Annotated in this window: 45 protein-coding genes, 2 tRNA genes and 3 rRNA genes (1 of these 50 running past the window's edge); 11 read left to right on the forward strand and 39 right to left on the reverse strand. The window is 36.7% G+C overall.

The features are described 5' to 3' along the window. Window positions 1-86: 86 nt before the first annotated feature. From rrf to QZ136_RS04825, 5 genes are all read right to left on the reverse strand, one after another. Window positions 87-198: ribosomal RNA gene (gene rrf / locus QZ136_RS04805) — 5S ribosomal RNA — on the reverse strand. Between the two features lie 220 nt (window positions 199-418). Then, window positions 419-3,301 (reverse strand): 23S ribosomal RNA (locus QZ136_RS04810). Between the two features lie 396 nt (window positions 3,302-3,697). Beyond that, a tRNA-Ala gene (locus QZ136_RS04815) sits at window positions 3,698-3,771 on the reverse strand. A 107-nt stretch (window positions 3,772-3,878) separates the two neighbouring features. Further along, window positions 3,879-3,953, reverse strand: a tRNA-Ile gene (locus QZ136_RS04820). Between the two features lie 177 nt (window positions 3,954-4,130). Then, window positions 4,131-5,652, reverse strand: a 16S ribosomal RNA gene (locus QZ136_RS04825). The 16S, 23S and 5S rRNA genes sit together here with 2 tRNA genes alongside, the layout of an rRNA operon. A 545-nt stretch (window positions 5,653-6,197) precedes the next feature. Here QZ136_RS04825 and QZ136_RS04830 point away from each other — a divergent pair. Then, on the forward strand, window positions 6,198-7,565 hold the full coding sequence (locus QZ136_RS04830) for an RNA methyltransferase (RefSeq protein ID WP_291400930.1): 1,368 nt from the start codon (window positions 6,198-6,200) through the stop codon (window positions 7,563-7,565). Here the strand turns inward: QZ136_RS04830 and QZ136_RS04835 are convergent. Both QZ136_RS04835 and QZ136_RS04840 read right to left on the reverse strand, forming a co-directional pair. Next, on the reverse strand, window positions 7,562-7,921 hold the full coding sequence (locus QZ136_RS04835) for a CoA-binding protein (protein WP_291400932.1): 360 nt from the start codon (window positions 7,919-7,921) through the stop codon (window positions 7,562-7,564). The genes QZ136_RS04830 and QZ136_RS04835 overlap by 4 nt on opposite strands. 5 nt (window positions 7,922-7,926) lie before the next feature. Beyond that, window positions 7,927-9,474, reverse strand: a complete 1,548-nt coding sequence (locus QZ136_RS04840) for an FAD-dependent protein (RefSeq protein ID WP_291400934.1) — start codon at window positions 9,472-9,474, stop codon at window positions 7,927-7,929. A 92-nt stretch (window positions 9,475-9,566) separates the two neighbouring features. On the opposite strand from QZ136_RS04840, the gene QZ136_RS04845 reads away from it, so the two are divergent. The 3 genes from QZ136_RS04845 (at window position 9,567) to QZ136_RS04855 (ending at window position 11,463) form a co-directional block, all read left to right on the forward strand. After that, window positions 9,567-10,145 carry a LemA family protein gene (locus QZ136_RS04845; RefSeq protein ID WP_291400936.1) on the forward strand — a complete coding sequence of 193 codons (579 nt, stop codon included), beginning with the start codon at window positions 9,567-9,569 and terminating at the stop codon, window positions 10,143-10,145. 65 nt (window positions 10,146-10,210) lie between these two features. Beyond that, complete coding sequence (locus QZ136_RS04850) at window positions 10,211-10,645, forward strand: TPM domain-containing protein (protein ID WP_291400938.1); 435 nt, start codon at window positions 10,211-10,213, stop codon at window positions 10,643-10,645. Window positions 10,646-10,674: 29 nt separating this feature from the next. Further along, window positions 10,675-11,463, forward strand: coding sequence for a TPM domain-containing protein (locus QZ136_RS04855; RefSeq protein WP_291400946.1), 789 nt, complete (start codon window positions 10,675-10,677; stop codon window positions 11,461-11,463). Between the two features lie 224 nt (window positions 11,464-11,687). On the opposite strand, the gene QZ136_RS04860 is transcribed toward QZ136_RS04855, so the two are convergent. The 4 genes from QZ136_RS04860 to QZ136_RS04875 form a co-directional block, all read right to left on the reverse strand. Beyond that, window positions 11,688-12,158 carry a nuclear transport factor 2 family protein gene (locus QZ136_RS04860; RefSeq protein ID WP_291400948.1) on the reverse strand — a complete coding sequence of 157 codons (471 nt, stop codon included), beginning with the start codon at window positions 12,156-12,158 and terminating at the stop codon, window positions 11,688-11,690. Window positions 12,159-12,569: 411 nt separating this feature from the next. Continuing rightward, window positions 12,570-13,997 carry a chromosomal replication initiator protein DnaA gene (gene dnaA / locus QZ136_RS04865; RefSeq protein WP_291400950.1) on the reverse strand — a complete coding sequence of 476 codons (1,428 nt, stop codon included), beginning with the start codon at window positions 13,995-13,997 and terminating at the stop codon, window positions 12,570-12,572. A gap of 462 nt (window positions 13,998-14,459) precedes the next feature. Next, window positions 14,460-16,004, reverse strand: a complete 1,545-nt coding sequence (locus QZ136_RS04870) for a methylmalonyl-CoA mutase family protein (protein WP_291400952.1) — start codon at window positions 16,002-16,004, stop codon at window positions 14,460-14,462. 4 nt (window positions 16,005-16,008) lie between these two features. After that, the gene (locus tag QZ136_RS04875) at window positions 16,009-16,542 is read right to left on the reverse strand and encodes a hypothetical protein (RefSeq protein WP_291400954.1); all 534 of its coding nucleotides are present in this window, start codon (window positions 16,540-16,542) and stop codon (window positions 16,009-16,011) included. Between the two features lie 94 nt (window positions 16,543-16,636). Between QZ136_RS04875 and QZ136_RS04880 the strand changes: the two genes are divergently transcribed. Both QZ136_RS04880 and QZ136_RS04885 read left to right on the forward strand, forming a co-directional pair. After that, window positions 16,637-16,990 (forward strand): iron-sulfur cluster assembly accessory protein, encoded by a 354-nt coding sequence (locus QZ136_RS04880; RefSeq protein ID WP_291400956.1) that lies wholly within the window; start codon window positions 16,637-16,639, stop codon window positions 16,988-16,990. A 78-nt stretch (window positions 16,991-17,068) separates the two neighbouring features. Further along, window positions 17,069-18,301 (forward strand): ABC transporter permease, encoded by a 1,233-nt coding sequence (locus QZ136_RS04885; RefSeq protein WP_291400958.1) that lies wholly within the window; start codon window positions 17,069-17,071, stop codon window positions 18,299-18,301. 27 nt (window positions 18,302-18,328) lie between these two features. Here the strand turns inward: QZ136_RS04885 and rfbB are convergent, their stop codons facing one another. From rfbB to QZ136_RS04905, 4 genes are read right to left on the reverse strand one after another with little or no spacing between them, the layout of a single operon-like run. After that, window positions 18,329-19,381 (reverse strand): dTDP-glucose 4,6-dehydratase, encoded by a 1,053-nt coding sequence (rfbB, locus tag QZ136_RS04890; RefSeq protein WP_291400960.1) that lies wholly within the window; start codon window positions 19,379-19,381, stop codon window positions 18,329-18,331. Between the two features lie 51 nt (window positions 19,382-19,432). Further along, window positions 19,433-20,458 carry a UDP-glucose 4-epimerase GalE gene (galE, locus tag QZ136_RS04895; protein ID WP_291400962.1) on the reverse strand — a complete coding sequence of 342 codons (1,026 nt, stop codon included), beginning with the start codon at window positions 20,456-20,458 and terminating at the stop codon, window positions 19,433-19,435. Further along, window positions 20,458-21,441, reverse strand: coding sequence for a UDP-glucuronic acid decarboxylase family protein (locus QZ136_RS04900; RefSeq protein WP_291401060.1), 984 nt, complete (start codon window positions 21,439-21,441; stop codon window positions 20,458-20,460). Before QZ136_RS04900 ends, galE begins: the two co-directional genes overlap by 1 nt. Beyond that, window positions 21,441-22,754, reverse strand: a complete 1,314-nt coding sequence (locus QZ136_RS04905; protein WP_291400965.1) for a UDP-glucose/GDP-mannose dehydrogenase family protein — start codon at window positions 22,752-22,754, stop codon at window positions 21,441-21,443. The genes QZ136_RS04900 and QZ136_RS04905 overlap by 1 nt, the downstream gene beginning before the upstream one ends. A 183-nt stretch (window positions 22,755-22,937) precedes the next feature. Here QZ136_RS04905 and QZ136_RS04910 point away from each other — a divergent pair, with 183 nt between their 5' ends. Continuing rightward, entirely contained in the window at window positions 22,938-24,185 is a 1,248-nt protein-coding gene (locus tag QZ136_RS04910; RefSeq protein ID WP_291400967.1) for a glycosyltransferase N-terminal domain-containing protein, read from the forward strand. Here QZ136_RS04910 and hemH read toward each other — a convergent pair. The 12 genes from hemH to QZ136_RS04970 form a co-directional block, all read right to left on the reverse strand. Beyond that, the gene (gene hemH, locus QZ136_RS04915) at window positions 24,182-25,204 is read right to left on the reverse strand and encodes a ferrochelatase (protein WP_291400969.1); all 1,023 of its coding nucleotides are present in this window, start codon (window positions 25,202-25,204) and stop codon (window positions 24,182-24,184) included. The genes QZ136_RS04910 and hemH overlap by 4 nt on opposite strands. Before the next feature lie 79 nt (window positions 25,205-25,283). Then, window positions 25,284-25,970 carry a fatty acid desaturase gene (locus QZ136_RS04920; RefSeq protein WP_291400972.1) on the reverse strand — a complete coding sequence of 229 codons (687 nt, stop codon included), beginning with the start codon at window positions 25,968-25,970 and terminating at the stop codon, window positions 25,284-25,286. Between the two features lie 10 nt (window positions 25,971-25,980). After that, the gene (locus QZ136_RS04925; RefSeq protein WP_291400974.1) at window positions 25,981-26,829 is read right to left on the reverse strand and encodes a 4-hydroxy-3-methylbut-2-enyl diphosphate reductase; all 849 of its coding nucleotides are present in this window, start codon (window positions 26,827-26,829) and stop codon (window positions 25,981-25,983) included. A 61-nt stretch (window positions 26,830-26,890) separates the two neighbouring features. Then, window positions 26,891-27,529, reverse strand: a complete 639-nt coding sequence (locus tag QZ136_RS04930) for a carotenoid biosynthesis protein (protein ID WP_291400975.1) — start codon at window positions 27,527-27,529, stop codon at window positions 26,891-26,893. After that, a complete protein-coding gene (locus tag QZ136_RS04935; RefSeq protein ID WP_291400977.1) occupies window positions 27,526-28,617 on the reverse strand; it encodes a glycosyltransferase family 2 protein in 1,092 nt (363 codons plus the stop codon). The genes QZ136_RS04930 and QZ136_RS04935 overlap by 4 nt, the downstream gene beginning before the upstream one ends. 2 nt (window positions 28,618-28,619) lie before the next feature. Next, window positions 28,620-29,243 (reverse strand): lysophospholipid acyltransferase family protein, encoded by a 624-nt coding sequence (locus tag QZ136_RS04940; protein WP_291400979.1) that lies wholly within the window; start codon window positions 29,241-29,243, stop codon window positions 28,620-28,622. A 43-nt stretch (window positions 29,244-29,286) separates the two neighbouring features. After that, on the reverse strand, window positions 29,287-30,747 hold the full coding sequence (crtD, locus tag QZ136_RS04945; RefSeq protein WP_291400981.1) for a 1-hydroxycarotenoid 3,4-desaturase CrtD: 1,461 nt from the start codon (window positions 30,745-30,747) through the stop codon (window positions 29,287-29,289). Window positions 30,748-30,829: 82 nt separating this feature from the next. Then, window positions 30,830-32,242, reverse strand: coding sequence for a D-alanyl-D-alanine carboxypeptidase/D-alanyl-D-alanine-endopeptidase (gene dacB, locus QZ136_RS04950; protein WP_291400983.1), 1,413 nt, complete (start codon window positions 32,240-32,242; stop codon window positions 30,830-30,832). Window positions 32,243-32,397: 155 nt separating this feature from the next. After that, entirely contained in the window at window positions 32,398-32,955 is a 558-nt protein-coding gene (locus QZ136_RS04955) for an Atu1372/SO_1960 family protein (RefSeq protein WP_291400985.1), read from the reverse strand. Window positions 32,956-32,973: 18 nt separating this feature from the next. Further along, complete coding sequence (locus tag QZ136_RS04960) at window positions 32,974-33,933, reverse strand: D-2-hydroxyacid dehydrogenase (protein ID WP_291400987.1); 960 nt, start codon at window positions 33,931-33,933, stop codon at window positions 32,974-32,976. 5 nt (window positions 33,934-33,938) lie between these two features. Further along, entirely contained in the window at window positions 33,939-35,249 is a 1,311-nt protein-coding gene (locus tag QZ136_RS04965) for an amidohydrolase/deacetylase family metallohydrolase (protein ID WP_291400989.1), read from the reverse strand. 204 nt (window positions 35,250-35,453) lie between these two features. Continuing rightward, window positions 35,454-36,443 (reverse strand): aspartate-semialdehyde dehydrogenase, encoded by a 990-nt coding sequence (locus QZ136_RS04970; protein WP_291400991.1) that lies wholly within the window; start codon window positions 36,441-36,443, stop codon window positions 35,454-35,456. A 215-nt stretch (window positions 36,444-36,658) separates the two neighbouring features. Between QZ136_RS04970 and QZ136_RS04975 the strand changes: the two genes are divergently transcribed. The 4 genes from QZ136_RS04975 (at window position 36,659) to QZ136_RS04990 (ending at window position 43,379) form a co-directional block, all read left to right on the forward strand. Beyond that, on the forward strand, window positions 36,659-40,888 hold the full coding sequence (locus QZ136_RS04975) for a lamin tail domain-containing protein (RefSeq protein WP_291400993.1): 4,230 nt from the start codon (window positions 36,659-36,661) through the stop codon (window positions 40,886-40,888). A 58-nt stretch (window positions 40,889-40,946) separates the two neighbouring features. Further along, the gene (locus QZ136_RS04980; protein ID WP_291400995.1) at window positions 40,947-41,891 is read left to right on the forward strand and encodes an NAD-dependent epimerase/dehydratase family protein; all 945 of its coding nucleotides are present in this window, start codon (window positions 40,947-40,949) and stop codon (window positions 41,889-41,891) included. 109 nt (window positions 41,892-42,000) lie between these two features. Continuing rightward, window positions 42,001-42,726: a YebC/PmpR family DNA-binding transcriptional regulator gene (locus QZ136_RS04985; protein WP_291400997.1), complete on the forward strand. Its 726-nt coding sequence runs from the start codon at window positions 42,001-42,003 to the stop codon at window positions 42,724-42,726. An 8-nt stretch (window positions 42,727-42,734) separates the two neighbouring features. Next, window positions 42,735-43,379: a hypothetical protein gene (locus QZ136_RS04990; RefSeq protein ID WP_291400999.1), complete on the forward strand. Its 645-nt coding sequence runs from the start codon at window positions 42,735-42,737 to the stop codon at window positions 43,377-43,379. A gap of 726 nt (window positions 43,380-44,105) precedes the next feature. Here the strand turns inward: QZ136_RS04990 and QZ136_RS04995 are convergent. The 12 genes from QZ136_RS04995 to QZ136_RS05050 all read right to left on the reverse strand — a co-directional run. Beyond that, entirely contained in the window at window positions 44,106-45,215 is a 1,110-nt protein-coding gene (locus QZ136_RS04995) for a restriction endonuclease subunit S (protein WP_363244855.1), read from the reverse strand. Then, a complete protein-coding gene (locus tag QZ136_RS05000) occupies window positions 45,203-47,233 on the reverse strand; it encodes an N-6 DNA methylase (protein ID WP_291401003.1) in 2,031 nt (676 codons plus the stop codon). The genes QZ136_RS04995 and QZ136_RS05000 overlap by 13 nt, the downstream gene beginning before the upstream one ends. Before the next feature lie 626 nt (window positions 47,234-47,859). After that, a complete protein-coding gene (locus QZ136_RS05005) occupies window positions 47,860-48,234 on the reverse strand; it encodes a hypothetical protein (RefSeq protein ID WP_291401005.1) in 375 nt (124 codons plus the stop codon). Then, window positions 48,203-49,063 (reverse strand): hypothetical protein, encoded by an 861-nt coding sequence (locus QZ136_RS05010; RefSeq protein ID WP_291401007.1) that lies wholly within the window; start codon window positions 49,061-49,063, stop codon window positions 48,203-48,205. Before QZ136_RS05010 ends, QZ136_RS05005 begins: the two co-directional genes overlap by 32 nt. A gap of 514 nt (window positions 49,064-49,577) precedes the next feature. Further along, window positions 49,578-50,555, reverse strand: a complete 978-nt coding sequence (locus QZ136_RS05015) for a PDDEXK nuclease domain-containing protein (protein ID WP_291401009.1) — start codon at window positions 50,553-50,555, stop codon at window positions 49,578-49,580. Window positions 50,556-50,917: 362 nt separating this feature from the next. Then, window positions 50,918-51,052 (reverse strand): hypothetical protein, encoded by a 135-nt coding sequence (locus QZ136_RS05020; protein ID WP_291401011.1) that lies wholly within the window; start codon window positions 51,050-51,052, stop codon window positions 50,918-50,920. Window positions 51,053-51,096: 44 nt separating this feature from the next. After that, window positions 51,097-52,035, reverse strand: coding sequence for a hypothetical protein (locus QZ136_RS05025; protein WP_291401013.1), 939 nt, complete (start codon window positions 52,033-52,035; stop codon window positions 51,097-51,099). A 564-nt stretch (window positions 52,036-52,599) separates the two neighbouring features. Next, entirely contained in the window at window positions 52,600-53,727 is a 1,128-nt protein-coding gene (locus QZ136_RS05030) for an ImmA/IrrE family metallo-endopeptidase (protein WP_291401015.1), read from the reverse strand. A 22-nt stretch (window positions 53,728-53,749) separates the two neighbouring features. After that, window positions 53,750-54,082, reverse strand: coding sequence for a killer suppression protein HigA (locus QZ136_RS05035; RefSeq protein WP_291401017.1), 333 nt, complete (start codon window positions 54,080-54,082; stop codon window positions 53,750-53,752). Window positions 54,083-54,461: 379 nt separating this feature from the next. After that, on the reverse strand, window positions 54,462-54,923 hold the full coding sequence (locus QZ136_RS05040; RefSeq protein ID WP_291401019.1) for a hypothetical protein: 462 nt from the start codon (window positions 54,921-54,923) through the stop codon (window positions 54,462-54,464). A 514-nt stretch (window positions 54,924-55,437) separates the two neighbouring features. Next, window positions 55,438-56,598 (reverse strand): Fic family protein, encoded by a 1,161-nt coding sequence (locus QZ136_RS05045; RefSeq protein WP_291401021.1) that lies wholly within the window; start codon window positions 56,596-56,598, stop codon window positions 55,438-55,440. Between the two features lie 412 nt (window positions 56,599-57,010). Next, window positions 57,011-57,671, reverse strand: partial view of a prolyl oligopeptidase family serine peptidase gene (locus QZ136_RS05050; protein WP_291401023.1) — the 3' portion only. It continues 119 nt past the right edge of the window; only the last 661 of its 780 coding nucleotides appear in the window; its start codon lies off the right edge, out of view; the stop codon is at window positions 57,011-57,013.

The raw sequence follows: 57,671 nt of genomic DNA on the forward strand, positions 1-57,671 counted from the left end.
TTTTACATAGAAGATGTTACAAACAAAAAACCCTCATCAGTTTTAGCTGTGAGGGTTTTGTTTAACAAAGCGTGGCTTTGTATAAAATTTGGCACCGACCTACTCTCCCACCTTTTACGGCAGTACCATTGGCTCTGGCGGGCTTAACTTCTCTGTTCGGAATGGGAAGAGGTGGACACCGCCGATATAGGCACCTAAATATCTTATTAGTAGTTAGTAGGGAGTACATAGTAGTTAGATAGACTAACTCATAAATAAACCTCCTAGTATTTAGCTCGATTTTATATCTCTATACTAAATACTCAGTACTAAGTACTAAATAAATATCTTAACATAAGGGAAAAAAGTACTTGAATAAGAAAACAACAATATTGTAGCTACTTGCGTAGTCTATCTGCCTTGCACAAGGAAACCCTGTGCGAAGAAAGCTTCGGGTAATTAGTATTACTCGGCTATGATGTCACCACCTTTACACCTGTAACCTATCAACGTAGTAGTCTTCTACGGCCCTCAATGGAAGTCTCATCTTGTGGCTAGTTTCGCACTTAGATGCTTTCAGCGCTTATCTATTCCAAACGTAGCTACTCTGCAGTACAGCTGGCGCCATAACAGATTCACTAGCGGTTTGTCCATCCCGGTCCTCTCGTACTAAGGACAGCCCCACTCAAACTTCCAACGCCCACAACAGATAGGGACCGAACTGTCTCGCGACGTTCTGAACCCAGCTCGCGTGCCACTTTAATCGGCGAACAGCCGAACCCTTGGGACCTTCTCCAGCCCCAGGATGTGACGAGCCGACATCGAGGTGCCAAACCTCCCCGTCGATATGAGCTCTTGGGGGAGATCAGCCTGTTATCCCCAGCGTACCTTTTATCCTTTGAGCGACGGCCCTTCCATGCAGAACCGCCGGATCACTATATCCGTCTTTCGACCCAGATCGACTTGTCTGTCTCACTGTCAAGCAAGCTTATGCTATTGCACTCCGCGTACGGTTACCAAGCGTACTGAGCTTACCTTTGAAAGCCTCCGTTACTCTTTTGGAGGCGACCACCCCAGTCAAACTACCCACCAAACAATGTCTCCCGCTTTGCGGGATTAGACACCGTATACAGAAAGGGTGGTATTTCAAGGTTGTTTCCACGACTCCTGGCGAAGCCGCTTCAATAACTCCCACCTATCCTACACATCCTGTATCCAATATCAATGTTAAGTTGTAGTGAAGGTGCATGGGGTCTTTCCGTCCCGTTGCGGGTAACCGGCGTCTTCACCGATACCACAATTTCACCGAGCTCATGGCTGAGACAGCGCCCAGATCGTTACACCATTCGTGCAGGTCGGAACTTACCCGACAAGGAATTTCGCTACCTTAGGACCGTTATAGTTACGGCCGCCGTTTACTGGGGCTTCAATTCAATGCTTCGGATTGCTCCTAACATCCCCTCTTAACCTTCCAGCACCGGGCAGGTGTCAGGCCTTATACTTCATCTTTCGATTTTGCAAAGCCATGTGTTTTTGTTAAACAGTCGCCTGGGCCTTTTCACTGCGGCTGATATTGCTACCAGCGCCCCTTCTCCCGAAGTTACAGGGCCATTTTGCCGAGTTCCTTAGCCATGATTCACTCGAGCACCTTAGGATTCTCTCCTCGACTACCTGTGTCGGTTTACGGTACGGGTTTTTATAACCTGAAGCTTAGCGGGTTTTCTTGGAAGTCTGTTTACCTGCTCTATCTACGCCCCCGAAGGTTTGCAGTACTATTGGGTTTCAGCTAGACCGGCGGATTTGCCTACCAGTCCAATACCTACGCCTTTTAACGATCTATTCCGTCAGATCGCGGCAGTGTCACTACTCCGTCACCACATCGCAGTTATAAAAAGTATGGGAATATTAACCCATTGTCCATCGGCTTCCCCCTTCGGGTACACCTTAGGCCCCGACTAACCCTGATCCGATTAGCGTTGATCAGGAAACCTTAGTCTTTCGGTGGGCGGGTTTCTCTCCCGCCTTATCGTTACTTATGCCTACATTTGCTTTTCTAATCGCTCCACCACCGCTAACGCGTATAGCTTCACTGCAATTAGAATGCTCCCCTACCACGTGTATAAATACACATCCATAGCTTCGGTGATATACTTAATGCCCGTTTATTATCCATGCCCGATCGCTCGACTAGTGAGCTGTTACGCACTCTTTAAATGAATGGCTGCTTCCAAGCCAACATCCTAGCTGTCTGTGCAATCGGACCTCGTTAGTTCAACTTAGTATACACTTGGGGACCTTAGCTGATGGTCTGGGTTCTTTCCCTCTCGGCGCGTGACCTTAGCACCCCGCGCCTCACTGCCGGCCATATTTCATTAGCATTCGGAGTTTATCTGGATTTGGTAGGATTTGACTCCCCCGCACCCAATTAGTAGCTCTACCTCTATGAAACTTAATGCCGACGCTGTTCCTAAAAACATTTCGGGGAGTACGAGCTATTTCCCAGTTTGATTAGCCTTTCACCCCTACCCACAAGTCATCCGGAAACTTTTCAACGTTTATCGGTTCGGTCCTCCAGTACGTGTTACCGCACCTTCAACCTGCTCATGGGTAGATCACAAGGTTTCGCGTCTACCCCCTCTGACTATACGCCCTATTCAGACTCGCTTTCGCTTCGGCTTCGTGACTTAATCACTTAACCTTGCCAGAGAGGAGTAACTCGTAGGCTCATTATGCAAAAGGCACGCCGTCACAGAACAAGTCTGCTCCGACCGCTTGTAAGCACACGGTTTCAGGTTCTATTTCACTCCGCTATTCGCGGTTCTTTTCACCTTTCCCTCACGGTACTAGTTCACTATCGGTCTCTCAGGAGTATTTAGCCTTACCGGATGGTGCCGGTAGATTCCCACAAGGCGTCTCCGACCTCGCGGTACTCAGGATCCTACTAGGTTATTATCGCTTACGTGTACGGGATTCTCACCCTCTATGATTGACTTTCCCAAGCCATTCCACTTCACTTTAATATACCACGTCGTAGTCCTACAACCCCAGTTATGCCGTAACATAGCTGGTTTGGGCTGTTTCCCTTTCGCTCGCCACTACTTAGGAAATCACTATTGTTTTCTCTTCCTCCGCTTACTTAGATGTTTCAGTTCAGCGGGTTTGCGCATTCTTGCAACTAGTCTTCAACTAGTTAGGTTTCCCCATTCGGAAATCTTCGGATCAAATCATATTTGCTAATACCCGAAGCTTATCGCAGCTTATCACGTCCTTCATCGCCTCTGAGAGCCTAGGCATCCCCCGTGTGCCCTTTCTTACTTTCTTCTTCTAACTGCCTTTTGCTCAGTTAGAATGCTTTTTTGGTCGAAATGAGTATTGAGATTTGAGATTTGAGATGCTAGACTTGCGCCATGTATCTTCAATCTCTTATCTAATTGCTCAGATCTAACCTACTGTTGTCTTCTCTTTCAATTACTTTTTTCCAATATGTCAAAGAACGTTTGTCTAGATGTAAGATCTGTGATCTGAGATGTGTGATTTGAACATGAGATTCACTTGCGCTTCTCTCATATCTCATATCTAATATCTCATATCTAACATCTCTAGTCTAAACTAGTGGATAATCTCGGACTCGAACCGATTAAAAGACCCCTGCGGTCAATTTCCAATGTCTTGTTTCTGTATGTCAATTCAAATTGCATCGCGCAATTCATTTTTTTTGTGGAGAATAACGGATTCGAACCGTTGACCCCCTGCGTGCAAGGCAGGTGCTCTAGCCAGCTGAGCTAATCCCCCGAAAGTGAGTATTTAGTAATTAGTAGGTAGTATTTAGTAGGTAGTATTCAAATCGACTTCTTTGTGGAAGTCTAAATACTATGTACTAAGTACTATGTACTAACAAGTAGTCCCGAGCAGATTTGAACTGCTGACCCCTACATTATCAGTGTAGTGCTCTAACCAGGCTGAGCTACGGGACTCTATAAAAGAGTATTGAGTAGTGAGTATTGAGTAGTGAGATATCACACATCGCTAAACCCACCGTATCAATCCCGTCTCAAATTGGAGCACTATAAGGCTCATCTTTTGGGTTATCTTTTGTTTTTTTATTAAAGAAAATCAATGAAGTATAACGAGCGCAGTTAAAAACGCTCTAGAAAGGAGGTATTCCAGCCGCACCTTCCGGTACGGCTACCTTGTTACGACTTAGCCCTAATTATCTGTTTTACCCTAGGACGCTCCTTGCGGTTACGTACTTCAGGTACCCCAAACTTTCATGGCTTGACGGGCGGTGTGTACAAGGCCCGGGAACGTATTCACCGCATCATTGCTGATATGCGATTACTAGCGAATCCAACTTCAAGAGGTCGAGTTGCAGACCTCTATCCGAACTGTGAACAGCTTTTTGAGATTGGCATCCTGTTACCAGGTAGCTGCCCTCTGTACTGCCCATTGTAGCACGTGTGTAGCCCCGGACGTAAGGGCCATGATGACTTGACGTCGTCCCCTCCTTCCTCTCTGTTTGCACAGGCAGTCTGTTTAGAGTCCCCACCATTACATGCTGGCAACTAAACATAGGGGTTGCGCTCGTTGCGGGACTTAACCCAACACCTCACGGCACGAGCTGACGACAGCCATGCAGCACCTAGTTTCCTGTCCTTGCGGACGCATCCATCTCTGGATACTTCAGTAACTTTCAAGCCCGGGTAAGGTTCCTCGCGTATCATCGAATTAAACCACATGCTCCTCCGCTTGTGCGGGCCCCCGTCAATTCCTTTGAGTTTCACCCTTGCGGGCGTACTCCCCAGGTGGAATACTTAACGCTTTCGCTTTGACGCTAACTGTATATCGCTAACATCGAGTATTCATCGTTTAGGGCGTGGACTACCAGGGTATCTAATCCTGTTTGATCCCCACGCTTTCGTGCCTCAGCGTCATTAACACCTTAGTAAGCTGCCTTCGCAATTGGTGTTCTGTGACATATCTATGCATTTCACCGCTACTTGTCACATTCCGCCTACCTCAAGTGTAATCAAGCCCATCAGTATCAAGGGCACTGCGATGGTTGAGCCACCGTCTTTCACCCCTGACTTAATAGGCCGCCTACGCACCCTTTAAACCCAATAAATCCGGATAACGCTTGGATCCTCCGTATTACCGCGGCTGCTGGCACGGAGTTAGCCGATCCTTATTCTTACAGTACATTCAGCTCACTACACGTAGCGAGGTTTATTCCCGTATAAAAGCAGTTTACAACCCGTAGGGCCGTCTTCCTGCACGCGGCATGGCTGGTTCAGAGTTGCCTCCATTGACCAATATTCCTTACTGCTGCCTCCCGTAGGAGTCTGGTCCGTGTCTCAGTACCAGTGTGGGGGGTCATCCTCTCAGATCCCCTAGACATCGTAGTCTTGGTGAGCCGTTACCTCACCAACAAACTAATGTCACGCATGCCCATCTTAATCCTATAAATATTTGATTATTCTACGATGCCGTAAAATAATGTTATGCGGTGTTAATCTCTCTTTCGAGAGGCTATCCCCCTGATTAAGGTAGGTTGCATACGCGTTACGCACCCGTGCGCCACTTTCCCAGAAAGCAAGCTCTCTGGTATCGTTCGACTTGCATGTATTAGGCCTGCCGCTAGCGTTCATCCTGAGCCAGGATCAAACTCTCCATTGTAAAATGTTGGTTTGTCCTAGCCCTATTATATCTCAAATAGAACTAGTATTAATTATATCTATTATCGTTTCTAACTTCAAAATAACAAGTATCTCTTACTCATTATACTTCAATTGATATCTCTTTAAAGAACGTTGCGCTTTCCCTCACGGTACAGCTTATATTTGCTACCAGTCTCCTGGTCGTAAATCTTTCATCTTTTATTCGCTCAAAGCATCGCGCTTCTCGCTTGTTTTTAATATCCCGTTTTGTTTGGGACTGCAAAGGTAGAAACATTTTCCACTCCTGCAAAATTTATTTGATTTTTTTTATTCGAAGACTCTTAAACCCTCTTCAACCTTTTCAAAAACCAAATACCTCAAATAACAATCCCCACATCTCTTCCTTGCGGGGTTGCAAAGATACCAAATTATTTCACCCAACACAATAAATAATCACTTTTATTCACAACATTAACCTAACTGCCTGATAAAGAATCAATAAATTTTATTTGGCAAGGAATTATAAAGGGATATGTTAATATTCCTGTATTTTTGATCTTAATTATGGCAAGCAAACTTCCTCCAGCACTTATTCGTTCTTTAATTGAAGAATATCATATTGAAGACCAAGCATTTATTGAAACTCATACTAATGGAGATCAGCTAACTTCTATCCGATTAAACCCATTAAAGCCTATAAATGCGTTTAGTGAAGCAGAAAAAATGCCTTGGTGTAATAACGGTAGATATCTTACAGAAAGACCTTCTTTTACTGCAGATCCTTTATTTCATGCAGGATGTTATTATGTACAAGAAGCTTCCTCGATGTTTTTAGAACAGGTGCTAAAAAACACCTTAGACTTAAATGAAAACATAAAGGTTCTTGATTTATGTGCTGCGCCAGGCGGAAAGAGTACTTTAATAAGCTCCTTGTTAACTAAAGATAGCTTACTACTTGCCAATGAAATAATCAAAACGCGTGTCCCAGTTTTATGCGACAATTTAAATAAATGGGGGCCCGAGAATACATTTGTGAGTAATAATGACCCGAAAGACTTTAAAAGACTAGAGGGTTATTTTGATGCTATTGTGGTTGACGCCCCTTGTTCTGGATCTGGAATGTTTCGGAAAGATCCTGCAGCCATTGATGAATGGTCGGAAGCAGCTGTTTTATTGTGTAGCCAGAGGCAACAACGAATACTAGCCGACATTATGGATTCATTGAAGCAAAATGGCATCCTAATATATTCCACTTGCTCCTATTCCAAGCAGGAGAATGAAGATATTTCGGACTGGCTTTGTGAAACATTTGAATTGGAAAACGTAAGAATACCAATCGAAGACTCGTGGGGTATCGTGGAAACACAATCTGATCAACATAAAAGCTATGGCTACAGATTCTATCCCCACAAGGTAAAAGGAGAAGGTTTTTTTATTGCCGCATTTAAAAAGAAATCAGTTAGTGCTATCCCACAAATAAGAAGAGCAAAAGAAAACGGAGTAAATACAAAAAGCAATGAAATTCTCAATAAATGGCTTAATGAATCGCCAGATTTGCGAAAAGTTAATATAAATGAGGAGTTTTTTGCAATACCTGCAAAATTGGAGGCCGACTTACAATACTTACAATCTAGGTTATACCTTAAAAAATCAGGTATTCGAATTGGGAAAGTAATGGGCAAGGACCTAGTTCCAAATCATGAATTGGCGGTAAGTCTTGTAAACAATGTAAATACATACCGAATTAACTTAAATCGTGATCAATCTATATCTTATCTCAAAAGGGAGGAGTTAAAAATAGAATCGGAGCATAGAGGATGGGCATTAATGTGTTTTGAGAGCTATCCACTAGGCTGGGCAAAAATTTTAGATAATCGAATAAACAATTATTTCCCAAAAGAGATTCGAATTACCAACCCGAATGTTATTTAATACTGACCAGTAGATAAAAGCACTAAGGTACAAGCCTCTGTAGTTTCAATTCCATGCTCTTCGGCTAAATTTTCAAGTTCTACATTTTCGGTGCCTGGGTTGAAAATAATTCTATTAGGCTTTGAATTAAGAATATATTCGTAAAAAGGAATCTGGTTAGCTGGACCTAAATAAAGAGTTATGGTATCAATATCATCATGTATAATTTCAGGCAATTCGATTGCTACTCCGGCAACTTCGCCTGATTTTAATCCCACATTCACTATAGGATGACCATGAGAAACTAATTTATAGGCTGCAATATTCGAATATCGTTCTGGATTTTTGCTTGCGCCAAGGATTAATGTTTTTTTCATAGGTTTTAATTTATTTTTTTAAATACCGCTTCCGCGCAATTCATGCCATCAATAGCTGCAGAAACGATTCCTCCTGCATAGCCAGCCCCTTCCCCGCAAGGGAAAAGCCCTGAAATTTGCGGATGTTCTAAGCTTTCTTTATCTCTAGGAATTCTTAATGGCGAGGATGTTCTTGACTCTACACCTACTAATATTGCCTCATTGGTAAAATATCCATTCATCTTTTTACCAAATGCAGGCAAGGCTTTTTGGAGTCTTTTATAGATAAAATCAGGTAATACAGATGTTAGATCAGTAGATTTTGCACCTGGAATATACGAATTTTTGGGCAGATCTGAAGAAAATCGGTTATTAACAAAATCTACCATACGTTGTGCAGGAGCCACCAAATTGCCACCACCGACTTCAAAAGCAAGTTTTTCGACCTGAGATTGAAAATTTAGCATTTTAAAAGGGTCGTTCTCACTACCTGGAACATCTTCAAGATTAACTTGTACAACAGTTCCAGAATTGGCGAATGGATTATTTCGCTTGGAGGGCGACCATCCATTAACTACAATCTCATTTTGATCTGTAGAACATGGTGCTATAATTCCGCCGGGGCACATACAAAATGAAAACACTCCCCTATTATCTACCTGCTCAACCAAACTATAATAAGAAGGAGGAAGATAGGGTCCGCGATCAGTACAATGGTACTGTGCTTGGTCAATAATTTCTTGAGGATGTTCAATCCTGACCCCAAGCGCAAAAGGTTTTGCCTCTATTAGAACATTATGTCTTTCTAGCAGATAATAAATATCTCTAGCTGAATGCCCTGTAGCAAGAATTAGGCCTTGGGCTTCAAACTGTTTATCGCCAGCGATTACACCTTTTAATTTATTATTTGAAATAATTAAATCGCTAACACGGCAATCAAAATGGATCTCAGCACCATCATTAAGTATTTTTTCTCGGATAGAGGTAATTATTCCGGGAAGCTTGTTGGTACCAATATGTGGACGTGCATCTATTAATATGTCTGTTGTGGCGCCATGAGCGACGAATGTTTTTAAAACATATTGAATATCGCCACGCTTATTTGAACGAGTATATAGTTTACCATCCGAGTAAGTCCCAGCTCCGCCTTCGCCAAAACAATAATTAGAATCATTGTTGATAATTCCTTCCTTATTTATTAAAGCTAGATCTCTCCTTCTTTGCTTCACGTCTTTACCTCTCTCAATTACGATTGGTTTAAGTCCGAGTTCAATACATTTCAAAGCAGCAAACATACCCGCGGGTCCGGCTCCAATTATCAAAACCGGCTTTTTGTCGCTGACATTTTGATCTAAAACTGCAATTATTTCAGGTTCAGCTACTTCGTCAATAAAAACATTTATCTTTAAGCGGTATACAACTTTACGACCGCGAGCATCGATGGAACGTTTGAGGATTTGAACGGATTTAACACGCTCGGGACTTATATTTAAGGCATTACATGCATTTTGATGAATGATTTTTTCATCGGCAGCATGTTCAGGGATTAGAACAATTTCAATTTCTTTTATCATATTTCTGCCAGGTATTATCCTGGATTTGTAACAAAGGTATGAAAATTGAATCCTATACCGTAAATTTATATAATAGAGAAAATTAATCAATCATGAAAAGAATAGTATTGTATTTCATTGGATTTTTCGCTGTGCTTTCATTTAGCTCATGCGGATATAACTCCATGGTAAAATTAGATGAGCAAGTTACTTCACAATGGGCTCAGGTAGAGAACGTTTATCAAAGAAGAGCGGATCTAATTCCGAATCTTGTAAATTCTGTTAAAGGAGCAGCAAATTTCGAAAAAGAAACATTAACGCAGGTTATTGAGGCGCGTGCTAAAGCTACTTCGGTAAATGTTGATCCCACAAAACTAACACCTGAGTCGATTGCTCAATTTCAAGCAGCGCAAGGTGCTTTAAGTCAGTCGCTAGGTCGTTTATTAGCAACCGTTGAAGCTTATCCTGAACTAAAGGCAAATCAAAATTTCTTGGAGCTTCAAGCACAACTTGAGGGATCTGAAAATAGAATTACCGTTGAACGTCAAAAGTTTAACACTGTAACACAAGAATACAACTCAACAATTAGAACATTCCCTAATAATTTAACAGCAGGAATGTTTGGATTTAAGACTAAAGGTTATTTCCAAGCTGAAGCTGGAGCTAACAAAGCCCCAAAAGTTGAGTTTTAAGAGCATTTAATACATATTTCATTAAAAAATCGCCGGGATTTATTCCGGCGATTTAAATTTTAGCCATGTCAATATTTAGCGAAAAAGAGCAAGAGCTTATCAGCAATGCTGTTGAATCAGCAGAAAGGTACACCTCGGGTGAGATCCGTATTTGTGTTGAAAAAACCTGTAGCGAGCCAGTTTTGGATCGTGCAGCAAACTATTTCAAGAAATTGGGCATGGATAAAACTGCACAAAGAAATGGTGTTTTGATTTATATAGCCACCGAGGACCATCAATTTGCCATCATTGGGGATGCAGGAATAAATAAGTTAGTCCCGCATGATTTTTGGGACAGTACCAAAGATACTATGCTTGCATACTTTAAGGAAGGCGATTTAACAGCAGGCATAATCGCGGGAATAAAAATGGCTGGTGATCAGTTAAAAACCTATTTTCCATATCTTGATGGTGATGTTAATGAATTGCCAAATGAGATCTCTTTCATGGATGGTAAATAATGAGATTTACAAAGACAATAAAGCTTCAAATGAGATTTAAACATATTTTTCCTACGATTGTATTTCTGTTATTCAGTGCTGTATTGTTTGCACAGACTTTCCCTGAAAAGCCAAATCGATTGGTTAACGACTATACACAAACACTTTCAGTACAGCAGATAGAGCAATTAGAGCAAAAGCTTGTTGCTTTTGATGATTCTACTAGCACACAAATTGCCGTAGTCTTAATTAAGTCGCTAGAGGGTTATGATGTAGCTGATTATGGTGTTAGACTTGCAGAGTTGTGGGGTATTGGAGGAGCTAAAAATAATAATGGGGTCTTGGTTCTGGTGTCGCTTGGCGATAGAAAAGTTACCATTCAGACAGGATATGGCGTTGAGGGGGCTTTACCTGATGCAATTACAAAAAGAATTATTGAAAGAGAAATTAAGCCAAACTTCAAAGCTGGCGATTACTTTGCCGGACTTGATGAAGGCACGAATGCAATAATCTCATATACTAAAGGAGAATACAAAAATGACGAACCTAAAAAAGGTCGCAAGGAAGGTGGAATTGGCATTGGCTTTATCATTATTATGATTATTATTATTCTCATTGCTATCAAAAAAGGTGGCGGTGGTGGAAGTGAAGTTATTGGTGGCAGAGGCAGCGCAAGTCCGTTTTGGTGGTTATTAATGGGTTCACAGATTGGGCGTGGGAATAGTGGTGGATTTGGCGGGTTTACCGGTGGCGGTGGTGGATTTGGCGGCGGTGGCGGCGGCTTTGGTGGATTTGGTGGTGGAAGTTTTGGCGGCGGTGGTTCTAGCGGTAGCTGGTAATATTTTTATGCTTGTGAACTTTCACTGAACAAAGATCTATAATCTTTGTAAATCAGTAACATTCTTTAATGTTTAATAGATATTTAATAGCCTTGGATTTAAATCCAAGGCTATTTTAGTAATTGGAAATTTGAAATAATTCCAATAATTTTTTACTGTTTCTGCTAAGCAAAAAATCTATAAAATAAATCTAAGCTGATTGTTAAAATGAAATTACAATTGGATTATTGGCAACCTTCCTTCTTTGAAGTATCAATTAAATAAACAATCTTCCAGCCTTCAGCGTATTTTACTAGGGTTATATTGTCTGTTCCACAGTGCGAAAAATTATTTCCGATTTGGAAGATATATCTACCCCAAACTTGAGCTAGGTTCCCATCGATTAAAATCTGATCGAAATCCATCACTTCATTCCATATCTTGTCTGCAGCTTTAGGCTGGGCAATAGCCTTAAGCCAAGGCTCTATACGATTAGCGCTAACCGTAGCCGATAGCCCGTCTTTAGCAGGTAGAATAGTTTGCAGAACAGCATTAGGTGCAAATACACTGTTAACCATTGCTGAATCAGATGTTCTCATTCCTTCAAATACGGTATTAACCACTTTTTTTATAGCTTCCTTTTCAAGATTTGATGTTTGTGCACTTGCCCATGTACTGAGCAATATGCCGAGCATTAAGAGATAGTTTTTTTTCATTTGATACTTATGCTTAATAAATTAAATGCTGTAAATACATGCAATATATATTGCTTTCAATCGAAAGTGATCATTAAAACCATACAAGTTGAGCAATATCAACACCGACCAAATTAAATATTAATTTTGATAATATAGATAAACAAAAAGCAATTCGAAAGCTTCGGTTGAGTTAGATATAATTGTTGGAATCTAAATTGCCTGAACAAAAGATTATCAATAAACGTAGAGCGTTTTAGTTAAAGCTTTACAGGATAAATCACAAGGAGGAATTGTTTTTAAAGAGCTTCAAAGAAGGTAAATAATTGCATTCCAAATCTATTCTTGAAAATAGATAATCAAGGAAACAATATTGAAACGCATTCTTAAAGTGCTTAAAAGAGTATGATTTAGATTAATTGACTTATTCAATTAGCTCATTTTCAATTTCTTCTGAATATCAGCAACATACGCTTTAAATTTCTTATCGGTATCAATTAGATCATCTACGGTTTGACAAGCATAAATCACTGTTGAGTGATCGCGGCCACCGAAGAATGCACCTATCGACTTAAGAGAAGTTTTGGTATGAAGCTTGGCTAAGTACATAGAAATTTGACGTGCCTGAACAATTTCACGTTTTCTAGTTTTGGATTTAACCATATCGATTGGAACTTCGAAATATTCGCAAACTAGCGATTGAATATATTCCATTGAAATTTCTTTGCTTGAATTCTTAATGAAATTCTTAAGCATTGATTTGGCTAAATTGAGATCAATTTCCTTTTTATTAAGAGTGGATTGAGCTAAAAGAGAAACCATCGCACCTTCAAGTTCTCTAACATTATTATCGATGTTATGAGCAACATACTCAATTACCTCGGTAGGCAATTCAATACCATCAGAATACATCTTTTTATTTAAGATGGCCATTCTCGTTTCGAGATCTGGAATCTGAAGATCAGCAGACAAGCCCCATTTGAAACGGGAAAGAAGACGTTCTTCTAATCCAGAAAGATCTTTTGGTGCTTTATCAGAGGTAATAATTAATTGTTTACCTGATTGATGAAGGTGATTGAAAATATGGAAGAAAATATCTTGTGTTTTTTCTTTTCCAGCGAAATTATGAACATCATCCATGATGAGCACATCCATTGCTTGATAGAAATTCACAAAATCATTGATATTATTATTCTTTAATGCGTCTACAAATTGCTGAGTAAACTTCTCACAAGAAACATACAGCACTAATTTGTCGGGTAGTGTACGCTTAATTTCATTACCGATTGCCTGAGCTAAGTGAGTTTTACCAAGACCAACAGCACCGTAAATCATCAATGGGTTAAAAGAAGTCCCACCTGGTTTACCAGCAACCGCATAACCTGCAGAACGAGCTAGTCTGTTACAATCTCCTTCAATAAAATTCTCAAAAGTATAATTCTGATTTAATTGAGGATCAACTTGCAATTTTTTCAATCCCGGAATAATAAATGGATTTTTAATATCCTTATTCAGAGAGATTGGCATTGGCATTGATTGGTTCTTTCCTTCTGCACCATTACCATTGGAAGGCATATTAGTAGTGTAGGGAATACTTGTAGAAGATTTTTCAACTACAATATTATATTCTAATCTACCCTCTTCACCCAGTTGCTTTTTAACAGTCTTACGTAATAAACCTACATAGTGTTCTTCCAGCCATTCGTAAAAGAATAAACTCGGCACCTGAATGGTTAAAATATTACCCTCAAGTCTCAAGGCTTTTATTGGCTCGAACCAAGTCTTAAAACTTTGAGCCGGGATGTTATCCTTAATAATTTGAAGACAATTATTCCAAACATGTGTAGAAGTTTTTTCCATATAATTTTACTAATAATCTGATTTCCAACCAGTGCCGAAAGAAATGTTGATAACTCTTCGGGACTTCAATAATCGGAAAAAAAAATGAATTAAAAAGTATAATTTTAAATTAGTTTTAAATCGTTGATAATCAATTAAATAACTTATTTTTTGGGCATTTAATTAATACGAAATAAATGCAAATATTTTCGATAGTTTTAGTTAAAATTTAGGCAATTTTAAGTATATATTTGGATCATTTTAATTATTTATAAACATTTTTATTCCAATGATTGGGTCAATACTGCATCTTACTTTGAAATAAAAAACAAATTGAAAAAATTTTATCCACATAAAATCCCAAAAAGACTATAGATTTTCATCTTCATTTTATTCTTTATGAAGATGAAAAAGCTGAAATATGAATAACAAGTCATTCAATTAGGAAAGATAAGCTTTAGTAAGATTCAGCATCAGGCCGATTTAATACTCACCAAATTCCTTTCTAAAAGTATCAGCAATTTCGCCTAATGTTGCGTAGGATTCTACTGCAGCTATAATAAAAGGCATAGTATTTAAGCCATTCTTTACTGCATTTTTAAGATCATCAAGGGCTTTTTCAACTTCAAGGCCATTTCTTTCTGCTTTAAGCTTTATAATCTGGTCGATTTGTACTTTTCGGATTGAATCGTCAACGCGGAACACCTCCGGTTTTAATCCTTCTGCATCCACATATTTATTTACACCGACTAAAACAGCATCTCCACTTTCAATATCCTTTTGGTATTGATAAGCTGAATTAGCGATTTCATTTTGAATATAACCTTCCTCAATGGCAGCCACAGAACCACCTTTAGCATCAATTATCTCTATGTATTTCCATGCGGCTTTTTCAATTTCATCTGTTAGAGACTCCACGAAATAAGATCCTGCCAATGGATCAACGGTATCGGCTACGCCACTTTCAAAGGCAATAATCTGCTGAGTTCGTAAAGCAACCTTAGCTGCTGCCTCTGTGGGCAATGAAAGAGCTTCATCAAAGCCATTGGTATGCAAAGATTGAGTGCCACCCAAAACCGCTGCCATAGCCTGATTAGTAACCCTTATCACATTATTAAGTGGCTGTTGAGCAGTTAATGTAGATCCGCCTGTTTGGGTATGAAAGCGCAATTTTTGAGCTCCAAGATCTGTAGCTCCCAAGTTTTTTGTGATTTGCGCCCACATTCTTCTAGCAGCACGAAATTTGGCAATCTCTTCAAAAAAGTTGTTATGACAATTAAAAAAGAAAGAAAGTCGCTTAGCAAATACATTTATATCAAGTCCCTTTTGGATAGCCGCTTCAAGATAGGCCTTTCCATTTGCTAGGGTAAAAGCTAGTTCCTGCACAGCAGTAGAACCTGCCTCTCGAATATGGTAACCAGAAATAGAAATGGTATTCCATTTTGGCAGCTCCTTACTACAATATTCGAAAACATCCGTAATAAGTCGCATAGAAGCCTTAGGAGGATAAATATAGGTCCCGCGAGCAGCATACTCCTTTAAAATATCATTTTGAATGGTTCCAGAGATCTGCTTTAAGTCTGCGCCCTGTTTTTTCGCCAGACAAATATACATAGCCAATAAAATAGGTGCAGTGGCATTAATTGTCATAGAACTTGATACTTTTTGAAGGTCAATACCATCAAAAAGCACCTCCATATCCCTTAGTGAGTCGATAGCTACCCCAACTTTACCAACTTCACCATCCGACATTTCATGATCTGAATCATAGCCAATTTGTGTAGGAAGATCAAACGCAACGGAGAGTCCTGTTGTACCTTGAGAAAGTAAATAATGGTAACGTTTATTGGATTCAAAAGCAGTAGAAAAACCAGCGTATTGCCTCATTGTCCACATTTTACCACGATACATATCTTTCTGAATTCCGCGGGTAAAGGGAAATTCGCCTGGTAGCTCTAAACTTTTAAGTTCATTATAAACTTCTTTTATCTCAATTCCTGAGCTCGTTTTGATTTTCTTCTCACTCATAGCATTAAAATAAATTTTGGATATCTCTCTTTATTAAACTAAGAGCAAGATCATAAGGGTTTTCACTTTCTAGATTTGCCAAATGCGTCAAGACTGATTTACTAAGATCCATTGCGCTAGCTTCGGCAGGTAAAGAATTTAAGGCACTAGAAACGATGCCGATGGTTTCATCCTTAATTCTTTTCACTACCGTCCAGCTCACATCACTTACATAAATTTGTTGGGATATATTATGCTGATACTCCGCGCGAATTTCTGCAAGCACTAGTTGATGCAATTGAATGGCAGTCATACCGGGACTTTGTAATCGGATAAATAAGTTAGAAGGATTTATCCTTTCGATAAATAAAACTGAACGCTCATATGCCTGAAGCCTTAAAGGAAGCGTATGTTGAATACTTGCCTTTCTTAATTCTACCCTTTGAAAATTCAAATTCTGTACCAACATAGGTTTTATAAAATACCATGCCGCAAAAAATATCATAATACCAGAAATAGTGTACTTAACTATCTCCGCCAAAAAAGTCACTTCATTCATAATTCTTCAATTGTTAACAATTAGTCAAATTGATCTTACACAAAACAAAAGTGAGCAATTTCGTGTATATTTGTAATAAGATTTAAAAAGAAATATGAGTACAGAAATTGCAAATCTAACAGCGCCTGTTTCTTTAACAGATGGAGCTAAGAAAGAAATTATAAAACTTATTCAGCAGCAAGAGTTAGGTCAGGATTATGGACTACGCCTTGGTGTTGAGGGAGGTGGTTGTGCAGGAATGAATTATGTTTTAGGTTTCGATCAGAAGAAGGAAGGCGATCAAGAGTACAAAATTGATGGAATAACCGTATTTATGCATAAAGCACATGGTTTGTATTTAGCAGGAATGGAGGTTGATTTCCAGGATGGATTAAATGCACGTGGATTTACATTTTCTAATCCGAATGCAAGCAGCACCTGTGGCTGTGGAACATCCTTCTCAGTTTAAAAATATATTTTGTAACATTTCATTAAGTCCTGCTGTCAAACCAGCAGGACTTTTTATATTTATACCATGGCGGGAACAATGAGTTATTCTGAGAATGTTAAGGTTGCTATGCAATCTGTAAAGAGCAATAAGCTCCGAACATTTTTAACGGCAATTATTATAGCTATTGGTTTAACTGCACTAGTAGGTATATTAACATCTATAGATGCTATTGAAGGATCTCTTAATAATACCTTCTCAAGCATGGGAGCTAATTCATTTACAATCCGAAATCGGGGTATTGGAATTCGTATTGGAGGCAGCGGACAAAGACCAAAGCGCTATAAACCAATTGATTATAGACAAGCAACTGCATTTAAAAGCAATTTCGACTTTCCAGCAACTATTTCTGTAAATGTATTTGCATCATTTGGCGGGACAGCAAAATATGGGAATGAAAAAACGAATCCTAATATTTCTGTACTTGGCGCGGATGAGAACTATTTAATGTCGGCGGGATATAAAATAGCCTCTGGTCGTAATTTTTCACAGTCTGAATTAGAATACGGAACTAGTGTTGTAATTATTGGGGATGAAATTAGGACCCGTTTATTCCCAAACATTGACCCAATTAATAAAATGATTAGTCTTGGGAATAATAAATTCAGAATCATAGGGGTTTTAGAGGCTAAAGGCTCAAGTGTAGGCTTTGGAGGAGATAAAATAAGCATCATACCATTACTTCGCGCTAAGCAAGTGATGACCATCAGCAATCCATCTTATACAATTTCGGTGATGAGTGATGACCCTACACAAATGGAATATGCCATTGGAGAGGCAACTGCCCTATTCAGAAATCTTAGAAATTTAAAAATTGCAGATGAGGATAATTTTGAGATCACAAAAAGTGATGCTATTGCTCAAACATTGGTCGAAAATCTAAAATTTGTACGTATAGGTGGTATTGTAATTGGCGCCATAACCTTAATTGGGGCTGCAATTGCTTTGATGAATATTATGATTGTATCGGTAACTGAGCGTACAAGAGAAATTGGTATCCGTAAGGCAATTGGCGCTACGCCCTTGGTAATTCGCCGTCAATTTCTAATTGAAGCAATTGTAATTTGCCTAATGGGAGGCATCACTGGTGTATTTTTGGGTATTTTAATTGGGAATCTTCTCTCCATGGTTATGGGAGGATCATTTATTATGCCATGGGGCTGGACAATTTTGGGATTAAGCCTATGTATTGGAGTAGGATTAATTTCGGGACTTTACCCAGCGGTAAAAGCTTCCAAATTAGATCCAGTAGAATCGCTACGATATGAATAATTTTAAAAGATAGATTGAAATCTCAATCTATCTTTTACCATATTGGTCATTATAATACGTTTGATAATTGCCTGAGGTAACACTTTGCAACCATTCCTCATTGCTTAAAAACCATTCTACAGTCTTTTCAAGTCCTTCTTCAAACTGCAAACTAGGCTTCCATCCTAAATCTTTCTGAAGCTTAGACGAATCAATTGCATAGCGCAAATCATGCCCAGCACGGTCAGTTACGTATGTAATGAGCTTAGCGGATGTTCCTGGCTCACGATCCAATTTTTGGTCCATGATTTCACAAAGCAAACGAATCAAATCTATATTTGTCCACTCATTATGCCCCCCAACGTTATAAGTACTTCCAGAGGCAGCTTGATGATAAATCACATCAATAGCACGTGCATGATCTTCTACCCATAACCAATCGCGAATATTTTCACCCTTACCATAGATTGGGATGGGCAAATTATTTTTGATATTATTTATCGACAAGGGTATTAATTTCTCTGGGAAATGAAAAGAGCCATAATTATTCGAGCAATTTGAGATCACCGCATCAATACCATAAGTATCGTGGTAAGATCTTACAAAATGATCAGAGCTTGCTTTAGATGCCGAATAAGGGCTATGTGGATCATAGGCAGTTTCTTCGGTAAACAAACCAGTTTCACCCAGACTACCATAAACTTCATCCGTAGAAACGTGATAAAAACGATGATTACTATAATCGCCTTTCCATTGATGACGAGCTGCATTTAATAAGTTAACAGTCCCCACAACATTAGTCATAACAAATTCTGTAGGATTACTAATTGACCTATCAACATGTGATTCGGCGGCAAGGTGAATTACAGAGTCGATTTGTTCTTCAGCAAATAATTTATCAATGAAGGCCGCATCAACAATATCCCCCTTAATGAATTTATAATTGGGTTTATCTTCTATATCCTTAAGGTTTAAAAGATTACCCGCATACGTTAATTTATCAAGATTGATAATTTGATATTGAGGATAGTTGTTTACAAAGCGTCTAACCACGTGAGAACCAATAAAACCAGCTCCACCGGTAATTAAAATTTTCTTCATTTTTAAGATATAATATAATGCTAGGATTCTAAGATCCTCAATTTTTTAATTTTAAAGCGGATTTTGTTTAATATACTTCTCCCATTCCCATGCAGAGCTCATCATTTCAAGTAAGCCAAGTTCAGCTTTCCAAGAAAGACCACGCTCAGCTTTTGTAACGTCACCATAAATTTGAATAATATCGCCTGGTCTTCTTGGCCCGATAGAGTACTTCAATTTCTCACCCGTAGCCTTTTCAAAAGCATGAATAACTTCTAAGACAGAATTCCCGCGACCGGTACCGATATTAAAGATATCAAATGAATCTGGATTTGACTCTAGCTTTTTAATGGCAGCAACATGTGCTTTGGCGAGATCCACAACATGAATATAATCGCGGATACAAGTACCATCATTGGTATCATAATCATCTCCAAACACAATAATATCTCCTCTTTTACCGATAGCTGCCTGCGTAATAAAAGGAACAAGATTTTGTGGAACACCAATAGGAAGCTCGCCAATTAAGGCAGAAGCATGTGCGCCTACTGGGTTAAAGTATCTCAAGGCTATCACCTTTAAGTTCTCATTTACTCGAGCTGCCTCACTTAAAATCTCTTCGGCAATTTGCTTGGTATTCCCATACGTAGATTCGGCTTTTTTTACCGGTGCAAGCTCATTTACAGGTAAGCTATCAGGCTCCCCATAAACGGTACAACTAGAAGAAAAAACCATATTCATCTTCTTTTTGGAGGAAGCTAAAAGCAGGTTTACAAGAGAATAAATATTGTTTTTATAGTATTTTAAAGGCTCTTTTTCAGATTCGCCAACACTTTTAAATGCAGCAAAATGAATAATTCCTTCAATATCTGGATGAGCGTTCAAAAACTCAGTCGTTAAATTCTCATCACATAAATCAAAATTGAAGAACTCGGGTTTTTTGCCGGTAATTTTAAAAATTTGATCGATTATTTGGGGACTAGAGTTTGAAAGATTATCAACAATTACTGGCTCATATCCAGCGTTAATCAGTTCAACTACGGTATGTGATCCGATGTATCCGGTACCGCCAGTAACTAAAATCTTGCTTGCAGGCATTATTTATTATTATAGTAAGTAAAATCTTTATGTTTAATCTCCTTCTCAGGCAGTGATTTAAAATATTCGTAAGTAATTTTCAAACCTTCTTCGCGACCAACTTTAGGTTCCCAACCCAGAATTTCTCTAGCTTTGGTGATATCAGGTCTTCTTTGCTTAGGATCGTCGGTTGGCAATGGATTGAATACCATTTTTTGTTTAGTACCAGTCAATTTAATAATTTCTTCACCAAATTGCTTGATGGTAATTTCATCTGGGTTACCAATATTTACTGGTAAAGCATAATCTGATAAAAGTAGTCGGTAAATGCCTTCAACTAAATCGTCAACATAGCAAAATGAACGTGTTTGAGAACCATCTCCAAAAACGGTAAGATCCTCACCTCTAAGCGCTTGACCAATAAATGCAGGCAATACACGACCGTCATTTAGGCGCATTCGCGGACCATAAGTATTAAATATTCGGACGATACGTGTTTCCAAACCATGAAAAGTATGGTAGGCCATTGTCATGGCTTCTTGAAATCGTTTTGCTTCATCATATACCCCTCTTGGTCCAACAGGATTTACATTTCCCCAATACTCTTCAGGTTGAGGATTTACTGTTGGATCACCATAAACTTCTGATGTTGAAGCAATTAACAATCGTGATTTTTTTGATCGTGCCAAGCCTAGCAAATTGTGAATACCTAAAGAACCAACTTTTAAGGTTTGAATAGGAATTTTAAGATAATCAATTGGGCTTGCTGGCGACGCGAAGTGAAGGATATAATCTAAGTCACCTGCTACGTAAACAAATTTGGAGACGTCATGATTATAGAATTCAAAATTTTCAAGCGGGAATAAGTGCTCGATATTGCGAAGATCGCCTGTTATGAGGTTATCCATACCAATCACATGATAACCTTCTTTGATAAAGCGGTCGGATAAATGTGAGCCTAGAAAACCTGCTGCACCTGTAATTAAAATACGTTTTCTGGGGATCATATGCTTATGGTTTTTCTGCCAATACTGTTGTAATAATATCCAAGGTCTATCATTTTTTGCAAATCGTATAAATTACGACCATCAAAAATAACCTTACTTTTTAGCATTGAGCTTACTTTTTCAAAATCAGGAGTTCTAAATACCGACCATTCAGTTACAATAACTAAAGCATCTGCATCCTTTAAAATATCATATTGATTATCGCCAAACTGAATTTTATCGCCAACAATTTTTTTCACATTATTCATAGCTTCAGGATCAAAAGCACTGATAATAGCACCATCCTTAAGCAATTCTTCAATAATATAAAGTGCTGGAGCTTCACGGATATCATCTGTTTCCGGCTTAAATGCAAGTCCCCAGATAGCAATTTTCTTGCCCTTTAAATCCCCGTTATAATACTTACGCATTTTTTCAACGAGTTTTTTCCTTTGAACATCATTCACATCCATCACAGATTCAAGAATCTTAAAGTCGTAATTATTCTCTCTTGCTGAATGCGCCAAAGCTTGAACATCTTTAGGGAAGCAGCTACCACCATAGCCAACACCTGGGAATAAAAAGCGTTTACCAATTCGGTCATCCGAACCGATACCTTTTCTTACGGCATCTACATCGGCACCAACTATTTCACATAAGTTGGCAATTTCATTCATGAAGGTAATTTTTGTCGCAAGGAAAGAGTTGGCGGCATATTTTGTAAGTTCAGAAGAACGAGCATCCATGAAAATAATTGGATTCCCTTGTCTCACATAGGGACCGTATAACTCGGCCATTAATTTTTGAGCCCTCACACTTTCAGTCCCAACCACTACCCTATCAGGCTTCATAAAGTCCTCAACAGCAACCCCTTCACGTAAAAATTCAGGATTTGAAACCACATCAACTTCTATAGAAGTATGTTCTTTAAAAACCTTAATAACTTTATCAGCGGTACCAACAGGAACTGTTGATTTAGTTACGATAACCTTATAATCTGTAATAATTTTAGCAATGTCTTTAGCCGCCCCTAGCACAAAGCTAAGATCAGCTGCACCATCTCCATCAGGGGGAGTAGGTAGTGCGAGGTAGATAATTTCGGCATCAGAAATAGCATCAGCAAGCTTGGTAGTAAACATTAACCTACCCTGCTCAATATTTCTGTGGAACAATAAATCAAGTCCCGGTTCATAGATAGGCAGTTTAAATGCCTGCATCATTTTAACCTTTTCTTTATTTATGTCGACACAGGTTACTGTGTTTCCCGTTTCTGCTAGGCAAGTTCCTGTAACTAAACCAACATAACCCGTACCTACAACCGCTATTTTCATAAGCCTTTCGTGTTTTAAACAATAATTTTAGCCAGACATTTGGCCTACATTGTCGATTATTTTTATTTTTTAATGAGTTTTCCAGCGAGTTTAGACCTAAACTGCCGTTTTCTCAATATTAGAGAAATACGAAAATAAAAAATTAAATACTAACTTCGATAAAGAAAATAATTTAATTCGAAGATGCTTTTTTTATATGATGCTGGAATACGCCTTTATACACTCTTAATCGCAGTTTTTTCACTAAGGAACAAAAAAGCACAATTTTGGATACAGGGGAGAAAAGGGCTTTTTGAGCACATCGAAAAGAGCCTTGATAAAAATAAAAAATATGCTTGGTTTCACTTTGCATCCTTAGGGGAATTTGAACAAGGTCGTCCAGTACTAGAAAAATTAAAAGCAGATCATCCAAGCACTCCAATTGTAATTACTTTTTTTTCACCTTCAGGATATGAGGTCAGGAAAAATTACCCCCTTGCTGATCATGTTTTCTATTTACCTATAGATACCAAGCAAAATGCTGAAAAATTAGTCCGATTACTAAACCCTCAGATTGCTGTTTTCACTAAGTATGAGTACTGGTATCATTATTTTGAGGCTCTAAACACAAATAAAACACCACTTTTCATCATTTCAGGGATTTTCAGAAAGGAACAAGCTTTTTTCAAATGGTATGGAGGATTGCACCGAAAAATGTTGGGATTGGTTTCCCATTTCTTTGTTCAAAATGAAGAAAGCAAACATTTACTAGCTGAAATTGGAGTTAAAAACGTAAGTGTTAGTGGCGATACACGTTTTGATCGAGTAGATTTTAATGCCAAAAACCCTCTTAAAATCATTCAAATAGAAGAATTTTGTAAAAACAATAATTCATTTATTGCTGGAAGCACTTGGCTTGAAGATGAACAGTTGATCGAAGCACTAATCGAATTAATGCCAGACTGGAAATTTATTATTGCTCCACACGAGGTAAATGAAAGTCGAATTAAGAGCATTGAAAAACTATTCCCAAATTCAATTAGATTTTCAAAAATACAAGAGGGAGGAGTCTCACCTCAAACTTTAGCAGCTACCCAAGTCCTGATTATTGATAGCATGGGAATACTTTCATCCATTTATAAATATGGCGAAATTGCCTATATCGGGGGTGGTTTTGGCGTAGGTATTCATAATACCCTTGAGGCTGCAGCTTTTGGATTACCGGTAATTTTCGGACCTAACTATTCCAGATTTATGGAAGCGGTAGAATTAGTTGAAAAAGAAGCTGGCTTTTCAGTAAAAGACACCGAGCAATTAAAAATGGTTATCGATTTACTTCTTGATCAAGAAAATAGAATAAAAAGTGGAGCATCTGCCTTAGAATACGTTCAAAGCCAGACCGGTGCTACTCAAAAGTTCTTGGATTTTATCTACAGTAAAGGTATTTTTTAATTATTTGCCTTTACTAAGCCCTCCAAGGCATCAATCCACTTTGGGTTATCATTTAAGCTTTCAACCAATTGGATATGCTCTCCGCCCATCTCTTCAAATTCTTCGGCATATTCAACCGCAATTTCATGAACAGTCTCTAAGCAATCAGCTACAAAAGCGGGGCAGAATACAAGAATTCTTTTATCGCCCAATTTTGCACGTTCTTCAAGTACTACACTAGTGTAAGGTTGTGCCCAAGGGTCTTTCCCTAAACGGGATTGAAAACAAACTGTATATTTCTCTTTGGGTAAATCAAGCTTTTGAGCGATTAAGCGGGCCGTATCAAAACACTGTGCCGAATAACAGAACTTATTATTTTCAGTCATAACTGAGCAGCAATTTTCAACCTTTTGACAATGCTGCTTGGAATGATCAGCTTTTCGTAGCTGCCTTTTCGGAAGTCCGTGGAAACTAAATAAAATATGATCGTAAGTCTCAGGTTTATGTTTTTTGCCACTATCAGCAAATGCCTCAATCATGATTTCATTATCATGGAAAGAGTTAATGAATGAAATATTAGGGATAGTTTGCCACTTACTAACAAGCTCCATAACTTTTTCAATTACCGAACCAGTGGTAGCAGAAGCATAATGTGGAAACAGAGGAATAACTTTAATGCTATTCACCTGCGCATCTTTTAATTTATTTAGGGCGCTTTCAATAGATGGATTTTGATAACGCATGGCAAGCTCAACATGATAATCGTCGCCTAAGCGTTGCTCCAACATATCTTTTTGAATGATACTATAATGCATCAAGGGAGAACCTGTAGTATCCGACCAAATCTCTTTGTATAATTTGGCAGATTTCGGTCCGCGGAACGGAACAATAATTCCCTTAACCAGTAAAGCTCTTGCTGCAACAGGGAAGTCGATTACACGACCATCCATCAAAAACTCATCAAGATAGGTTCTAACATCACTTGTTGAGGGACTATCAGGAGTACCTAAATTTACTAATAAAACACCTTGCTTACCCATATATAAAATCTGAAATGCAAAGATACTCTAAGGAACGATTAATAAAAATACTTCGCTCCATTTGACTTTATAACAACAATTAGTCGGCTAAATTCTTAGCTTCCCACAGCCTCCACCAAGGAGTTCCGGGCGAGTCATGATGCTCGTAATGATATCCAAAAAAATAGCAAGTTAGAAAGGCGAGAACATGATTCTTGCGCTGTGATCCTGATTGGTGTTTATTATTGTGCTCTCCATGATGGGGAAGCCAGGTTCCGAAATAAAATAATTGAAGTGTACTTAATAGCGAGGGTAGCACCCAAAAAAAGAATAAATTCGATTCTGGGATCCAAATTTTAAGGATATTGAAAATAATAGCCATTAAAACTACTTGCCACCAAGAAAGATATTGTTTTATAAAACTTAAATACCAAACAAAGAAATTACCTTCAGAATAATCGGGATCTTTTTCTGTATGAACATAACGATGATGTTCATGATGCTTGGTGTTTAATACTTTATAAGGAAAGCAAGCATACAGTGCAGTACAAATTTGTCCAATAGCATTATTTAGTCTCCGGTTGGCTGAAACAGTACCGTGCATAGCATCATGGGCGGTTATAAAAAGTCCTGTGTACAAATGCATTTGGACTAATATAAAAAGATAAAGAAGGGGATTGTCGAATTTAAACTCCCAATTCATTAAGGAAATGATAGAGAAAGTCCAACATGCAATTACAATAAATGCAATTAAAGCACCCTTATTCGACTTTTCTGAGCTCATCATTAGGTTAATACTAATATTCTAGGATTGTGGCTTTTACCTTTTCCATCAACCACATTGGGGTTGAGGTGGCGCCACAAATACCTACTTTTTCTTGAGGATTAAACATCTCTAAACTTAATTCTTCTTCACTACTTATAAAGTAAGTATTCGGATTGGTTTGCTTACAAACCTCAAAAAGAACCTTGCCATTAGACGATTTTTTGCCAGACACGAAGATTATTGTATCATAATGAACCACAAATTTTCTTAAATCATCATACCTATTTGATACTTGCCTACAAATGGTATCATTTGCTTTTACTTCGTAGCCACGGCTAATCAGTTCATCCTTAATTTGATAAAATTTATCGGTACTCTTTGTTGTTTGACTGTACAAAGTAAATTTTTGAGGAAGCTCAACATTATCGAGCTCGGCAATATCCTGAAAAACAAGAGCTTCATTATTTGTTTGACCTTGCAAACCAATTACTTCAGCATGACCGTGCTTTCCAAAGATTAATACCTTTTCCTTACTATCGTAAGTGTTTTTAATTCTATTTTGCAATTTTAACACTACCGGGCAGGACGCATCAATAAGTGTAATATTATTTTCAAGCGCCGTACGATACGTTTCTGGTGCCTCACCATGAGCACGAATTAAAACTTTTTCATTTTTAATGTTAGGAAGGTCTTCATGAGAAATTATTTTAAGACCCATTAATTTCAAGCGACTAACCTCTTCATCATTATGAACAATATCTCCAAGGCAGTATAAATAGCCATCTTCAGCCAAAATTTCTTCAGCCATATCGATAGCATAAACTACCCCAAAACAAAAGCCAGAATCATTATCAATTGTTACTTCAAGATTATACTTCATTGCTTTTTCAAATTTGATTTTAGGTATCTGCATTAAAAATACAAAAATACGAAATAGTTTATCAGAAAGCCCACATATTAAGTCCCAGAAAAAACCCTATTTGCGCAAATAATAAAACGATGGCAGCTTTATTGTCTTTGTTGAAATCTAGTCCCTTGAAGACAAAAAACAATAAAAAAGAAAAAATATACCATCCTAAATAATTTTGCAAGGGGATTTCGCCGCCTGACCATGACCAATAATTGAAGCGAATGGCGACTGGCTCAATTAAGAAATCAATTCCTAACAGGATCAAAGCACCAATTAAAGGAAAAATGAGGGAGTTTTTAATTTTGAGATATTCTAGCAGCACCCCTGTACAATAGACTAAAATTAGCCAATTTACCCCTATGAGTAATGGTGTAGAGAACACCTTTAAGCCTAGCGCCTCACCATAGGAATAATTCCCAAAGATAAGTCCGGTATTAACCCCGATTACCTCTATAAAAAAGCCTGCCAAATAAATAATTACAGCAAAAATCTTGATGTTATTTGAAAAATCCTTTGTGCTATAAATCAGTAATCCTAGCATTAGTAGTAGATGATAAGGCACGAGCGCGATAAAAAGTACCTCTAGCTCTGAGTTTAAAAAACCATACAAGCCCACTAAATGAAATAGTACCATTAAGATACTACACAATTGAATCCTATTTAATTTCATTTTCTTATTGCTCTACCTTTCCAAATAACCGTTTTAGTAAAGTGTTTTTTAACAGAGATAACCGAAATAAATACCATGCAAAGCAATTGTAAGGGATGCAAAAGCACATTTTGCAAAACATTCTGCCTAGCTGACAATGATATCATTACCCTGCTCAAAACAATCAAAGATAAGGCAAAGAGAACTAATTCAGTGCTCAAAAAGAAGAAGCTGGCTATCGGACTTATTACCACCAGAAGGAGATAGAAAAAGAGTCCGAAGACATTATTATTAAACCCGGCAAAAAAGTTTTTACTAAAGCCATTTACTGATTCATCGAAGCTTTTGTACATACGACAATAAACATATCCATTTGCGAGTAGAGCTTCTCCAGTATAGGAAGAGCTTTTAACAAGCTTCATGATTTCCACGTCTTCAACAACTTGATGCTTTACCTGTTCATGCCACTGATTTATGCGATAATTTGCCGCATCAAACATCATAAATTGTCCGCTAGCAGCCGAAAAAGATGGATTACTGGAAAGTTTAACTAATCTGAGTGGCAATAAATTCAGTAAAACATAATGCATCAATGGCACAACCAAGCGTTCGCCCCATGTTTTCATGATTTGATCAGTAAAAAGACTAAGTAGAGCTAAATTACCCGCCTTCATTCGGTGGATGGCGTTATTAATCAAACCGTCCATAACAGTTTCATCCGCATCCAAAAAAATTAAATACCTACCCTTAGCTGCTTGCGCCAGTTGATAGCAGGCGAAATTCTTGCCTAACCAATCTTCAGGGAGTGGCTTGCCTGCGATAACCTTAAAGCGCTTATTCTGATCACTAAAATCCTGGCAAAGCTGAAAAGTTTGATCTGTAGAATTATCATCTAAGACTATTACCTCATAATTTGGGTAATTCTGAGCACTTATTGAATTCAATAAATTAAGAATATCGTCTTGCTCATTCCTTGCCGGAATCAATATTGATACTAAATCATCATACTTCTTAGCTGACTTAGTTAACTTCGGATTGGAAATAAAATTGAAGAGTGTAACGGCAAAGCGCAGGACTAAAAAAAAGAAAATTAGGTATATCAGTATCATTCTTATACGGCAGTCGCGGTTTGCTTTTGCCGCGCAATTTCATAATGTTTGTTAAAGGCACTTTTTATTAATTGCAAACTTGTAAACTCTGCGCCCTCCCAAGTTTGAAGATAACAGTTAATTGTTGGCTTTCGATTTTCAAAATAATCGATAAAGCTTGCCGCAAACACATACTGGAATGTCTTGGAGGAGCTATTTATCAGATTCATCAAGCCCTTCTCGAAATTCACTTCATCTACATGCCCTGAGTGGAGCTTCCCTTGCGGGAATATTAGAACTAAGTTATTTGGATCATCTAATAATTTACCAGCATACTCCAGGGTTTCAATTATGCTTCTCGATCTCTTTTTAACAGAAAAGCTTCCTAAATATTTTAGAAACCAAACATTATGATAATTTTCTTCGCTAATCATCACATGAAATTTTTTCTTGAAATAAAGACGATTAATTTGAAAGAGAACAAAGCCATCCCACCAGGAAAAATGATTTGCCAATAAAAGAATTGATCTATTTCGGTCTAAATCAATTTTATTGAAAAGTAAATCATGAAAATCGGATTTGATAATTCTATTGATGTACCAAGAGAAAAATTTAAAAACAATCCAATTTTGGCGTGGCTCAAGCATAGCTTAAAGATATCATTTTTTAACGTTTTGAAAATACATAGGCCTATTTAAGCAATCCATCTACAATTTTTGCCGATAAAAGAGCGAGAGGAATACCTCCCCCTGGATGTACACTTCCTCCAACAAAATATAAACCCTCAATTTTTGAACTAAAGTTGGCATGCCTTAAAAAAGCCGAAAACTGACTATTAGAGCTACTTCCATACAATGAACCTTGATATGAAAATGTTTTAGAATCAATAGATCTCGGATCCAATATTTCTTCACAGTTAATATATTTACTTATATCTAAACCTAAATTCCTGGAAAGTTTTTCAATGATATTTTTACGTGCATCACTTATTAATTCATCCCAATTTTGGCCGGTATTGGATGGCACATTAATCATAGTAAACCAATTTTCTGAACCATTGGGTGCATCATCAGTTTTACTTTTAGAGCTAATATTCACATAAATTGTAGGATCATGGTAAATAGATTTATCATCCCAGATCTGCTTAAATTCTTCCTGATAATTTTCGGTAAAAAAGATATTATGCATTTCCAATTCTGGGAAAGCACGATTGATTCCCCAGTAGAAAATTAGGGCAGAACTACTACGCTCCTGCTTTTGTATGCGTTCTGGCACAGCAAAGTCTTTTAAAAGATTTTGATAGGTGTACCAAACATCCATGTTTGATACTACTAAATCTGCCGCATGGTTAATACCATTAAGCTTAATCCCCTTTGCGCGACCATTCTCAATTACAATCTCCTCTACATAGGAATTAAAATTGAATTTAACACCTAAATCGCGAGCCAGCTTCTCTAGCGAACTAGAAATTGCATACATCCCACCAACAGGAAAATAAGCTCCAAAATGTTGTTCAAAATGTGGGATTACATTTAATGTTGCAGGAGCTTTATAGGGATTAGAGCCATTATAGGTGGCATATCGGTTGAAAAAACGTATAGTTTTATAATCCTTAAAATAGCTCTCAATTGCCTTATTCATAGATCGAAAAGCATCTATTTGAGGAAATCTCAAGAAGGATTTGAAAGTCTGCCAACTAAAATAGCTACTCCATTTATGTAGCGATCTTTGTAAGAAAACAGAATTGGTAATATCGTAGATATCGCTGCTTTTCTCTAAAAATTTAAGAATAGATTTAGCGCTATCCTCAGTCTTTGCGGCTATTTCCTCGGCAAATTTATCGCGATCAGCAAATGCGCTAATCCTTGTCCCATCTTCATAAAAATAATTGCAAACAATGTCGAGCTTCTCATATTGGAAATAATCAGCAGGATTTTTACCCGCCAAAGTAAAAAGCTCATCTACATAGTGGGGCATGGTAAACAAACTGGGGCCCATATCAAAGCGGAAATCATTCAATTTCATTTCTGAAAGTTTCCCTCCAGCAATGGGTCCAGCTTCGAAAACCTCTACTTGATAACCTTTTAAGGCTAAGCGAATTGAGCTAGCAATACCGGCAATTCCTGCACCAATAATAATGGCTTTTGACATGCTACGAAATTACATTATTTCATACTCTGAAAAATACTTTGAGTAAAAAATGACTAGATTATTTCAATAAACAGATGTATAATTATTTCAAGGTATTTAAAACCGTAAACATTTTCTGTCGGACAGAAGAACTACTCCCACTATAATTATTGATAATGAATGAAAAAACCAAAGGAGTACCATCTGCACTTGTTTGATATCCGGTATAAGCAATTACATCACTAATGCTACCACTCTTCATTTTCATGTTATTATATAGCGGCAAACTCTCATAAAAGCCTGGAAACCAGCTTTCTTTCTTTACACTTTGTAAAATTTTTGCCATCGCAAGGGTGGTAACTCGATTTGAAGGTGATAAACCGCTACCATCATAAATATTCAATGCATCGCCATCAATACCCGCTTTATCGAGCCAGAATTTCTTTAGAATTTTGACTCCTGAAGATGTAGAAATTTCTTTGACTTCCTTTTGCGCAATTGTTTTTAATAAATGCTCCCCAAAAAGATTGATGCTTTTTTGATTGAACCAATAAACAATTTTATCGAGGTTAGGCGAAGTATGAATATCAATAATCTTGGCCATAGGTTCAAAACTCTGATTATTCAAAGATTTCTGACGAGCAGTAGAGGCACCTTGATCTACTTTTATTCCCGAGTCATTTAATTTATTTAATAGATTATTTGCCAAATCAAATGCAGGGTCAGGCACCGAAGCTGCGATTTCTTTTTTGAGATCAATACCATAAGTCCCTCTCACGTAAATTACAGAAGAATATGGCGCAGAATAAGCATAAACATTGTCACCTGAGCCTGCGGGACCAGTTTTTACTTCATTCACAATTTTGAGATAGTCCATATTGGGACGAGTTTCCAATAGCTCGGCCACCTCACCAACACGAGAACTTGGCTTAAAAATAAGTCCGAATTGGTTTTCACGCCAGGTGAGTGAAGATGGACCGGCACCATAATAATTCCCCATATCTTGCCAAGTCCAGCCTCCAGGCATTGTTTGTGTCCCAAATAAACGATCATCTGAGATGATAGATCCGGTAATATTTTTTATCCCTAAACGATTAATAGCATCAGCCCATTTTTTTAAGATAAGATTAGACTTTGCAAGCTCATACCTATCACTCCCTAGACTTGGATCACCTGCTCCAGTAATAATTAAATCGCCATTTAATGTGCCGTTCGAAGAAATTGTTCCATTATAGCCCAAGGTAGTTTCCCAAGTAAAATCTTTCCCTAATAAATGATATGCAGTAGCAGCAGTAATTGTTTTCAATGTTGAAGCACTAGCCAAACCAACATTTTCATTTTTTGAAAAAACAAGCTCTCCAGTCTCCGCATTCAAAACGCTTAAAGAACTCATACCATATTTCATCTGCGAATCTTCTTCAAATCGATTATAAGCACTTTGAATCTTCTGCTTTAATGTTTGCGATGAAAGCGATGAAAATGAAACTGTTAAGATGAATGCGATAATATACCTCATATGCTAAATGTATTATTTCCTATTTTTATTATATTTATTAACTTTAACGATATTATATTAATTATATATTTAATATTATTAATATAATATACCAAAAAAAATGCTGATTTGCAATAAAAGCAAATCAGCATTCTAAATTATGCAATTATTAAGGATTAGTCCTCTACCTCAACAATCATTTCAATTTCGATTGCGATATTTCCTGGCAGGGCCGACATACCTACTGCTGAGCGAGCATGTTTACCTTTTTCGCCAAAAACACCAACCATCATATCAGAAAAAGCATTCATCACTTTCGGATGATCTTTAAATTCTGGAGTACACTGCACCATACCCAATACTTTTACTACTCTTTTTACTTTGCTTAAATCTCCAATTTCCTTCTTAAGGCTTGATAACAAAGCTATTCCGGTTAAACGAGCAGCCTCTTGCCCTTGTTCAAGAGTAAGATCTGCACCTACACGTCCTTGATAAACACCACCTCCTGGTTTATCTGGACCATGACCAGATGTAAAGACTAAATTTCCAACACGAACAGTTTTAACAAAATTAGCGGTCGGGACAGATGGCTCAACCAATTGAATATTTAATTGCTTCAATCGAGCCTCAATTTCTGCAGATGCTTGACTAGAAACAGGTTTAGCTTGATAGGTTTTAGGACTACAACCCCATAATGCGAGTGAAGCAAGAAATAATAAAGTGTACTTTTTCATGATAATTAATTATTGATTTTATTTATTTATAATATTTATTGGATTGCCCTCAAGGTAAGCCGCTAGATTTTGTTCTACAATTGCCATCAATCGTGCCCTAGCCTCTTTAGTCGCCCAAGCAATATGAGGCGTAATTAAGCAGTTTTTAGCAGATAAAAGTGGATTATTTGATGCCGGAGGCTCTACAGAAAGCACATCCAATCCAGCACCAGCAATTAAACCTGCATTTAAGGCATCGGCTAAATCCTGTTCATTAACAATCGGTCCCCTTGAGGTATTTAGAAAGAATGCCGATTTTTTCATCAAATTTAAAGTGTTTTTATTGATTAAATTCTGAGTCTCAGGAAACAATGGGCAGTGAATGCTAACAACATCAGAAACCTTTAAAAGTTCATCCAAAGAAGTCCATTTGAAATTTTTACGATGAGATTGATCGGTTTGAGTCCTAGAATAGGCCAATACATTCATTCCTAATGCGCTGGCAACATCCGCAACTTTTTGACCAATGGAGCCAAAGCCGATAATGCCCAAAGTTTTGGATTCAAGTTCAATAAGTGGATAATTCCAATAGCAAAAATCAGCTGATGCTACCCAATCACCATTAAAAACAGAATCGCTATGCCTTTGAACATGCAAACATAATTCGAAGAGTAGAGAAAAAGTTAATTGAACCACAGAAGCTGTTCCATAGCCTGGTACATTAGCTACTTTAATGCCTAAAGTACGGGCAAAATCAACATCCACCACATTATAACCTGTTGCAAGCACCCCAATGTATTTTAGATCGGGCAACTGAGCAAGAACATCCTCTCTGAGGGGTGTTTTATTGGTAAAAACAATCTCAGCATCCTTGCAACGCTCTAAAATATCTGCTGCAGAAGTTCTTTCATGAACTTCAAGATTACCAAAATGCTTTAAACCATCCCAACTAAGGTCGCCGGGATTTAAAGTATGGCCATCTAAAACGACTAATTTCATGAATATTATTTATCTAGCGCGTCCCAGGGAGTGCCACTTATCCCATTCAAATCCCATGCAATTTTACCGGCACGAATGGTAAGTTCAGCCTCTAATTTTTTTGTTCCTTTTAACACGTTCCCACGAGAATCCATGAAGCCAAATTTACCTTCTCTAACATTAAAGACGGCAATATCAGCAACGGAACCTTCACTTAAGTGTCCTAATTCTGTATGCTGAATCACATTTGCTGGGTTCCATGTTGAGCGCAAAATTACGTCCTGAACAGACATACCCATATTCAAAAATTTAGACATCACATTAGCCATATCCTTCATTCCAGCATTTCTACTATTTCTATACAAATCAGTACTTATGGTATTGGGATAAAATCCTTGTTTAAAAGAATTTATGGCAGTGCTCCACACAAAAGCACCTCCTCCATGTCCTACATCAAATATTCTACCCTGCTTCTGAGCCTCAAAAATAAAAGGTTTTACCTTATTATTGGCATCAACAACTGATTCGCGGCCAGAAACTTGTAATTCACTAGCAGCAGAGCCAGAGAAAGTATGCGTAAAAATATCTCCAGGGCGGAAATACTTCAAGAAAAGATCTTCAATAGATAATTTAGGATTACTAGATCCAAAATCAACGATAATTGGTTTTTTGGTAATATTTCCTGCGGATATGGCACGTATCACGGGAGTATAGTCATTGCCCTGATAATGATGTGCCTTAATCCCAACAATGATATCAGGATATTGCTTCATCATAAATGCAGTTGTAACTGGGTTCATATCTGTTGTATCTTGGGCATGAATTGTGCCTAACATACCCTGCCCCGCAATACTTATGAATGCCAAAACTCGCGTTTGAGATTGGTCAATAGTTTGTTTTTTGAAGGTTGGGAAATTTCTCCAACCCGACGACCCCGCATCAACTACTGTGGTAACCCCAGAACGAAAAGTAAAGTCATCTGGCGCAACGCTACCAAAGCCATTTGCGATTCCAAAGCCTGCAAAATCCTCATCTTCAACACCTGCAAAAACATGAACATGCATATCTATGAATCCAGGTGATACATATAAACCGCTCGCATCAACGATTTTTTTGGCGGTATTAGCCGCAATATTATTGGCAACGCGAAAAATCTTTCCATCCTTTATAGCCACATCCATTTTACCATCAATTTTATTCTTTGGATCAATAACATGGCCGTTTTTTATTAAAATATCAATTTCTTGGGCCTCTGCAGCATTAAAAGTGAACAGAAATAAAGTAGAAATAAGACAGAAATAAAAGGCTTTAAGGTTTATTAATGGACTAGTTTTCATGGTTCTGTGGCGCATAATTTTAATGATTTAAAATCTAAAATATTAAAAGTTTAATTTAGGTAAATTATAGTAAGCGACCAAATGATTTCAAGTAAAATCTTAGAATAAGATGCCATTGAAGCTTGATATAGCCTCTACAATCTTCATAAAAAAAATGCCCAAGATTTTTAAAAACCTGGGCATTTAAACAAGATTTAATAAAATTTAGATGAGCTTTTGAGCCATTAAATATTCAGCAATTTGGACTGCATTTGTTGCTGCACCTTTCCTTAGATTATCTGCAACAATCCACATATTCAAAGTTTTATCCTGAGATTCATCTCTTCTAATCCTTCCAACAAAAACCTCATCCTTTTCATGCGCATCCATTGGCATTGGATATTTCAAGTTTTTAGGATCATCAACAACAATTATACCTTCCTCTTTTTCAAGGCTAGAACGCACCTCATTTAAGTCGAAGTCGTTTTCAAACTCAATATTTACAGACTCCGAATGACCGCCCATTACTGGGATACGAACGGTAGTTGCAGTAACACGAATAGAGTCATCGCTCATGATTTTTTTGGTCTCAAGAATCATTTTCATCTCCTCCTTAGTGTATCCATTGTCTTGAAATACATCAATTTGAGGAATAACGTTCAAATCGATTGGGTAAGCATAAGCCATTTCACCACTAATTCCTTTACGCTCATTCATCATCTGATCAACCGCCTTCACTCCCGTTCCAGTAACCGATTGATAGGTTGAAACAACCACACGCTTAATTTTATATTTATCATGCAATGGCTTTAAAACCACTACCATCTGTATTGTTGAGCAATTCGGATTAGCAATAATCTTATCCTTTGCGCTTAGCTCATGTGCATTCACTTCAGGAACAATTAGCTTTTTATCTGGATCCATCCGCCAAGCAGATGAATTATCAATTACTGTTGTGCCAGCTTCAGCAAAACGAGGAGCATATTCTAATGAAGTACCGCCACCAGCAGAAAATAAGGCCACATCAGGCTTCATGGCGATAGCATCGTCCATGGTCACAACAGTATATTTTTTTCCCTTGAACTCAATCTGTTTACCCGCACTCTTTGCTGAGGCTACCGGAATTAATTCACTAACTGGGAAATTGCGCTCTGCTAAAACTTTTAACATCACCGAACCTACAAGGCCGGTTGCGCCTACTACTGCGACTTTCATTTTTCTGTTTTTTAATTTAAAATAATTATATCAAACAAATATGGTGAATTGTTTGGTGAATTATGGCTTTAAAGTGTTTAAAAGGGAAATTTTTGACCAAAATCATGATTTTTAACACAATTATTACCGTTTACTAATTAATACGCTCCGTAAACTGTTTTTATTTTATCCTAAAAGCAATGAATCCTAAATTCATGATCTATTCAAATTTAACGATGAGAAAGATTCTATTTTTTGCACTTCTGTTAATTAGTCAATTTACTAAATCTCAGGTAATTGATGATTTTCGTGATGGGGATTTTTCAATAAATCCTATTTGGACTAGCTCCAATAATAATGTTGATTTTATCGTCTTAAACAATAAACTGCGATCAAATTCTAGTCAGCCTTCTCATAGTTTTTCAATCAGCACTCCAAATCAACTTGCCTTGAATACTAAATGGGATTTTTGGGTAAATCTTCAATTCAATACATCAGGTTCAAATTATGTTGATGTGTATTTAATCTCAGATAAAGCAGATTTGAAAAGCAATTTAATAAATGGATACTTTGTTCGAATTGGGCATACAAATGATGAAATATCACTTTACAAAAGGTCTGGCTTGAGTACAACAAGCGTGAAATTAATTGATGGAGTAAATGGGATAACAAACCTAAGCAACTCCTTATTGAGAGTTAGAATTAGCAGAAATAATGAGGGACTATTTACACTTGAAAGAGATTTAAACAGCACAAATAGTTCATTTTTTTTAGAAGGCAGTATGGTAGATTTAGATTTTACAATATCTTCCTTCTTCGGAATACTCGTCCAACAATCTACCGCATCATTCTTTCAAAAACATTTTTTCGATGATTTTTTAATTGAATCTATGGTTTCTGATAAAAATCCGCCAGAATTAATTAGTGCTACTGCATTAGATTCTAATATCGTAGAAATCGCTTTTAACGAAGAAATGGATAGTCTTGGGGTATTGAGCACAAAAAATTATAGCATAGAAAATTACCCGGGAACGATCGAATACATTCAAGCTGGAAATGATCCTACAAAATTTAAAGTAAAAATATTAAACTCTTTAAATACTGGGACTTACACAATAAAATTGTCGAATGTTAAGGATAAAAGTGGGAATATCATTCAGGATAAAAACACAGCAACGTTCACTTATAAAAAACCCTACAAAGCAAAATTTGGTGATATTATAATCAATGAAATATTTGCTGATCCAACACCACAAATAGATCTTCCATCAGTAGAATTTATTGAATTATTCAATAAAACCAATGAAGATATTTCATTACATAATTTGAAATTTGGAGATATTTCCTCTTCAGGAACATTAATAAACACCTCAATACCAGCATTTTCCTACTTAATTTTAAGCGCAAAATCTGACACCGCCGAATTCAAAAAATATGGAAATGTGCTGGGTATCTCACCTTGGCCATCTTTGAGCAATGCTGGCGAAGAAATTAAAATAAGAGATCAATTTAATAATGTAATCGACTCTGTTTCCTACCTAGATTCATGGCATTCTGATGCCACTAAAAAACAAGGCGGCTGGTCGCTTGAGCGTATTAGTCCGACCTCCACCTGCCAAGCCTCTTTAAATTGGGAAAGTGCTAAAGATCAATCTGGAGGAACTCCCGGCAAACAGAACTCGGTATTTATCCCAAATTATGACAAAATAGCGCTTGTAGCAGATAGTTTACATCGCCTATCAGACTCAACGCTGACCCTATTCTTCAATAAAGCATTGAATAATAATTTATCAAAAAATGATTTTATTTTAAGTCCCGCTGCAGGTGAGATAAAAGAAATTACAAGCCATAAAAATTTGAAACAGCTCAGCCTGAAGTACAGTGAAAAATTTAAGTTTGGCACAAATTATAAGCTAAAAATTGAAAATTTAAAAGATTGCGATGGGAATGTAATCAGCAATATTGAAGCCTTAGCCTTTAGTACACCTAAAGCACCACTACCTCCTCCACCACCTCCAATAAGAATCGACACCGGCCAAGTAATTATTACTGAAATCTTTGCCGATCCATCACCAGAAGTGGGACTGCCACTCGTGGAATTTATTGAAATTTTTAACCCAGGGAAAGATACTGTTGATTTGCAAGGCTGGAGCATTAATGATCCACAAACAAAGGGAACAATGAAAAAATATATGCTTCCACCAAATGAATACCTCATTCTTACACCCTCAGCAGATACGCTACACTATAAAAATTTCGGCAAAACCCTCGGTATTTTCCCTTGGCCATCACTCAAGAATAATTCGGATGAAATTATCTTAAAAAGCTTTAAAAATCGGAGGGTTGATTCTTTAAATTATTCAGACAATTGGTACAAAGATTCCAAAAAAATATCTGGAGGATGGAGCCTTGAGAAAATCAACTTGACAAATAAATCATGTGATGGATTTTATAATTGGGATGCGTCGGAGGATAGTGCAGGTGGGACTCCTGGAAGGAGAAATAGTAGAGATAATGCTAGTTTTTTGAGTGTGGGATTAAAAATCGATTCCCTGAAGATTTTTTCAGAAAATAGCATTGATTTATATTTCAATCAAATTCCAGATACTAGCTATTTAAAAGCAGCTAATTTTAGCATCAAAAACGGGACTGAAAAGGCAAAAACTATACAAATTGGGAAGAAATGGCAAGAAATTAGGCTCTTTTTCCAAGAAAAATTTAAAGAAGGCGAAAAATATATTCTTTCAGCAGATTCACTAATGTCATGTTCTGGAAATTTAATCCGGACTAAAGATGCCAGTGCTGAATTTGAAATCCCTACTATTCCTGAAATTGAATACCCCATAATTATCAATGAAATTTTTGCAGACCCTTCACCACAAATAGAATTACCAGAGGCAGAGTTTATTGAATTATTTAACCCTAGCGTGCACACAGTAACTTTAAAAGGACTGTCATTGGGCAAAAATCCGCCATTTAAAAGCGGAGAAATTGAGTCGGGAGGCTATTTAATCCTTTGTGCTGAAAAAGACAGCCTTAATTTTAAAGCTTATGGAAAAGTAATAGCAATGCCATTCTGGTCAAGTCTCAATAATCAAAAAGACAGCATTCAGCTGAAAAATAATAAGGGAAGGATTATTCAGCAAGTAAATTATTCTTCGTTATGGCATCGCGATTCTGAAAAAAGAAAAGGAGGATACTCTCTAGAACTAATTGATTATCAGTCATCTTGCCCTGATTTACAAAATTGGGTGACTAGTATTGACACTAGTGGTGGTACGCCAGGAAGGAAAAATTCCGTTTATCAACAAAATAGAAGCCAAGAACCATTAAAATTAATTGAAGTTGAAGTTTTAGATAGCATCAGTATATCTCTAAGATTCAACAGAGCTATTGACAGTCTAAAAGCTTCATATACAAATAATTATAAATTAAATAATGGTGTAGGTGAGGCAGTTTCTTCTTTAGTTCAGAGACCAAATTTCGATTGGGTTTTATTAAAATTTAGAGAAGCATTAACCCGTGGACAGACTTACCGAATTAACGTTGAGCATATTGAAGATTGCGGCAATACAATTATTTCTAGGGAATTTAATTCAGGAGAATTTCATTTAGCACCTAAAATCCAAAAGAATGATGTGTTATTAAGCGAAATTCTATTCAATCCTAAACCTGGCGGATCCGATTTTGTGGAGATTTATAATAATGCCCCATATCCCATTGACCTTAAGGAACTTAGCTTATCACAAATTACAAAAGATAGCATCAATTCAATCCGAGAAATAAGCAAAAAACAATTTTTATTAGAACCTGGGAGTTATTTAGCCTTGAGTATAGATCCTGAGAATATTAAGAAAGAATATCAGGTTAAAAATGAAAAAAACATTCATAAAATGGCATCAATGCCCGTTTTTAATGATGATGAAGGAGCGGCAGTACTTCTGAGTGATGGAAAAACCATCGACCAGCTGCACTATACAGAAAAAATGCACTTCCCATTATTGAAAAATATTGAGGGCATATCTCTTGAGCGCAGTAATTTAAAAAGTCCGGCAAATGAAAATGGAAATTTAAGATCTGCCACAATGGCTTCTGGAGGTGCAACACCCGGCTATCAAAATTCTCACTATTCGGAGGAGCAAAACATAAAAAATGATTTTGCTATTCTTTCAAAAACATTTTCGCCAGATAATGATGGCTTTGAAGATTTATTAGAGATAAAATATCAAGCATCAGCCGGAGAAATTGCTAGCATAAGCATTTTTAATGATCAAGGAGCATTAGTAAGAAAACTTCTTAAAAATTATACATTAAATACGGAGGGAACCTTAATTTGGGATGGTTTAAATGATCATAGCCAAATGTCGCCGGTTGGGATTTACCTCCTTCATGCCGAAATTTTTAATTTATCGGGTCAAATAAAGCGATTTAGAAAAAGCTTTGCATTGGTATCAAAGTTTAAATAAAAATAATCTCAATTAAATTGGCTACATAAATTTTTTACCTTTGAGCAAAACAATTTGTATGCTTGAAAAAATTCTTGTTATTGGCTCCAACGGACAAATAGGTACCGAATTGGTTACAGAGTTAAGAAAAAATTATGGCGACTCAAATGTCATTGCATGCGATATCCGTCGCCCGGACTATGATATCAAAAATGCAGGCCCCTTTGAGTTTGTAAATGTTCTAGAAAAAGATATTTTAAACGAAATTTTCAGAAAGTATAAGCCAACACAAGTTTATTTATTGGCAGCATTACTCTCCGCTACTGGCGAACAAAACCCAAAATTAGCTTGGGATTTGAACATGAATGGCTTACTCAATGTGCTTGACTTAGCCATAGAATATAAAACAGCAAGAATTTATTGGCCAAGCTCCATTGCTGTATTCGGTCCAAATTCACCTAAAGTCCAGACGCCACAATATTGCGTAATGGATCCCAATACAGTTTATGGAATCAGTAAGCTTGCAGGTGAGCGCTGGTGCGAATATTATTTCCAACGCTACGGACTAGATATTCGAAGTATTCGATACCCTGGATTAATCAGCTGGAAAGCCGCTCCTGGAGGGGGAACAACAGATTATGCCATTCATATTTTCCATGATGCTCTAATAAAAGGCTCATACAAAAGTTTCTTATCTGCTGAAACAGAATTACCGATGATGTACATGGATGATGCTATTCGCGGAACCATTGCATTGATGGATGCGCCAGCAGAAAAAATTAATATTCGTTCTTCCTACAATTTAACAGGAATGAGCTTCACACCAGAAATATTAGCCGACGAAATAAAAAAACATATCCCAAATTTCACATTGGGCTATACTGAATTTGATCCACGCCAAAATATTGCGAATAGTTGGCCAAAATCAATTGATGATAGTAGCGCGCAAGCAGATTGGGGCTGGAAACCAGAATTTGATTTGTCAAAAATGACAGCCGATATGCTGAAAAATTTAAAAAAATAGTAAAAAGCTAAATTCTGCCACAAAGCATTGTAAATTTGCGGCATTAGCATAAAAGGAAAGTTTAAAAACAAATAAAAAAACGTTTCTATAAAAATAGATAAATACGATAATGGGAAGAGCATTCGAATTCCGTAAAGAAAGAAAATTCAAGCGTTGGGCAAAAATGGCCGTTCAGTTTACACGTTTGGGTAAAGAAATAGTAATGGCTGTAAAAGACGGAGGGTCGAATCCAGATGCGAACTCTCGTTTAAGAACAGCCATGCAAAATGCGAAGGCCATAAACATGCCAAAGCATACTGTAGAGGCAGCAATAAAGAGAGCAAGCAATAAAGATGAAAGCAATTATGAAGAGATTGTTTATGAAGGATATGCTGCTCATGGCGTAGCAATTCTGATTGAAACTGCAACCGACAATACCAATAGAACCGTGGCGAATGTTCGTAGTTATTTTAACAAAACAAATGGTGCGCTTGGAAAAACAGGATCTTTGGATTTCATTTTTAGCCGTAAATCAGTATTTCGCTTCGATCCAGGAGAGATGGAATTAGATGAACTTGAATTTGAACTCATTGATGCAGGTTTGGAAGATTTATACGTTGAAGTTGATGAGAACGGAAAAGACATTGGTGTTATCCATACTTCATTTGAAGACTTCGGGAAAATGCAGAAAGCATTGGAAGAGAAAGGCATTCCTGTAATTAGCTCAAAGCTTGAACGTATTGCGCAATCTACCACTGAAGTAAATGAAGAACAAGCCGCAGATGTTTTCAAATTAATTGATAAACTGGAAGAGGATGATGATGTGCAGGCGGTTTACCACAATATGGCCGAATAAATTCAAAAATGACTTTTGAAGAATTTTTACTAAAAAAGAAAATTGATCCTGTTCAGCTGCAAGATGCTGATCAGGATTTTTTTGATGAATTTAAAAGTCATTTTATTGAAATGGGCGAAAAAAGCTTCGACCATAGTAAAAAATTCTGGTTCAATAAGTTAAGAAGAGCAAACCCACTAGCAGAAGTGGTGAAAATAGCGGTGGCACCGCAGGCTGAGGCACTCGAAGCCTCGTCATTTGAAACCCACAAAGCCCCGGTGGCTGAGGCCATGGTACCGCAGGCTGAGGCACTCGAAAGCCCGGTGGCTGAGGCCATGGTAACGCAGGCTGAGGCTCTCGAAAGCCCGGTGGCTGAGGCACTCGAAGCCAAAGCCAAACCCGCCTTCAAACCCCGATTCAAAGCAAATATTAATACAGAAATAAAGAATAATCAGGTAGAAGAAACCGAAACACCCAATTCCGAACCTACAAAACCCACAAACACAGCAAAACCCGCCTTCAAACCTCGATTTAAGGCCCCTGCAAAGCCCGCAGATGAATTAGATGTTAAAGAATCAGGTATTGCTCCTCCGAATGAGATCGTTGATCCTAAGCCAGCTTATAGGCCTCGTTTTAAGGCTGGGGGTGTGAAGAAGGATGAGAAAGGGGAATAATAATAAGCCAAGAATGTTGCCGTCATTCTTCAACCCTTCATCATTCATGGCAAATTCCTGCATAGTAAAGTCCCGCAAAACCTGAGTAGCCCATTTTCTGAATTATATTGCTCATTCTGAATTGACCTTATATCCTAATGATGGCTGACAAATTATAATGTTATGTATTATACGTTTTGCCCTCTTTGGCAGTTATTCGAAAATTTCGAACAACTGTCTCTTCTTCTAGCTCTCTATCCTTTAGTATCTCTTTAAGATGTAATTGATGGTATGGGTTTCTACCTGATATAAGTCAGCTTTTATTTTTGGCCTTGGTAAATTCAGGCTATGTTGCTTGGAAAGCAGTCGCCCGCTTGTAAGGGCAATCAAATGTGCCCCAATGTGCGGTTGGCATTTTATTTCTGTTGTTCATGATGTTCAATGCCCTTGGCTTTTAGCATTGGAGGAAACGTTTGGCGGCTTGGCGTAGTGGTGTATTTTTAGCACAAAAGTTCAATCGAAGAACTGCACTTGAACCTTGCACTAAACTGTCATAGAAGCACTGAACTCGCCATTACACCAAACCGCTTTAGCGGTACGGTGTTCTTTTCGTAAGACGATATGTCTGTTTTCTGCTGCATTACCCTTTGGTTGGGCGTTATGTAGTCAAGCTCTTTTGAAGGTTTTTGTCTATAAGTTAACTCGTGCTACCTGCAAATGTGCTTGACTACTGTACTGGCAGTTCGATTAATATTTTCCTTCTTCTTTCTTCCGTTGAACATATAAAACAACATCTTTAATCACTAGTTTATGAATTGCAGATATTATCGTCTCCATAATTTCATAATCTGGCTTGTTGTGTTTAACTGGTAATGAAATATCTAATACGTCAGCATCTTTAGCGTAAAAGTTTCTACCGTAGTTAAATTGACCATTGTAGGATGATTTATGAATTGCAGAAGTAACAAATATAGATGCGTACTTTGGCAACTTGTCTGTATGAACGACCGCAATATGGTCGTCACCACCATATTTGTAATTTCTGTATTTGGCTGAACCAAACATATCGATTGTGGACGTGTTTGCCGAAAATACTGTTACATTATTGCCAATAAACTCTGAAACACCTTCGTCTGTTTCGCCTGCTGTTACAAATGGTAATGAACCCGAAATTCTGTCTGCACTTTTAAGTCTTTTCCCACGAGTTGCTTTTCCAAATAAAATTTCAAGTTTGAATGATTGCCATTTCAAATCTTTATAATTTTCGATTATTTGTTTTTCTTTTGATGTCAGTTCGTAATATTTAATTCCATTCTCGATAAGAAAATTTTCAACTTTTGAGATACCTTCAACTTCTATACTTGAAATTATTCTTTGTATAAACTCAAAATCTATTTTACCATTTTTGGTTGGCAATAAGATTTTAGTTTTATTCATTTTCGCTCGATTAAATTTATTTCCATAATCATACTTCTTTGCTGTTGAAATTCTACTTGCAGAAATAATAGCGCTTGCAATTGATTTGTTGAAAGGCGTAAACTTTGGCACTAAATGTTGAATATGAGAATATCCAATAAAATCTTTTTCTTGATAAAACATTGTGTCTGCTCCCATAGTAGTGTCCGAGCAAGTAATAGCATTGCCCTTGTTGTTCGCTTTTAAGTTAGAGAAGCCCATTATTCCATTCTCTGTTGATGAATTAGTAACCAATGGAACTTTGCCGTTTTTACTTAATATTTCTCCGTTTTCTAAATGATACCATTTTGTTGGGTTGATACAAAATAAATCACCTAATTCGTACACACCCCACTTAACGTTTTTCAGTTCTTCGTTAAGTGGGGTATCTACTTTCCCAATGTATCAAGATTTTGATGTTTTAAAATTGTGCCTATCTCCCATGCTAAATATTCACCTACCGTTTTCTTAAAATCTTGCAATGCTGGTTTAGTATCAATGGGAGAAGATTGATTCCAATCTGCTCCATTATTAGGGTCTATTGTGCCTTCAAAATACTCTCTATCTGAAAAAATTTTAAGTTTACTTTTACCAAATCGAACCAAATCAACAACTTCTTGATAACGTTCTTTCGCTTGGTCTGTGTCTTTTAGATTGTTACTCGCTTTTTTTCGGTTTGCTCTTGTGTATCCGTCATTAGAAAAGTCAATGAATTTCACAATATCATCTTTGTGATGCTTTTCATCAACCTTGAAAACATAAATATTTGTATTTACACTTGCTTTACCAATAAATATGTCTACTGGCATTTTGATACTTGCTAAAAGTGAATGTTTTGCTAAAATTCTTTTATTGTAATCTATTGCTTTGCCTGAACCTGAAGAATTTTGTATGATAATTGCAGCATAACCTTTATTCATCATTCCTAAAGCTTTTTCAACGAAATTCATCCCGTTTCCTAAAGCTGAATATGGTGGATTTAGTATAAAAGCATCGGCTGGGAATTTCCTGTCAGTTTTTCCAAAACCATATTTTCCGTCAAAATCTTTTATGGAGTCAAGATTCAAAATGTTTGAACTTCCATCACCCATTAAAATCATATTCAAAATTGCTAACATATAAATATCAGGAAGCAATTCTAAACCAAGTAATTGTTCAGCTTTTATACTTATTTCTTTTTGTATAAGTTCTTGTGGCGACCTAATATTTTCCTTTGCATCATTAAGCATTTCGTTCATAGCAGCAACTAACAAGCCTGCTGAGCCTGTTGCAAAATCCCATACAAAAGAATCCTTATTAACTCTTGCTAGTTTTACCAATAAATTTGCAACGTATGAAGGTGTTAAAACAACATCATTTAGTTTGTCTTGCGAAAAGCCAAGCCAACCGTACATTTCATTAAACAGCTTTCCTGTAAAGTCTGTTGTTAAGCCTATTTTGTAATAAATACCTAAATCATCTACTATTTTGGTGAATACTCTTTTAATTTGACTTTCTCCATTTTCAACCTTGTTAATATTGTCGGTTGTTAATGTATTGTCTAAAGCTCTTGTAACAAATAGTTTCTTTTCGTTAGGTATATCTTTAATGTCTAAAAATGCCTTTATTTTTCGTAAAATAATGTCGCCATCTTTATTACCTTTTTCAACGGAAGATTTTAAATCAGATTTATCTAGTGCAGTAACTTTGTTAGGCACTCCGATGGTTGCCATAATTGATGCAGCAACTAAATAAACACGATCCTTTTCACCGATTCCTTTTTCGTTGTCAAAAATATGCTGATTAAGTTTTGTTAGAGTTTGGTCTATTTCCCTTTCTCGCTGCTCTTTTAGTTTGTCAAGTTCTTCGGTTGTAAGTTTTAATGTTTTAACTTTTTCTATGAAACTCTCAAAGTTTTTCGGAGCTAAAAATGAAAAGTCTGTATATTCTCCAACTTTTTGACCTGCACCAAGATTGATTTTGGAAACATAATAAACGCCAATTGAATAATGGATTTTACCTGTTTCGTCTTTGTGTCCTGTCATACCGATAGCTATAATGTCTGTATAGCTTGTATGATGTAGCAAAGCATTAGAATAATGAATAGCACCGTTTACAGCATAAGAATTGATGTTCTTAAAATTCGGTTCGTTTTTAGAAGTTCTGTTTTCAACTTGGCCATCAGCATCAAGTTTAACTAATTTATCTTTGTAACCTTTGTACTCGATAAGGACAGGAAAATATTCTAAATTTTTATTTTGTAACAAAATTTTTGCATCTGGCCTGTTTGCACCTGTCCCGCCATTTTTTGAATAATAGTCTTGAAGTGCTTTGTCTATTTCAGCATTTACTGATTCTTGTTCAAGTTTATAATCAACTTCATATGATTTAAGCCAACCATTTGCAAGGTCCGCTATATTGGGTTCTATTGATTGTGCCATTTATTTTGTCAATTCGTTTTGGTCGTAAAGTTAATTTTTTTATGCGTTTTTGTGTCCAAATTCGTCATCAAATTGTTAACCTTTCACTTGTCGCATGGTGGTTGGGCTTTGGGTGCGGTCAGGTAAAATTAAATGTGCTATAAAAGCATTGGTTTGTGTTTTGGCTTGTAGCTTTTTTAATTTTACGAAAGGATGGCATTTTGTTTATCATTTTAATGTTCGTTTATCGCCTGTTGTGCGGTCTTTTAGGGTTGCAGCTAATGTTTTCGAGCTTTGCGTTCGGGCGGGTTTCGGAGCACAAAACTGTCAACCTGCACTACACTTGAATAAAAGCATAAAGTTTGAAGGTCACCCTGCCTGACGCAAAACCCGTTTTGGCAGCAGTATTATTCATTTTTTGTCAGGAAAGTAATGTCTATAAACTACAAAAATTGATCCACCTAGTATTATGTCAAAACAACCATAAATCATTCTAGTTGTGTTGTCATCTGTCTCGATTAAAAAGTAAAGCACAATAAAAAATGCAAAAAGACCGGCTATAACTAAAATAGATTTGATGATCATAGTAAAAATTATTTCATATACCTGAACTCTTGCTTTTGTCAACTCAATATTTTCTTTATTGCTCATACAACTGCCTTATTAAGTTGATAAAATTCAATTTTTAAAATCTCGGACTTTTTGAACTCGTGTTTGGCGTTCTCTAGCATTAAGCAATTGTCGCACTCTATATTTTCAGGTATCTCTTTTTCTGAATTGTAATGAGTTATAAGTTTACCGCAGTCAGGACACTCAAGACCTATTCTCTTTTTAAAGAGGTTCTCTTTAACTGCTATTTCGCATAAAGTTTTTGCAGTTGGAGTATTTAGGTTGTAAAAACTCCGAATGTTTTCAACATAAATCCTATCAGGATTAGTTGCATTGATAACATCAAGTCGTTTATCAATAAAACGGCCTACGAACGATTTATCAATTATTTGAAAGAATTTCTCTAACCACATTTTTGTTTTGATTTGCGTTTTTTGAAAATAAAGGTATGCTTATTTGTCCACTGGAAGGGTCAACCGTAAAATGTTCAGGAAGAACTTCATCATCTCTTAGATATTTAAAAATCATTTTCCTTAACGGTGCATTCACTAAATTTTGGTAAACATCTGGATATTGGCTCTTAAGAGTATAATTCTCATCCATAGTTTCAGTTGTAGTTGACCTATCTTTTTTCCATTTAGCATATTTTGAATCTACCGAATCATTTGCCCAAAGTTGCTTTATACCCCTGTTAAGGTCACATATAGTGAGGTTTAAATGTGCAAAATGTGCACATACTTGTTCTATAATTGATAACTCGTCATTCACCTTTTCAGCATTTATTACTCTTCTGTTTTGGTCAAAATAATTGCTCATATTTTTTTCTAAAATAGTTGCATAGAATATAAGGTGAGTATTCGAAAGCACTATTTGTATGGGTTGGTGAAAACGTAAAGTCGCTTCTTCAAATGGATTTGTCAAGATTACTCTAAAGTCTACAATAGGTGAAATTGTTATTGTTTTCGCTCCAACGAGGTTAGTTTGGTGAACAATATCAATAGGGAATTGATTTAATTTTAAGTTGTTAGGAGTTGGTGCTTGTCCAATATTGTAAATGTAAATATGTTGCTTTGTGTTTTCTAAGTTTACGTAGCAAAAAGAGTCAATTATGGATTTTGTATTCCCATTTAATATTTCATTATAGAGTTCGTCTGAAACATTTGTAGAATTAAAATGCTCTTTCAGAACTTTTACAGGAAAAAGTCTAAGAAGTCTTTTTGAAATGTCACGTAGTGTATTCATTTGTTAAAGTAAATTTGTCCGTTAATATTGCCACCAACTCCGTTAAACCCGTAACAAAGTTTCACCCATACACCCAATTCCGGTTAGCTACTCGAAAATTTTATCGTTTTATTTATCCTCGAATATATTATTTTATCCCCAAAAGAAACAAAAACAATTCAATTAGAAATATAATATACTCAAAAAATAATAAATTTCCAAATAAACAAATACAATCGCCTAAAAAAGAAGCCATTACAAGCTAATCCTCCCAATAGAAATTGAAAGAATAAGCTATTCAGGAAACATCATAAGAAAATTTGATTTTTTTGATTTCAGATAGATGGATTAGCTATATCTGGAAGGAAAAGATCCAAGATAAAAATCAGGCGCTGCGAAGGCGGCATCCCAACGGTTTGCAGCTACCCGAAGCTGGTGATTTCGGAGCAATCACTTTCAACCAATTACCAAACTCTCTTTGGATCAGGAAACCCCGCCTTTTGGGGAGGTGCGGTTAGCAGTATTGGTTCTATTTCTAGTCCGCTTCATTATCAAACAGTTCGTGTAGTTTTTGTTGTAAAAGTTTCTTGTCAGGCAGTTGTGTTTTGTACTCCGAAACAAGAGTTGGGGAGAGGCTTCTGCTTAAAGCATATTCAACAACCTCACTGTCTTTATCTTTACATAATAGAATTCCAATACTTGGATTTTCATTCGGCTTTTTCACATCTCTGTCCAATGCTTCTAAGTAAAAGTTCAGTTGCCCTAAATGGTCAGGTTTAAATTTGTCGGCTTTTAGTTCAAAGGCAACCAAGCATTGTAGTCCACGATGGTAGAATAATAAGTCAATAAAAAAGTCGCTGCTACCAACTTGGAGTTTATATTCTTCACCTATGAACAAAAAATCCTTACCCAGTTCAAGAATGAAGTTTTTCATTTGTCTTAAAAGTCCACGCTGCAAATCACTTTCATTATGTGGCTCTGGTAAGTTTAAAAAATCAAATACATAACTATCTCTAAAAGTGCTTGAAATGTCGTGTTTGCTTTCTCTCAACGCTGTCGAGAGTATTAAGTTACCTAACATTGTCCGCTCGAAAAGACTTGAAGAGATTTGCCTATCTAGTTCTCTGTAACTGTAACTTTCTTTCTTGGCTAGTTTTAAATAAAATTCTCGTTCTTCAACATTTTTGCACCTTGAAAAAATAGCCAAATTATTTGACCAACTTATTTCTCTCAACAGTGTTGAGAGTTTTGGAAAGTCCTTGTAAGATTCGTAAAACTGTTTCATTCTCCACATATTCTTGTCGGAGAAGCCTTTAAGATTAGGTTCGTTTTGTTGAATATATTTTGCTAATTCAGATACCACAGAGTCGCCCCATTCAGCTTGTTCAATCTTATTGGTTATGTACTCTCCAATATTCCAATACAAATTAATCAGTTCAGCATTTACGGCTCTAATTGCATTTTCCCGTGATTGTTTTATAAGTTGAATGATGTCGGTAAATCGATTGTCCATTTTTATTTCTAAATGCTAAAAAATTATGTTTTCTAGTTGTTTGTCTGTTTGAAGCGGATTTTCACAATTACTGCTAACTCCCTTATCCCCGATACAAATTTCACACACCCATCCGACACTGGCTAGAAATACGAAATTTCTTATCGTTTTAATTATCTACCTATATATTGTTTTATCCACAAGAAACAAAAACAAATCAATTAGAAATATAATATACTCAAAAAAATAATAAATTTCCAAATACAATCGCCTAAAAAGACCTCATTACAAGCTAATCTTCCCAATAAAATTGAAAGAATAAGCTAGTCAGGAAACCTTATTGGAAAATTCGATTATTTTTTAATTTCAGAGAGATGGAATAGCTATTTTGGGAAAGAAAAGATCCAAGATAAAAAATTAAGGTCTGAGGAGGCGGCATCCCAACGGTTTGCAGCTACAAGATTTGGCGATTTCGAAGATGAAAACTGTCTGCCACCACCGTACTTGACACGAAGCATAAAGCTTCATTTAACCAAGAGCCGCCAATTTCTTGTAGGTGCTGTTACTTACCGTATTTCTTTTCAAGGTCATTTATCAAGTTGCTAAATACATAGTCGTGCTCTTGTCTGATACCAAGTTCTTCCAATGGTTGCCAATAAAATCTTGGTGTCAAAACAGAAGTGTATGTTGTAATTCTCGTCATTTTACATTGGTTGTCACCAACTTTGTCAAAATAGTATATTGCTTCTTTGAAGCCAAGCCAATTTCGTCCGACAAGTTTGTAGTCAATTACGTCCATTTTTAAGACTTTGCCACGTTCAAGTTTGGTAATTTTCTCAACGATTGTTCCGCTACCAAAGTCGTGTTTGCTTGATTTACCTGCTTTGAAATAGCAAGTTCTCAGTCCGCCAACTTCTTCTTTTTCTAATACGCATTTTGTTGGAATAGGAAGGTCAAAATACATTAGATAAGGTTTCTCTGCATCTAAGGTGTCAACTGATTTAATTGCGTCATAAACTTGTTCGGGTGTGTAGTTAAAAACTTGTTCTGTTTTTACTTCATTTATGACTTCTTTGTCTGTTTTTAGAAAATGTTCTGTCGGTGCAGCAATAAGAAATGGAATAAGAGGTAAAAACAAAACAGAAAGTCTGTTAGTGTCTTTGATTTGCCTGTATCGTCTTACTAAATGCGTAATTACATAACCTAAGAAAATTAAAGGAACAACAATCGGAAGTGTCATTACGATACATAAAAGTCCAGATAGTCCTGGAAACACCAAACAGATAAGAACGATTGTAGTTGTTATCAATGCTCCCCAAAGTATATATTTTTTGTTTGGCATTGCTCCCAAAGCAACTCCTAATACGATTGGCAAAAGAATGAAAAATACCCAACTATAATCTACAAGTCCAAGAAATAGAAATGCAATTCCTGTCCCAAGAAATATGAGTGTCAAAATTATTGATAGTTGGAAACTTCGGTCTTTAAGTATTTCTTTCACTGTCTGTGTGTTGTTCGTTAATATGGCAGGTAACTCCTTTATGCCCGAAACATTCCTTCGCCCATACACCCTATTATGGTTAGCTTGACGAAATTGTTTCGCATTTTATTTATCTCCGAATATATTCTTTTATCCCCAAAAGAAACAAAAACAAATAAATTAAAAATATAATATACTCAAAAAATAATAAATTTCCAAATACACCAATGCAATCGCCTAAAAAAGAAGCCATTACAAGCTAATCTTCACAATAAAAATTGAAAGAATAAGCTATTCAGGAAAGAGCACAAGAAAATTTGATTTTTTTTGATTTCAGATAGATAAAAAGATATCTCTGGAAGGAAAAGATCTATGATAAAAAATCAGGTTCTGCAAAGGCAGGATCCTAAGGGTTTGGCGCTTGGCGGATTTCGGAGCAATAATTCAATTTAGCCTTAATGTTATTAGAAATTTCGCTGTTCAATTTGTTTTTCTTGTTCGCTTTGCGTTTCATTGTCAAAGCCATAGCAGTATTCTAATACAGTAAACGGGAGATTTATTTGATCATTGATAAATTATTTTTTCCTATCCAGTGTAATGTTGGCATCTATTCGCTGCAATAATAATTAAACAAATCAATTTTTGTCTGAAGCCATTGCCAATATGAAATGGAATGAGTTTTAAATGTTGCAACCTGCCAATAATTACACCCGCTGGTGTTCTGAAATTATTGGCAAATTGGTGTATCATTTCTTCGGTCAATGGAGCTGCATCAATAATTTGTTTCAGTTCGTTTTCTGTCAATAATAGTTTAGCAGCAAATGCATTGGCTTCTTCTTCTTTCTCTTGGTCTATTTCTGTGCCTTCTACATTTTCTAAGAAAATATCTTTTTTGCCGTGCAAAATAATGTGTGCTGCTTCGTGGAAAAACGTAAACCAAAAATGGTCGTTGGTTCTAAACCTACCTGAAAGTTGAATAATAGGTTTGTTATGGAACCAGCGTGTTGCTCCGCTTATTGGTGCTTTTGATAAGTTTTGTGTAAATACAAGAGCCACACCACATTTAGCACAAATATTTTGCAATTGTTGGATGAAATCGTCATGCATCAAAAAAGCCAATTCTTTAATTTCCGCTAAAGCTTCTTTGAATTTCTTTTTGTCAAACTCTGCAATGTCAATTTCCTTAGCTTGTATTTCACCCTTACGTAACCATGCTGAAATAGCATGAGGACTTTGGGTGTGAGCCAATGATATTTTGAAAGCAACAGAAACTTCTTCATCTACATAAATCCTTTTCCATTCATCTGTGCTTGCCACGCAAAAAAATTTTAGCAGACTGTCCATCAAAATATATTTTTCTCTTGTGTTGGGCAGCCAACCAAATTTTCTCATTTGATTTACAGGAAAAGCATCAAGCCAATCATATTGCTTTTCAAGCTCTTCCTGTAGATTTAATTCATACAATTCCTTTCTATATGATTTTTCACTGTTTAACCAAAAACTAGCCGCTATGCCAAGCACATTCTCTAATTGGAAAGCAGTAGGAACAGTAATTGGTTCTCTTCCTTTTATCAAGTCATTGATTTTTTCTTTGGGTCTTCCCATTCTTTCGGCAAGTTCAGCTTGGCTCATGCCGATAAAATCTAAATGTTCCTGAATAGTATCGCCAGGAGGAGATAGTAATGATTTTGCTATTTCGAGTGTCGTTGCCATGTTGTTTGTCTTAGTCTGTTTGCTAGTGGTAGTCTTCAATTTCATTAATCTGAATTTTTGTGACTTCTTCCCAATTCAAACCGCTATCGTCTTTTTTGGGTATTGGATCATGGAGTGGCTCAAAAATCATTCGATAATTGCCTGAAACATCTACTGCCAATTCTCCTTTATGGTCGCCAGTTAGCTCGTGGCATCTTGCTGCCGGGATGGTTCTCATAATCCCTAAATTATCCGCATCTTTCAAGTTTTTTAGCCTCTGCTTAATCTTTATAGCCTTCTGCCCGAAGGATTTTACCATCTCCTTTGGCTCGGTCAATTGCTTTTCAAGCTTTCTGCTTTTATAACTTATTTCCACTGCAAAAATAAAAATTATTAACGAAAAAGGTTAACAAAAATGTATTATTTAAAATAGCCAAGAAAGCCATGACAAAAAATGGCTCTTTTGGTTTTGCCGTAGGGGGCGGCAATGTATGTTGGGGCAAAAGCAAATGTGCTAAATGTGCAGATTGCTTTTAAGTCATTTTCCTAACTGTTCATGTTTAACTCTGTAGTGATTTAGGCTTGCTTGTAAGGCGAATATTTACATTCGAGCTGAAAATATCAAAACGTTAGATTAGGCCTTAAGCCTTCTTGACGGAAATACATAATTGGGCAAGACCACTTTCGTCCACAATGAACAATTAGCGCCAAATTTTATTCTGAAAGGCCAAGGACTGCTGAAACCTTAGCAATAATTATTGATTCAGACGTTTAAAGGAATTTATGAGCATAAAATAATAAATTACTTCGCAAACAGCCATCAAGGCTACGTTAAATAAGTCTTTTGTATTCTCATTGATGTCCAAATTCTTGTCTACGAAATAGACAATTGTACCAACGGGTATTGCGAGAATAATTAATAAAACTAAAAAACGGATACCAGTCACAAAAGACAAGGAAAGAAATCTTTTGAAGTAGTCTTTATTGTCGCCTGCGGAGTTAATGTCAAAAGTTTTCTTTGTCCCGATTACAGTAACTACAATTGAAACTAATATTTCTATGGCAATAAACCAATTATTTGTATTGTCACTACCTCCAATGTACGTAACAACTGAAGAAAATATCAAGGTAATTAAAAGGTAATTAAAAGCTTCTTTGTCGGAAAGAACACCGTTTTTTAGTCGTGTTTCTAATTCCTTAATGTTAAACCAAATCATAGTATTTATTTTAATCTTATTTACAAATTGTGATTGTTCGAAACCGTTCAAAGGGCTTACACCCAAATCTTTATATCCACAATAAAAATCGCATACACATCTAAGTCTTCAGTGATATCAGAATTTTTTATTGTTTTAATTAAATCGAATATAATAATTTATTATAAATAGACAAAAACAAAATATTTAGAAATATAATATACTCAAAAAATAATAAATTTCCAAATAAACAATCTGAAACCGCCTAAAAAAGAAGCCATTACAAGCTAATCCTCCCAATAAAAATTGAAAGAATAAGCTATTCAGGAAACATCACAAGAAAATTTGATTTTTTTTGATTTCAGATAGATAAAAAGATATCTCTGTAAGGAAAAGATCCATGATAAAATCAGGCTCTACAAAGGCAGAATGCTAAGGGTTTATCGCTTGGCGTTTGGCGAATTTTTAACACAAATTTAAATCGAAGAATTGCAATAAACCTAGCACAAAATTAACAAAATCACTGCACCCACCATTAGGCCAAGCCGCTCTTGGGTGCTGGTATTTTTTCATCACTTATTTTCGGTATTCTTATGTTTTTGGGACTTACAATAACGTAATTTGTTTTCTTTCCGCTGTCTTCTGCTTTCAACATTTCTTTTGCGACTAAATCTTGCAAATCTCGCAAAGCTGTGTCTGTTGAGCATTTGGTAAGTTTCGCGTAGGTTGATGTTCGTAAAAACCCGACTTCTTTACTGTAATTGTCATAAAGATAATTAATTACAAGACGTTGTCTTTCGTTCATGTTTGTCGACTTATGTCTGTCCCAAAAGTGTGCTTTATCCAAAATGATTTCCAAATTTTGTTCACTTGCTATTAAGGCTCTTTCAAAACAACCAAGAAACCATTCTAAATATTTTGTGATGTCTGATGTGCCTTTTTGTGTTAGTTCAATAATGTTGTTATAGTGTTTATGCTCTTTGAAGATTTGGTTTGATAAGCTGTAAAAACGAATTTTACTATTATCGCTTTTTGCTAAGCACATATCTAAAATCGCGCGCGCTATTCGTCCATTGCCATCATCAAAAGGGTGAATTGTAACAAACCAAAAGTGAGCAATGATAGATTTCATGACTAAATCTAAACTTTTATCACTATTAAACCAACTTAAAAATTGTTCCATTTCGTGCGGAACCCTGCTGGCTGATGGTGCTTCAAAATGTATTTTTTCCTTACCAAAATTGCCCGAAACTACCTTCATACCGCCCGAACGATATTTGGCAACATCTATTTGCTGATAACCACTAAAACCTGTTTGAAAAAGTGAGTTATGCCAACCTAAAAGGCGTGTTTCTGAGAGTGCTTTGTCGAATTTTTGTGTAGCATCTAAAACAACATCAACAATTCCTTCAATGTTTCGGGGTGTCTTTATAAAATCAGCATTTTCAATACCTAATTTTCGGGCTATAGATGAGCGTACCATTTCGGGATTTAAAAATTCACCTTCAATTCTTGATGTATCTACAACATCTAATATAAGCGATTCCAAAGTGGCACGCTCTATAAAATCGAAACCTAAACTTTCCATACGACCCAATAAACGTCCTTGTAAATGCCTTACAGAAGCCAAGATGGGTGATAACTTGTCGTTATCCCAATAAAAGTTTGTCCAATTTTCTCTTTCGTGTATATACATATTTTCACCGCAAAATATGCGGTGAAAATACAAATTTTACACCGCAAAACAATTTTTGCTTCTAAAATCTTTAATTGTTTTTTGTTTAATGCTGGCTTTTATTGTTACACTTGCACACAAGTCCTTTATACCCGAACAAATTTCGCCAATCCACCCCAATCTGCTTAGGTACTCAAAAAATTTATCGTTTTAATTGGAATCGAATATATTAACTTATCCCTCAAAGAAATCAAAACAAATCAATTAGAATATAATATACTCAAAAAATCATAAATTTCAAAATAAACCAATGCAATCGCCTAAAATAGAGCCCATTACAAGCTAATCCTCCCAATAAAAATTGGAAAAACAAGCTACTCAAGAAACATCACAAGAAAATTCGATTAATTTTTGATTTCAGATAGATAAAAAGCTATCTCCGGAAGGAAAAGATCCATGATAAGAAATCAGGCTCTGCAAAGGCCGCATCCCAGCTGTTATGGTTAGCATCTGGATAAACGCTAAACTTCACCTCCGAGCCCAATCGCTTCAACTCATTGACCACAATTTCTGACTTTTGAATGGGAACAACATTATCCTTTGCTCCATGAAAAACCCATAGTGGCATATGCTTATACTTTTTCACATTTTCTACATGATCGCCACCACAAATGGCAAAAGCCGATGCAAAAAGATTGGGCTTTCTTCTCAAAATTTCAAAAGTCCCCATGGCACCCATTGAGAGTCCGCCTACATAAAAACGATCATTATCGGTGAATTTCTCGGACTTCATTTTGGCTACCAGAGCCATCAGCATGCTCATCGACTTATTTGGCTTAGCACCCTTTTGAAAGCTAAATCGTTCCGTACTCTTCCCATCACCAAATTTAACATTGGCCCAAAAATCACCCTGAGGGCATTGAGGGAAAATTATAATTGCAGGGAAATTTTTTCTGTTTTCTGAATTAAGGAAAAGCTTAGAACCATGGACCAACTGGACTTCATTATCATTCCCACGCTCACCAGCACCATGTAAAAAAAATAATACGGGGTACTGCTTCTGCGGATCAAAATTTTCGGGCAATAACATTCTA

The sequence above is a fragment of the Daejeonella sp. genome (genome assembly GCF_017495225.1).
Taxonomy (GTDB): Bacteria; Bacteroidota; Bacteroidia; order Sphingobacteriales; family Sphingobacteriaceae; genus Daejeonella.

Bases quoted from the DNA above. Each gene is read 5' to 3' on its own strand.
- QZ136_RS04830 (WP_291400930.1), top strand. From the start codon at position 6,198: ATGGCAAGCAAACTTCCTCCAGCACTTATTCGTTCTTTAATTGAAGAA.
- QZ136_RS04835 (WP_291400932.1), bottom strand. From the start codon at position 7,921: ATGAAAAAAACATTAATCCTTGGCGCAAGCAAAAATCCAGAACGATAT.
- QZ136_RS04840 (WP_291400934.1), bottom strand. From the start codon at position 9,474: ATGATAAAAGAAATTGAAATTGTTCTAATCCCTGAACATGCTGCCGAT.
- QZ136_RS04845 (WP_291400936.1), top strand. From the start codon at position 9,567: ATGAAAAGAATAGTATTGTATTTCATTGGATTTTTCGCTGTGCTTTCA.
- QZ136_RS04850 (WP_291400938.1), top strand. From the start codon at position 10,211: ATGTCAATATTTAGCGAAAAAGAGCAAGAGCTTATCAGCAATGCTGTT.
- QZ136_RS04855 (WP_291400946.1), top strand. From the start codon at position 10,675: ATGAGATTTAAACATATTTTTCCTACGATTGTATTTCTGTTATTCAGT.
- QZ136_RS04860 (WP_291400948.1), bottom strand. From the start codon at position 12,158: ATGAAAAAAAACTATCTCTTAATGCTCGGCATATTGCTCAGTACATGG.
- dnaA (WP_291400950.1), bottom strand. From the start codon at position 13,997: ATGGAAAAAACTTCTACACATGTTTGGAATAATTGTCTTCAAATTATT.
- QZ136_RS04870 (WP_291400952.1), bottom strand. From the start codon at position 16,004: ATGAGTGAGAAGAAAATCAAAACGAGCTCAGGAATTGAGATAAAAGAA.
- QZ136_RS04875 (WP_291400954.1), bottom strand. From the start codon at position 16,542: ATGAATGAAGTGACTTTTTTGGCGGAGATAGTTAAGTACACTATTTCT.
- QZ136_RS04880 (WP_291400956.1), top strand. From the start codon at position 16,637: ATGAGTACAGAAATTGCAAATCTAACAGCGCCTGTTTCTTTAACAGAT.
- QZ136_RS04885 (WP_291400958.1), top strand. From the start codon at position 17,069: ATGAGTTATTCTGAGAATGTTAAGGTTGCTATGCAATCTGTAAAGAGC.
- rfbB (WP_291400960.1), bottom strand. From the start codon at position 19,381: ATGAAGAAAATTTTAATTACCGGTGGAGCTGGTTTTATTGGTTCTCAC.
- galE (WP_291400962.1), bottom strand. From the start codon at position 20,458: ATGCCTGCAAGCAAGATTTTAGTTACTGGCGGTACCGGATACATCGGA.
- QZ136_RS04905 (WP_291400965.1), bottom strand. From the start codon at position 22,754: ATGAAAATAGCGGTTGTAGGTACGGGTTATGTTGGTTTAGTTACAGGA.
- QZ136_RS04910 (WP_291400967.1), top strand. From the start codon at position 22,938: ATGCTTTTTTTATATGATGCTGGAATACGCCTTTATACACTCTTAATC.
- hemH (WP_291400969.1), bottom strand. From the start codon at position 25,204: ATGGGTAAGCAAGGTGTTTTATTAGTAAATTTAGGTACTCCTGATAGT.
- QZ136_RS04920 (WP_291400972.1), bottom strand. From the start codon at position 25,970: ATGATGAGCTCAGAAAAGTCGAATAAGGGTGCTTTAATTGCATTTATT.
- QZ136_RS04925 (WP_291400974.1), bottom strand. From the start codon at position 26,829: ATGAAGTATAATCTTGAAGTAACAATTGATAATGATTCTGGCTTTTGT.
- QZ136_RS04930 (WP_291400975.1), bottom strand. From the start codon at position 27,529: ATGAAATTAAATAGGATTCAATTGTGTAGTATCTTAATGGTACTATTT.
- QZ136_RS04935 (WP_291400977.1), bottom strand. From the start codon at position 28,617: ATGATACTGATATACCTAATTTTCTTTTTTTTAGTCCTGCGCTTTGCC.
- QZ136_RS04940 (WP_291400979.1), bottom strand. From the start codon at position 29,243: ATGCTTGAGCCACGCCAAAATTGGATTGTTTTTAAATTTTTCTCTTGG.
- crtD (WP_291400981.1), bottom strand. From the start codon at position 30,747: ATGTCAAAAGCCATTATTATTGGTGCAGGAATTGCCGGTATTGCTAGC.
- dacB (WP_291400983.1), bottom strand. From the start codon at position 32,242: ATGAGGTATATTATCGCATTCATCTTAACAGTTTCATTTTCATCGCTT.
- QZ136_RS04955 (WP_291400985.1), bottom strand. From the start codon at position 32,955: ATGAAAAAGTACACTTTATTATTTCTTGCTTCACTCGCATTATGGGGT.
- QZ136_RS04960 (WP_291400987.1), bottom strand. From the start codon at position 33,933: ATGAAATTAGTCGTTTTAGATGGCCATACTTTAAATCCCGGCGACCTT.
- QZ136_RS04965 (WP_291400989.1), bottom strand. From the start codon at position 35,249: ATGAAAACTAGTCCATTAATAAACCTTAAAGCCTTTTATTTCTGTCTT.
- QZ136_RS04970 (WP_291400991.1), bottom strand. From the start codon at position 36,443: ATGAAAGTCGCAGTAGTAGGCGCAACCGGCCTTGTAGGTTCGGTGATG.
- QZ136_RS04975 (WP_291400993.1), top strand. From the start codon at position 36,659: ATGAGAAAGATTCTATTTTTTGCACTTCTGTTAATTAGTCAATTTACT.
- QZ136_RS04980 (WP_291400995.1), top strand. From the start codon at position 40,947: ATGCTTGAAAAAATTCTTGTTATTGGCTCCAACGGACAAATAGGTACC.
- QZ136_RS04985 (WP_291400997.1), top strand. From the start codon at position 42,001: ATGGGAAGAGCATTCGAATTCCGTAAAGAAAGAAAATTCAAGCGTTGG.
- QZ136_RS04990 (WP_291400999.1), top strand. From the start codon at position 42,735: ATGACTTTTGAAGAATTTTTACTAAAAAAGAAAATTGATCCTGTTCAG.
- QZ136_RS05000 (WP_291401003.1), bottom strand. From the start codon at position 47,233: ATGGCACAATCAATAGAACCCAATATAGCGGACCTTGCAAATGGTTGG.
- QZ136_RS05005 (WP_291401005.1), bottom strand. From the start codon at position 48,234: ATGTGGTTAGAGAAATTCTTTCAAATAATTGATAAATCGTTCGTAGGC.
- QZ136_RS05010 (WP_291401007.1), bottom strand. From the start codon at position 49,063: ATGAATACACTACGTGACATTTCAAAAAGACTTCTTAGACTTTTTCCT.
- QZ136_RS05015 (WP_291401009.1), bottom strand. From the start codon at position 50,555: ATGGACAATCGATTTACCGACATCATTCAACTTATAAAACAATCACGG.
- QZ136_RS05020 (WP_291401011.1), bottom strand. From the start codon at position 51,052: ATGCTTCGTGTCAAGTACGGTGGTGGCAGACAGTTTTCATCTTCGAAA.
- QZ136_RS05030 (WP_291401015.1), bottom strand. From the start codon at position 53,727: ATGGCAACGACACTCGAAATAGCAAAATCATTACTATCTCCTCCTGGC.
- QZ136_RS05040 (WP_291401019.1), bottom strand. From the start codon at position 54,923: ATGATTTGGTTTAACATTAAGGAATTAGAAACACGACTAAAAAACGGT.
- QZ136_RS05045 (WP_291401021.1), bottom strand. From the start codon at position 56,598: ATGTATATACACGAAAGAGAAAATTGGACAAACTTTTATTGGGATAAC.